Origin of the sequence: Streptosporangium album (assembly GCF_014203795.1) — a bacterium.
Taxonomy (GTDB): domain Bacteria; phylum Actinomycetota; class Actinomycetes; order Streptosporangiales; family Streptosporangiaceae; genus Streptosporangium; species Streptosporangium album.
In genome coordinates this window covers 1,069,058-1,124,907 of record NZ_JACHJU010000002.1, presented here as the reverse complement: position 1 = coordinate 1,124,907, position 55,850 = coordinate 1,069,058, and the positions used below count along the sequence as shown (strand labels likewise).

59 protein-coding genes and 1 pseudogene (2 of these 60 running past the window's edge) are annotated in these 55,850 nt (G+C 69.1%); 27 read left to right on the top strand and 33 right to left on the bottom strand.

Annotation, left to right across the window (positions count from 1 at the left end; all coding sequences use genetic code 11):
* On the top strand, positions 1–125 hold the end of the coding sequence (locus tag FHR32_RS29050) for an IS630 family transposase (RefSeq protein ID WP_221465620.1). Its footprint begins 517 nt before the window's first position; only the last 125 of its 642 coding nucleotides appear in the window; the start codon falls outside the window, past its left edge; its stop codon occupies positions 123–125.
* A gap of 88 nt (positions 126–213) precedes the next feature.
* On the opposite strand, the gene FHR32_RS43145 is transcribed toward FHR32_RS29050, so the two are convergent.
* Genes FHR32_RS43145 through FHR32_RS29015 form a run of 9 tightly spaced genes read right to left on the bottom strand, consistent with a single transcriptional unit; the run spans position 214 to position 9,088 of the window.
* Positions 214–912: a hypothetical protein gene (locus tag FHR32_RS43145; RefSeq protein WP_221465273.1), complete on the bottom strand. Its 699-nt coding sequence runs from the start codon at positions 910–912 to the stop codon at positions 214–216.
* Positions 866–1,414: a transposase gene (locus FHR32_RS43140; RefSeq protein ID WP_221466253.1), complete on the bottom strand. Its 549-nt coding sequence runs from the start codon at positions 1,412–1,414 to the stop codon at positions 866–868. The genes FHR32_RS43145 and FHR32_RS43140 overlap by 47 nt, the downstream gene beginning before the upstream one ends.
* Positions 1,356–1,622 carry a hypothetical protein gene (locus FHR32_RS43135; RefSeq protein ID WP_221465275.1) on the bottom strand — a complete coding sequence of 89 codons (267 nt, stop codon included), beginning with the start codon at positions 1,620–1,622 and terminating at the stop codon, positions 1,356–1,358. The genes FHR32_RS43140 and FHR32_RS43135 overlap by 59 nt, the downstream gene beginning before the upstream one ends.
* Before the next feature lie 41 nt (positions 1,623–1,663).
* A complete protein-coding gene (locus FHR32_RS29040) occupies positions 1,664–2,998 on the bottom strand; it encodes a GTP cyclohydrolase IIa (protein ID WP_184757672.1) in 1,335 nt (444 codons plus the stop codon).
* 52 nt (positions 2,999–3,050) lie between these two features.
* Positions 3,051–3,887, bottom strand: coding sequence for an amidohydrolase family protein (locus FHR32_RS29035; RefSeq protein WP_184757671.1), 837 nt, complete (start codon positions 3,885–3,887; stop codon positions 3,051–3,053).
* Entirely contained in the window at positions 3,884–4,645 is a 762-nt protein-coding gene (locus FHR32_RS29030) for an amidohydrolase family protein (RefSeq protein WP_184757670.1), read from the bottom strand. The genes FHR32_RS29035 and FHR32_RS29030 overlap by 4 nt, the downstream gene beginning before the upstream one ends.
* Positions 4,638–6,737 (bottom strand): heparinase II/III family protein, encoded by a 2,100-nt coding sequence (locus tag FHR32_RS29025; protein ID WP_246467881.1) that lies wholly within the window; start codon positions 6,735–6,737, stop codon positions 4,638–4,640. Before FHR32_RS29025 ends, FHR32_RS29030 begins: the two co-directional genes overlap by 8 nt.
* Positions 6,738–6,780: 43 nt before the next feature.
* Complete coding sequence (locus FHR32_RS29020) at positions 6,781–7,809, bottom strand: Gfo/Idh/MocA family protein (RefSeq protein WP_184757668.1); 1,029 nt, start codon at positions 7,807–7,809, stop codon at positions 6,781–6,783.
* The gene (locus FHR32_RS29015; RefSeq protein ID WP_184757667.1) at positions 7,793–9,088 is read right to left on the bottom strand and encodes an ABC transporter substrate-binding protein; all 1,296 of its coding nucleotides are present in this window, start codon (positions 9,086–9,088) and stop codon (positions 7,793–7,795) included. The genes FHR32_RS29020 and FHR32_RS29015 overlap by 17 nt, the downstream gene beginning before the upstream one ends.
* A 222-nt stretch (positions 9,089–9,310) precedes the next feature.
* Between FHR32_RS29015 and FHR32_RS29010 the strand changes: the two genes are divergently transcribed.
* The 3 genes from FHR32_RS29010 to FHR32_RS29000 are packed head-to-tail and all read left to right on the top strand — an operon-like array spanning position 9,311 to position 12,681.
* Positions 9,311–10,288, top strand: a complete 978-nt coding sequence (locus FHR32_RS29010; protein ID WP_246467465.1) for a carbohydrate ABC transporter permease — start codon at positions 9,311–9,313, stop codon at positions 10,286–10,288.
* Positions 10,285–11,118: a carbohydrate ABC transporter permease gene (locus FHR32_RS29005; RefSeq protein ID WP_184757666.1), complete on the top strand. Its 834-nt coding sequence runs from the start codon at positions 10,285–10,287 to the stop codon at positions 11,116–11,118. Before FHR32_RS29010 ends, FHR32_RS29005 begins: the two co-directional genes overlap by 4 nt.
* A 48-nt stretch (positions 11,119–11,166) precedes the next feature.
* The gene (locus FHR32_RS29000) at positions 11,167–12,681 is read left to right on the top strand and encodes a hypothetical protein (protein ID WP_246467464.1); all 1,515 of its coding nucleotides are present in this window, start codon (positions 11,167–11,169) and stop codon (positions 12,679–12,681) included.
* Between the two features lie 184 nt (positions 12,682–12,865).
* Here the strand turns inward: FHR32_RS29000 and FHR32_RS28995 are convergent, their stop codons facing one another.
* Positions 12,866–13,861: a serine hydrolase domain-containing protein gene (locus tag FHR32_RS28995; RefSeq protein ID WP_312882748.1), complete on the bottom strand. Its 996-nt coding sequence runs from the start codon at positions 13,859–13,861 to the stop codon at positions 12,866–12,868.
* 71 nt (positions 13,862–13,932) lie between these two features.
* Positions 13,933–14,559, bottom strand: a complete 627-nt coding sequence (locus FHR32_RS28990) for a TetR/AcrR family transcriptional regulator (RefSeq protein WP_184757664.1) — start codon at positions 14,557–14,559, stop codon at positions 13,933–13,935.
* 95 nt (positions 14,560–14,654) lie between these two features.
* Between FHR32_RS28990 and FHR32_RS28985 the strand changes: the two genes are divergently transcribed.
* The 4 genes from FHR32_RS28985 (at position 14,655) to FHR32_RS28970 (ending at position 16,606) form a co-directional block, all read left to right on the top strand.
* Positions 14,655–15,596, top strand: coding sequence for an oxidoreductase (locus tag FHR32_RS28985; protein ID WP_184757663.1), 942 nt, complete (start codon positions 14,655–14,657; stop codon positions 15,594–15,596).
* Between the two features lie 126 nt (positions 15,597–15,722).
* Positions 15,723–15,869 (top strand): hypothetical protein, encoded by a 147-nt coding sequence (locus FHR32_RS28980; protein ID WP_184757662.1) that lies wholly within the window; start codon positions 15,723–15,725, stop codon positions 15,867–15,869.
* Complete coding sequence (locus FHR32_RS28975) at positions 15,870–16,022, top strand: hypothetical protein (RefSeq protein ID WP_184757661.1); 153 nt, start codon at positions 15,870–15,872, stop codon at positions 16,020–16,022.
* Between the two features lie 290 nt (positions 16,023–16,312).
* On the top strand, positions 16,313–16,606 hold the full coding sequence (locus FHR32_RS28970) for an SDR family oxidoreductase (protein ID WP_184757660.1): 294 nt from the start codon (positions 16,313–16,315) through the stop codon (positions 16,604–16,606).
* A 28-nt stretch (positions 16,607–16,634) separates the two neighbouring features.
* On the opposite strand, the gene FHR32_RS28965 is transcribed toward FHR32_RS28970, so the two are convergent.
* From FHR32_RS28965 to FHR32_RS28955, 3 genes are all read right to left on the bottom strand, one after another.
* Positions 16,635–17,387: a lysophospholipid acyltransferase family protein gene (locus tag FHR32_RS28965; RefSeq protein WP_184757659.1), complete on the bottom strand. Its 753-nt coding sequence runs from the start codon at positions 17,385–17,387 to the stop codon at positions 16,635–16,637.
* Between the two features lie 185 nt (positions 17,388–17,572).
* Entirely contained in the window at positions 17,573–18,325 is a 753-nt protein-coding gene (locus FHR32_RS28960) for a sulfite exporter TauE/SafE family protein (protein ID WP_184757658.1), read from the bottom strand.
* Between the two features lie 217 nt (positions 18,326–18,542).
* Complete coding sequence (locus FHR32_RS28955) at positions 18,543–19,937, bottom strand: SUKH-4 family immunity protein (protein WP_376773402.1); 1,395 nt, start codon at positions 19,935–19,937, stop codon at positions 18,543–18,545.
* A gap of 208 nt (positions 19,938–20,145) precedes the next feature.
* Here FHR32_RS28955 and dhaK point away from each other — a divergent pair, with 208 nt between their 5' ends.
* The 3 genes from dhaK to dhaM are packed head-to-tail and all read left to right on the top strand — an operon-like array spanning position 20,146 to position 22,184.
* Positions 20,146–21,138, top strand: a complete 993-nt coding sequence (gene dhaK, locus FHR32_RS28950; protein WP_184757656.1) for a dihydroxyacetone kinase subunit DhaK — start codon at positions 20,146–20,148, stop codon at positions 21,136–21,138.
* 1 nt (position 21,139) lies between these two features.
* Positions 21,140–21,781 (top strand): dihydroxyacetone kinase subunit DhaL, encoded by a 642-nt coding sequence (dhaL, locus tag FHR32_RS28945; protein ID WP_184757655.1) that lies wholly within the window; start codon positions 21,140–21,142, stop codon positions 21,779–21,781.
* Between the two features lie 31 nt (positions 21,782–21,812).
* Entirely contained in the window at positions 21,813–22,184 is a 372-nt protein-coding gene (dhaM, locus tag FHR32_RS28940; RefSeq protein ID WP_184757654.1) for a dihydroxyacetone kinase phosphoryl donor subunit DhaM, read from the top strand.
* 69 nt (positions 22,185–22,253) lie between these two features.
* On the opposite strand, the gene FHR32_RS28935 is transcribed toward dhaM, so the two are convergent.
* The 4 genes from FHR32_RS28935 to FHR32_RS28920 all read right to left on the bottom strand — a co-directional run bounded on the left by FHR32_RS28935 (position 22,254) and on the right by FHR32_RS28920 (position 26,885).
* Positions 22,254–24,095: a glycoside hydrolase family 15 protein gene (locus FHR32_RS28935; RefSeq protein WP_184757653.1), complete on the bottom strand. Its 1,842-nt coding sequence runs from the start codon at positions 24,093–24,095 to the stop codon at positions 22,254–22,256.
* A 328-nt stretch (positions 24,096–24,423) separates the two neighbouring features.
* Positions 24,424–25,383, bottom strand: coding sequence for a prolyl aminopeptidase (pip, locus tag FHR32_RS28930; protein WP_184757652.1), 960 nt, complete (start codon positions 25,381–25,383; stop codon positions 24,424–24,426).
* A gap of 477 nt (positions 25,384–25,860) precedes the next feature.
* Positions 25,861–26,067 (bottom strand): DUF397 domain-containing protein, encoded by a 207-nt coding sequence (locus FHR32_RS28925; protein WP_184757651.1) that lies wholly within the window; start codon positions 26,065–26,067, stop codon positions 25,861–25,863.
* Complete coding sequence (locus FHR32_RS28920; protein WP_184757650.1) at positions 26,058–26,885, bottom strand: Scr1 family TA system antitoxin-like transcriptional regulator; 828 nt, start codon at positions 26,883–26,885, stop codon at positions 26,058–26,060. Before FHR32_RS28920 ends, FHR32_RS28925 begins: the two co-directional genes overlap by 10 nt.
* Positions 26,886–27,386: 501 nt before the next feature.
* Here FHR32_RS28920 and FHR32_RS28915 point away from each other — a divergent pair.
* Complete coding sequence (locus FHR32_RS28915; RefSeq protein WP_184757649.1) at positions 27,387–27,863, top strand: hypothetical protein; 477 nt, start codon at positions 27,387–27,389, stop codon at positions 27,861–27,863.
* Positions 27,864–27,873: 10 nt separating this feature from the next.
* On the opposite strand, the gene FHR32_RS28910 is transcribed toward FHR32_RS28915, so the two are convergent.
* Both FHR32_RS28910 and FHR32_RS28905 read right to left on the bottom strand, forming a co-directional pair.
* The gene (locus FHR32_RS28910) at positions 27,874–29,832 is read right to left on the bottom strand and encodes a hypothetical protein (protein ID WP_184757648.1); all 1,959 of its coding nucleotides are present in this window, start codon (positions 29,830–29,832) and stop codon (positions 27,874–27,876) included.
* 28 nt (positions 29,833–29,860) lie between these two features.
* The gene (locus FHR32_RS28905) at positions 29,861–30,169 is read right to left on the bottom strand and encodes a hypothetical protein (protein ID WP_184757647.1); all 309 of its coding nucleotides are present in this window, start codon (positions 30,167–30,169) and stop codon (positions 29,861–29,863) included.
* Between the two features lie 269 nt (positions 30,170–30,438).
* On the opposite strand from FHR32_RS28905, the gene FHR32_RS28900 reads away from it, so the two are divergent.
* The 4 genes from FHR32_RS28900 (at position 30,439) to FHR32_RS28885 (ending at position 33,069) form a co-directional block, all read left to right on the top strand.
* Positions 30,439–30,642, top strand: a complete 204-nt coding sequence (locus FHR32_RS28900; protein WP_184757646.1) for a hypothetical protein — start codon at positions 30,439–30,441, stop codon at positions 30,640–30,642.
* A 59-nt stretch (positions 30,643–30,701) separates the two neighbouring features.
* Positions 30,702–30,860 (top strand): hypothetical protein, encoded by a 159-nt coding sequence (locus FHR32_RS28895; protein ID WP_184757909.1) that lies wholly within the window; start codon positions 30,702–30,704, stop codon positions 30,858–30,860.
* A 115-nt stretch (positions 30,861–30,975) separates the two neighbouring features.
* Positions 30,976–32,373 carry an IS1380 family transposase gene (locus FHR32_RS28890; RefSeq protein WP_184751892.1) on the top strand — a complete coding sequence of 466 codons (1,398 nt, stop codon included), beginning with the start codon at positions 30,976–30,978 and terminating at the stop codon, positions 32,371–32,373.
* Between the two features lie 258 nt (positions 32,374–32,631).
* Positions 32,632–33,069 (top strand): GNAT family N-acetyltransferase, encoded by a 438-nt coding sequence (locus FHR32_RS28885; RefSeq protein WP_184757645.1) that lies wholly within the window; start codon positions 32,632–32,634, stop codon positions 33,067–33,069.
* Positions 33,070–33,146: 77 nt separating this feature from the next.
* On the opposite strand, the pseudogene FHR32_RS28880 reads toward FHR32_RS28885, so the two are convergent.
* Positions 33,147–33,911: pseudogene (locus FHR32_RS28880) on the bottom strand (transposase family protein).
* Positions 33,912–34,286: 375 nt separating this feature from the next.
* Here FHR32_RS28880 and FHR32_RS28875 point away from each other — a divergent pair.
* A complete protein-coding gene (locus FHR32_RS28875; protein ID WP_184757644.1) occupies positions 34,287–35,195 on the top strand; it encodes a hypothetical protein in 909 nt (302 codons plus the stop codon).
* A gap of 52 nt (positions 35,196–35,247) precedes the next feature.
* Here the strand turns inward: FHR32_RS28875 and FHR32_RS28870 are convergent, their stop codons facing one another.
* The 3 genes from FHR32_RS28870 to FHR32_RS28860 all read right to left on the bottom strand — a co-directional run bounded on the left by FHR32_RS28870 (position 35,248) and on the right by FHR32_RS28860 (position 37,393).
* The gene (locus FHR32_RS28870) at positions 35,248–35,610 is read right to left on the bottom strand and encodes a hypothetical protein (protein WP_184757643.1); all 363 of its coding nucleotides are present in this window, start codon (positions 35,608–35,610) and stop codon (positions 35,248–35,250) included.
* Between the two features lie 155 nt (positions 35,611–35,765).
* Positions 35,766–36,800 carry a helix-turn-helix domain-containing protein gene (locus tag FHR32_RS28865; protein WP_184757642.1) on the bottom strand — a complete coding sequence of 345 codons (1,035 nt, stop codon included), beginning with the start codon at positions 36,798–36,800 and terminating at the stop codon, positions 35,766–35,768.
* A gap of 338 nt (positions 36,801–37,138) precedes the next feature.
* Positions 37,139–37,393, bottom strand: coding sequence for a Smr/MutS family protein (locus tag FHR32_RS28860; RefSeq protein ID WP_184757641.1), 255 nt, complete (start codon positions 37,391–37,393; stop codon positions 37,139–37,141).
* Positions 37,394–37,878: 485 nt separating this feature from the next.
* Between FHR32_RS28860 and FHR32_RS28855 the strand changes: the two genes are divergently transcribed.
* Positions 37,879–41,184, top strand: coding sequence for a S8 family serine peptidase (locus FHR32_RS28855; protein WP_312882747.1), 3,306 nt, complete (start codon positions 37,879–37,881; stop codon positions 41,182–41,184).
* A gap of 49 nt (positions 41,185–41,233) precedes the next feature.
* Here FHR32_RS28855 and FHR32_RS28850 read toward each other — a convergent pair whose 3' ends face one another.
* A complete protein-coding gene (locus FHR32_RS28850; protein WP_184757640.1) occupies positions 41,234–41,662 on the bottom strand; it encodes a CBS domain-containing protein in 429 nt (142 codons plus the stop codon).
* 169 nt (positions 41,663–41,831) lie between these two features.
* Between FHR32_RS28850 and FHR32_RS28845 the strand changes: the two genes are divergently transcribed.
* From FHR32_RS28845 to FHR32_RS28805, 9 genes are all read left to right on the top strand, one after another.
* A complete protein-coding gene (locus FHR32_RS28845; RefSeq protein ID WP_184757639.1) occupies positions 41,832–42,560 on the top strand; it encodes a transposase in 729 nt (242 codons plus the stop codon).
* 247 nt (positions 42,561–42,807) lie between these two features.
* Entirely contained in the window at positions 42,808–42,951 is a 144-nt protein-coding gene (locus tag FHR32_RS28840; RefSeq protein ID WP_184757638.1) for a hypothetical protein, read from the top strand.
* 105 nt (positions 42,952–43,056) lie between these two features.
* A complete protein-coding gene (locus tag FHR32_RS28835; protein ID WP_184757637.1) occupies positions 43,057–44,475 on the top strand; it encodes an aminopeptidase P family protein in 1,419 nt (472 codons plus the stop codon).
* A gap of 180 nt (positions 44,476–44,655) precedes the next feature.
* Entirely contained in the window at positions 44,656–45,420 is a 765-nt protein-coding gene (locus FHR32_RS28830) for a hypothetical protein (RefSeq protein WP_184757636.1), read from the top strand.
* Between the two features lie 51 nt (positions 45,421–45,471).
* Positions 45,472–46,110, top strand: a complete 639-nt coding sequence (locus FHR32_RS28825) for a 4'-phosphopantetheinyl transferase family protein (RefSeq protein ID WP_184757635.1) — start codon at positions 45,472–45,474, stop codon at positions 46,108–46,110.
* Positions 46,111–46,177: 67 nt separating this feature from the next.
* Positions 46,178–46,336: a hypothetical protein gene (locus FHR32_RS44845; RefSeq protein ID WP_246467462.1), complete on the top strand. Its 159-nt coding sequence runs from the start codon at positions 46,178–46,180 to the stop codon at positions 46,334–46,336.
* 89 nt (positions 46,337–46,425) lie between these two features.
* Entirely contained in the window at positions 46,426–46,890 is a 465-nt protein-coding gene (locus FHR32_RS28815) for a MarR family winged helix-turn-helix transcriptional regulator (RefSeq protein ID WP_184757634.1), read from the top strand.
* Between the two features lie 60 nt (positions 46,891–46,950).
* Positions 46,951–47,631 carry an LppX_LprAFG lipoprotein gene (locus FHR32_RS28810; protein ID WP_184757633.1) on the top strand — a complete coding sequence of 227 codons (681 nt, stop codon included), beginning with the start codon at positions 46,951–46,953 and terminating at the stop codon, positions 47,629–47,631.
* 4 nt (positions 47,632–47,635) lie between these two features.
* Entirely contained in the window at positions 47,636–49,222 is a 1,587-nt protein-coding gene (locus FHR32_RS28805; RefSeq protein WP_312882746.1) for an MFS transporter, read from the top strand.
* Between the two features lie 118 nt (positions 49,223–49,340).
* On the opposite strand, the gene FHR32_RS46165 is transcribed toward FHR32_RS28805, so the two are convergent.
* The 8 genes from FHR32_RS46165 to FHR32_RS28765 all read right to left on the bottom strand — a co-directional run.
* Entirely contained in the window at positions 49,341–49,460 is a 120-nt protein-coding gene (locus FHR32_RS46165) for an RICIN domain-containing protein (RefSeq protein ID WP_221466250.1), read from the bottom strand.
* 178 nt (positions 49,461–49,638) lie between these two features.
* Positions 49,639–51,060 carry a ribosome biogenesis GTPase Der gene (der, locus tag FHR32_RS28795; protein WP_184757632.1) on the bottom strand — a complete coding sequence of 474 codons (1,422 nt, stop codon included), beginning with the start codon at positions 51,058–51,060 and terminating at the stop codon, positions 49,639–49,641.
* Positions 51,057–51,713 carry a (d)CMP kinase gene (gene cmk / locus FHR32_RS28790; RefSeq protein ID WP_312882745.1) on the bottom strand — a complete coding sequence of 219 codons (657 nt, stop codon included), beginning with the start codon at positions 51,711–51,713 and terminating at the stop codon, positions 51,057–51,059. The genes der and cmk overlap by 4 nt, the downstream gene beginning before the upstream one ends.
* Before the next feature lie 130 nt (positions 51,714–51,843).
* Complete coding sequence (locus FHR32_RS28785; protein ID WP_184757631.1) at positions 51,844–52,953, bottom strand: prephenate dehydrogenase; 1,110 nt, start codon at positions 52,951–52,953, stop codon at positions 51,844–51,846.
* Between the two features lie 7 nt (positions 52,954–52,960).
* Positions 52,961–53,320, bottom strand: coding sequence for a chorismate mutase (gene aroH / locus FHR32_RS28780; protein WP_184757630.1), 360 nt, complete (start codon positions 53,318–53,320; stop codon positions 52,961–52,963).
* A gap of 77 nt (positions 53,321–53,397) precedes the next feature.
* The gene (locus FHR32_RS46800) at positions 53,398–54,807 is read right to left on the bottom strand and encodes a pseudouridine synthase (RefSeq protein WP_312882744.1); all 1,410 of its coding nucleotides are present in this window, start codon (positions 54,805–54,807) and stop codon (positions 53,398–53,400) included.
* Positions 54,807–55,364 carry an SMC-Scp complex subunit ScpB gene (scpB, locus tag FHR32_RS28770; protein WP_184757629.1) on the bottom strand — a complete coding sequence of 186 codons (558 nt, stop codon included), beginning with the start codon at positions 55,362–55,364 and terminating at the stop codon, positions 54,807–54,809. The genes FHR32_RS46800 and scpB overlap by 1 nt, the downstream gene beginning before the upstream one ends.
* On the bottom strand, positions 55,357–55,850 hold the 3' portion of the coding sequence (locus FHR32_RS28765; RefSeq protein ID WP_184757628.1) for a segregation and condensation protein A. The gene runs 331 nt beyond the window's last position; the window shows 494 of its 825 coding nt (coding positions 332–825); its start codon lies beyond the right edge, outside the window — the gene reads right to left on this strand; its stop codon occupies positions 55,357–55,359. The genes scpB and FHR32_RS28765 overlap by 8 nt, the downstream gene beginning before the upstream one ends.

Below are 55,850 nucleotides of genomic sequence, written 5' to 3'. Positions count from 1 at the left end.
AGGACATCGACCACGCCACCCGCATCGCCACCGCCCAGCTCAACCAGCGGGCCAAACCCTGGGTCTGGGGACGGCCACCACCGGCCCCCAGACACCTACGCCGCCAGTTCGTCTACAGCCTTTGAGGAACGAAGCACTACGGTGGTTTGTTAAGGCGGGGCGTAGAGGTCGAGGGACCGCCCCGCGGTGACGGCTGTGACCAGGACCTGTAGTTCAGCGGGCGGGGGCCTGCTCGACCAGTTGCGCCACCAGCGTTGCAGCAGTGCGCAGGGGGTCAGCCAACCGCGGACGTAGCGGACGGCGCGGGGCCAGCACAGTGGCACGGGTGGCACTGTGGCGGTGGGCCCCCCTCTCTCCGCCGTCGGTGTCGGCCGGGGCGGGCGGGAGGTGTGGTGGCGGGACCGGATCGGCGGGCCGGGCATGCCGGCAGAAGGTGAACGCGCAGGCCACCAGGGCCCAGTGGCGGCGGATCGCGGCATCGGAGCGGACCTGGAAATCGGCCCAGCCGAGTTCGTCCTTGACCTGCTTGTAGCCCTGTTCGATCCACGTCCGCAGGCCGTAGAGGCGCACGATCTCGGCCAGGCCGGCGGCCGGATGCGGGCTCCAGGCCGCACGGACGCTGCCAGGGCGGGGCAGGTTGGTGGCCAGATACCAGGTCGCCTTGGCCGGCAGCGTCGCCGGGTCGGCGGTCGCGACGATCAGCCGGACCGCCTGGTGCGGGCCGTAGCCGCCCAAGACCGCGTCCGCGGCCCACCACACGGTGCTACGGCCATCGCGAAACCGCCGCACGACCTTGGTCCAGGCGCCCGGCGCTTGGGGACCTCCCCAGGCAAGCTCACGGGCGGCGTCGATCGGCGTGTGCGCCTCATCCACCGGAGCCCAGGAGCCCTGGTGCGGCTTGAGCGCGAGCACGAACGGCCAATCCAGCGGCCCACAGTTCAGCGGTGAAGGCCGCATTGTCGCCGTAGGCGCAGTCGGCCACCAGCGCCCGAAACGGCACGGCGGCGGCCTGAGCCCGACCTGCCAGAGCGGCCGCGAGCTGCGGCTTGGTGCGAAATGCCGGATCGCTGCGGCCGCGAGGCAGCCGAGCGGCGGGGGTGTAGGGCACCGCGTGCAGCGGGTAGTAGACCCGCTCGTCGGCCCAGAGTGTGGTCACTGCCACGATCCCGTTCTCGATCTTCCCGACCGAGCCCAGATACTGGTGGGCGGTGTGCGCGGTGGCGGTGCCGTCCTTGCGGTCCCCGGTGTCATCGACCACCGGCACCCCGCCCGCATGCGGCGCGGTCACCGGATCGGCCCGCAGCAGCTCAAGGCGCCGGGCGTTGACTTTCTCGTGATCCCACGGCGACTCCGACTCAGAAGAACTGCAGCCGCTGCACCGCCGCGTTCTGGGCCCCGACCACCGGCTCCGCACCGGCCAGGGCCGTCAGCGTCTTGTTCCGGTCCCGCGGCAACAACAGCCCGGCCAGATATTCGCGGAACCCCCGGCGCTGCGCGAGCGAGCACCACAGATCATCGAACCGGGCCGCGTACTCCTCCAACGGACCCGGCGCCGGTGGACACGGACGCCGCGCGGTCACCACCACGACCACCCCCGAACAGCACCAACTACCCCTATCCACCGGCTTACCGCGACATCAACCCCACGTCAACAAACCACCGACTAGCGGAGCGACCGCTCCATCACCAGCCGGTACGGCTGCCGCGGCCGCCCCGCCTGGGCGGGGCGCACGGTGGGCATGGGCCAGGCCAGGCCCTCCTCCACCAGGCTCTGCAGCACCCGTCGGGCGCTGCGCGGGGCGATGGACAGCACGTCCGCCACGATCTCGGCGTCCACCACCATCGCTTCGGGCCCGTCGCCGAGCCCTTCGACCAGCCGCTCCAGGACCTTCGCCGCCTTGGAGGCCGCCACGGGCTCGCTCACCGGCTCCACCCTGCGGCGCTGGCGCATCGGCAGGGACAGCACCGTACCGTCCAGGCCGACGAGGAAGGCCGCGGTGGCGTCGGCGTTGCGCGCCTTCTCCACGGCGAGCGTCGCGTTGGAGTCGGCGTCCCGGGCTGTGTTGCCCAGGCCGATGCCGACCTCGACCGCGACGCCCACGTCGGCGCGGATCCGGTCCATGAAAGGCGCGACCCGGAAGCCGTCGGTCGCCTGCGAGAGCGAGCCGACGGTGGCGGTGACCACGTAGCTGTTCTCGTCGCGCGGAACCACGGTGGCGCCCATCAGCCTGGCGTCGGCCAGCAGCGCCTGCTGCAGCGAGAGCTTCAACTCCTGCTGCCAGTAGTTGCCCGGCCCCGAATAGCTGGGCCGGGCCGAGGCCGCCAGCTCCACCAGGACGATGGCGATCTGCGACTCCTCCAATCGGCTGCCCGTCCCGAGGAGCGCCGCGGTGTTGAGCGCGAGCCGCAACGTGTGCGGAGTCGGCAGCATCCGCAGCACGGGCACCTGGGCGGCGGCCAGCTTCCTGGCCACGGTCCTGATCGTGGTCAGCGCCGCGGTCGTGGCCCCCTGCCGGTAGAGCTTCTCGTGGAAGCCGATGAAGCCGCGTGCCGACTCCGGCTGGTCGTACTCCGACAGGTGGACGTGGTCGGTGCTCACGCCGATCTCGCCGTAGGCCTCGTGCACATCCGCGGCGGAGATCGAGTCGATGCTCACCCTGGCCGGGTCGATGCCGTGGCTGAGCACGCCCCGCAGCAGGCTGGAGTAGAGGCCGGAGCCGTTGACCGGGACGAACGTCGCGGGCACCGGCAGCTCACCCGACTGCCGGGCCAGGTCGTGCTGGAGAGGTCCGGTGAAGAGGACGACGTCGATGCTGTCGGCGATCTTGCAGAACTTCTCGTACGTCTCGTGCTCCTCCGCGTGCGGCGCGCCGACCAGGCGCCAGTCGGCGGCCGCGGGCAGATCCGCCCCGATCGACATGATCTGCTCGACCAGGTCGTGCGGCCCCACGACGCCGATCGTCACCCTGGATCGCGTCTCGGATCGTAGCCGCTCCATGACTGTGATCCCTCCTTATCCAAATTGCCCCCATCGGGATCATAAATCGCGCTCAGGGTGCGACCACCTGACTGGAACGTGCTTGTTGAGCGCTGTCTCGCCACTGGAGCAGATCGGTCATCGTGCCACCGAGCACAGCGGCTCTGGCGTCGTCACTGAGATCGCTGAAGAGTACCCGTCCGAGCGACATCCGAAGGTCGATGAACGGGAAGTCCGAACCGAACACCACCTGCCCCGGCCGCACCTCACGCACCATCCGGGCGAGGTCGGCACCGGTGTTGTACGAACCGCACACCTCCAGCACCACCCCCGGACGGCGCTGTGCCACCTCGATGGCCGCGTCGAACCCCAGCGGGGTGGCGCCCGCGTGCCCGGCGAGGATCACCGCCTCCGGATGCCGGATGGCCGTCTCCTCCACCATGGGCAGGTCGTTGTACGCCGAGCCCTCATAGGTGTGCGTGAGCACCGGGCAGCCGGTGCGCTGCGCGAACTCCCACACCGGCGCGTATCTGCGGCCCGTGAGCGGATACAGGTGCAGGTCCGGGTGGAGCTTGACGCCCCCGAAACGGGGGTCGTCACCCCACTTCTCAAGCTCCCCCACCGGGTCCTGCCACGGGTTGACGGTCAGGTAGCCGGTGAACCGGTCGGGCGCGTGCTCGACGACCGCGGCGGTCGCCGCGTTGCCCGCCGCCGCGTCGAGCTGGATCGCCAGATGACTGGACAGGACCGCGTGCGACACCCCGCACCGGTCCATCACCCTGACCATCGCCGCCGGGCCCGCCTCGGGGATGAAGAACAGGCTGTACGGCCCGGCGTGGGCGTGCGCGTCGACGATCCGCAGGCTGTGCTGGGGACGGCGCTCCCACAGGGCGGACGTGAGGGGGTTCATGCTGCTCTCGCCTTCTTGCGGAGCAGGCTCCGCAGGTTGCCCCCGCCGATCGCCGACACCGCGCCGTCGTCGAGTTCCGACCACAGCAGCCGGGTGACCGCCTCGGCCGGGTCACGAGTGGGCGCACCGGTGCCGAAGACCAGCCGCTGCTCGCCGAACCGCTCGACGAGCCACTCCAGGCCGCAGTGCGAGGACAGGTTGGCCAGCCCGAGGTGGACATTGTCCGTACGGGCCAGCACACCGGCCACCTGGCGCAGGACGCGGTAGCCGAGGCCGCCGACCACGACCGTGAGGTGCGGGTGGGCCACGGCGACCGCCTCCACCTGCGGCCACGTGGTCTGGGCGGCGTCCAGGAGCAGCGGCAGCCCGGCCCGCGCGATGGCCTCCAGCACCGGGGTCGCGTCCACGCCCGCGAGGTCGTAGCCGTGGTCCACGGGGTAGGCGCGCACCGCGCGGACCCCGCCCGCCAGGGCGGCGGACACGAACTCGGCCGAGGTGCCCGTCTCCGCGCAGGTGTCGGGGAGCATCACCCAGCAGGGGAGCAGCCGGGGCTGGCCGGCGACCAGCTCCAGCAGCGCCCGGTTGCCGGTGTGGGGGTCGTGCAGCCACGACAGCGTGTGCCCGACCAGCGCCTCGGAGATGCCGAAACGGTCCATCGAGGCGAGCGCCTCGGCGACGCCGCCCGCGCCGACGTCGCGGGCGGGATGGCGGCCCAGCATCGCGTCGGCGTCGATCAGCACCGGTCCGCGCCTAGTCATCGGCCGCCGCTTCCAGGTGCCATCGGCCCGACGACGGGAGGGTGACCGTGAGGCCCGGGCGCAGCCGTACCCCGTTGAGCGCCAGCCTGGTCACGCCGGGGGCATGGACCCTCAGCTCGGTGCACCGATCGGTGTCCACCACCGCGGCGAATCCCCCGCGGTAGGTGATGTCGGCCGCGGCCAGTCCCCGGGCCTCGACCAGGGCGATCCCGTCGTGGACGAGGGAGGGGCCCCAGCTGGCGGCGGCGAGCAGGACGCCGTCGGTGTCGCAGCGCGTCCATTGGTGGCCGGAGAACACGTCGACGACCCCGTCGAGACAGACCTCCCCGCCGCGCAGCCGTACGGCAGGCGGGTTCTCGGCGAAGGGGAAGAGCCCGACGGTGAACGTCTCGGCTCGCTGACGCAGGCCGAGGGTGTGCACTTCGCCGTACTCCGCGGTCCGGGCTGCGGGGTCGGGGATCCGGCTGGGCCCGGTGCCGTGCAGGACGCCCGTGACCGCCTCGGGGTCGGCGGGGAGCACGTAGAGCCCGGGGCCCCGCACGTTGGCGTGCCCTCCGGCACGTTCCATCCAGGGCGAGCGGCCGTGCAGCTGCCACACGGCTTCGGGGGCTTCCTCTATCTCGTCGGTCACCAGCCAGTACGACGGGGCTTCGCGGACGAAGACGATCCGCCGGTCGTGTCTGTTCGGATAGCCGTGGTGATGGCCCGCGAACACGTCCACGTGCGGCAGGGCCGCAAACGTGTCGCAGGCGGCGTCGCGGTCGGCCGCGAACGCCGCGCCGGGCAGGAGCACCGTGTTGTGGCCGCGCGTCGCCTGGAACCAGTCGTAGTAGCCGGGGTCGTCGTAGGACGGTGGACCGCCCGCCTCCCAGGCCAGCGGCACGCCCCAGCCTGACAACACGAAGTCCAGCGCCGCGTGGTGGCTGTGCGGCTCCAGCTCGTGGCCGACGAACGGCCCGTAGTTCACCACGGTGTGCAACGCGTCGGGCTCCCAGCCGGTGCGGAAGACCGCGTACTGGCTGGTGTCCAGGGTGCGGGAAGAGGCGTCGGGCTCGCTCGCCGGAGCGGGCGCGGGCGCGTCGTCCAGGCGGGGCGGCAGCCACGCCAGCTCGCTGCGCAGCTGCTCGGGCGACAGCCAGCGCCGGGCGAGCGCCTCGTAGCCGGGATCGCCGAGCAGGTAGTGGCCGCGCAGCAGGTGCGCGGCGGGCCAGAACAGGCCGCTGTCCTGCAGGTGGGGAATCCACCCGGCAGGGGTGACGAGCGCGACGTACCAGTCGTGCATGGCCCGGACACGCGGATGGGCGGCGAGGTCCCAGCCGAGGTACTGCTCGCCGATGACGGCGGCCCGCTGGACGGCTTCGACACACATGCTGTGATAGCCCGGAGAGCGCTCGTGGTGCCCGCCGTCGGCCCGCACGTCGAGCTCGAGGTGGTCGAGGATCCGCGCCTTCGCGACCTCCGCCCAGCTGCTCGCCTCGCCGAACTCGTGGAAGACGGCGGCGACGTGCAGGAGCTCGGACGCGCACGCGAACTGCCAGTTGCCCTGCCGGAACTCGTCGTGCTCCTCGGCCGCCCAGCGGGCGCCGCCGAGGACGGTCTTCACCATCTGCAGCCAGCCCTCGCGGCTGAGCGCGGGCTCCTCGCCGAAGACCGCCAGGGCCTGGGTGACCAAGGAGGAGCGCGCCCAGACGCCGAGGGAATACCAGATGACGTCGAGACCGGGCCAGTCGCCGGTCACGCGGTCCCGGCTGTCGTACCACTGGCCGAACAGCCGGTCCCACTCCTTGGCGTAGGCCGGGTCGCGGGTCAGCGCGTAGGCCGAGACCAGGGGCGACATCCACCTCAGGTAGTGGAACCCGTAAAGCCTCGACCGCCCGTGGCCCTTGTCCAGGAAGTCGACCTCGGTGCCGAGGAGCTCGCCGGCGGCGGCGACGGCCTGCGCGGCGGCCTCCGTCCCGGACATGCCCGCCGCCCAGCGGGCGACGTCGAACACCGGCCGGGGCCCGGTCCTGGTGGACAGGTGGCGGCGCAGCTCCTCCACTGTCGCGGTCCCGGTCGCCGCGAGCAGGTCCTCATCGGTGATGTGACGCATCCGCACGGGGTCAACGTGTGGCGGTTTCTCCACGTATTGCACGTCAGTCCTTCCCCACGATCTTCACCGGCAGGCCCGTCCGCGCGGACTCGTGCGCGGCGGCGAGCACCGCGGTGACGTGGCGGGAGCTCTCAACCGTGATCAGCGGCTCGCTTCCCGTCCGGGCGCAGTGCACGAAGTGCTCGATGGCGTCGCGGTAGGCGCCGGCCGGGATGCCGTGGACGACGCGCTGGAGCATGTTCCGCGGATAGGTGTAGCCCTTGTCGGTGGCGAGCTGGATGTTCTCCCGCTGCCGGTCGAGTTGGACCACGCCGTCCTCTCCGACCACCGTGACGTAGCTGTCGACCATGGTCGGGAAGGTGTTGGGATAGATCCAGGCCGACTCGAACGTGGCGGTGGCGCCCCGGCTGAACCGGGCCTGGATCTGCATGGCGTCCGGGGTGTCGATGCCCATCGCCTGGAGCTTGCCGTAACGGGCGGTCGCGAAGACCTCGACCACCTCGTCGTCGAACAACCAGGTCACCAGGTCGATGTCGTGGCTGGACAGGAACCAGGCGCAGGTCGTCCGATCCGCCCAGCTGATCATCTCGGTGGGCACGTGGATCGTGTCGTTCTTCCTCGCGTAGCCCACGACCGCTTCGCCCAGCAGGGGCATCTGGTCCTTGGCCTGGGCATAGGCGGGCACCCAGCGGTGGTTGAACAGGCACATCGCGACCACGCCCGCCCGCCGGATCGCCGCGAGCGCGCGGTCGGCGTCGGCCACCGTCGTGGTGAACGGCTTCTCCACCAGGATGTGGACGCCCGCCTCGGCCGCCGCCACCATCACATCGGCGTGCAGGTGGTCGGGCGTGGTGATCGACACCGCGTCGACCGTTCCCGAGGCCAGCAACTCCTGGTAGTCGGGGTAGACGGCGGCTCCCACCCGCCCGGCCAGTTCCTCCGCGTGCTCCCGGGTACGGCTGGCCACAGCGGTGATCTCGGCATGCGGATGGGCCGCCAGCACCTCGGCGTGCCCGCGGCCCATGATTCCGGCACCCACGATGCCGACTCGCAGGTTAGACAAGAGCGTCATTCCAATTCTTCTCTGCTGTGTCGAGCGCGTCCTTCACGCTCTTCTGTCCTTGGAACACGGCGCGGATCTCCTCCGCCAGGGACTCGGCGAGCTCGGTGTCCTTCGCAGTGCCCAGCGGTGTGTACTCCAGCTTGGGCAGTCCCTTGACGATCACCTGGCGGGCGACGTCCATCGGCTCGGTGCCGCCGGTGCCGGTGAAGAAGGAGTCCTTCGTCGAGGAGATCGTCGACGGGTAGATCGGAACGATCTTGCAGAAGGCGAGCTGGTTGGCGCCGTTGGTGAAGAACTTGATGAACTCGGCCGCCGCCTTCTTGTGCCTGGAGGCCTTGGGGATCGTGAACGTCTGCTGGGCGTTGAGCAGATAGCCGCCACCGGCCGTCTGGACGGGCTCGGTGACGACGAGGTCCTTGTAGATGTCGGGGGCGTTCTTCTGGATGTTGACCAGGGTCGCGCCGTTGGCACTGGCCGTGAAGGCGACCTGGCCGTTGTCGAGGCTCTGCGGGAGGGCGCGGATGTCCTTGGAGACGGAGCCCGGCGCGATGCCGTGCTCGTCGTAGCTCTTCTTGAACTTCTCGATGATCTCGGCGACCTCGGGGGTGTTGAACGCCGCCTTCTTCTTGTCCTCCGACAGCAGCGTGACCCCGTAGTAGCTCAGCACGGAGACGACGGACGGCCCGGGGATCTCGTTGGTGCCGTAGACCTTGGTGTCGTCGTAGACCTTGGCCGCCAGGGCCAGCGCCTCGTCGTAGGTCTTCGGCGGCGCCTTCTCGTCGAAGCCGGCCTTGGACACGACCGACTTGCGGTACATCGCCACCGGGGCGCCGCCGTTGTACCAGGGCACTCCGTAGAGCTTGCCGTCCTGGCGCAACGGCTCCACCAGGTTCGGCTGGAAGTCGGCGAGTTCCTCCGGCTTGAAGTAGTCGTCCATCGGCGCCAGCGACGGGATGAACCTGCCGAGGTCGGGAGAGCCCAGGTTGACCGCGTCGGGCACGTCGCCGCTGGCCATGGCCGCGAGCAGCTTGGTCGCGCTGTCCTGACCCGGGACGTCCACCCACTTGACGGTGACCTTGGGGTGTTCCTTCCGGTACTGGGTGATCAGCCCGGTGACGTAGTCGTTGAAGTTCTTCTTCAGGTTGATCGTCCAGAATTCGACCTCACCCTCGAACGGCTGGTCGGCCGCGGCGGAGGGGGTGTCTTCGGTGGTGCCCGCCACGCAACCGGTGGTGAGCATCGCCAGCGCCAGCAGTCCCGCCGCTAACGCCGTCCTGGGTGGAGTCATTGCGAACCTCCTGAATTGCGGCCGTCCTTAAAGCATTCTTTCGGCACAATGACAGCCCAATCCGAGCCCGTCAAGGCCCTCATCCCCGCCATCTCACGGCTCAATCGATCAGCCCATTCAGCCTTGACTCCGGCGAATAGGCAAAGATACGCTCCCGGCATTCTGGCCTGCCGTTATCTAGCCTACGGCCCTCACAAATAGCGTTGAAGGGTGTTAGCGCCGATGGCCATACACGTACCAGAGCGCCACGCGCCTTCGGCGGCCCCGAGGACGCGTAGCCGCAGGAGCACGTCACGAGATGATCGGAAGAGGCCGCAGCCCGGCAGGATCCCCGGCCAGCGCTGGTACACCCCCTACCTGTTCCCCATCCCGGCCCTGATCCTGTTCGGGATCTTCTTCGCGTGGCCCGCCGTCACCGCGATCCAGCTGTCGTTCTTCAAATGGGACGCGGTGTCCCAGCCGATCTTCGTGGGCCTGGACAACTTCGCCCGGCTCGCGAGCGACGGCAGGTTCTGGACCGGCCTGGGCAACTCGATGCTGTTCCTGGTGGGGATGTTCCCGCTGCTCGTCGTCATCCCGTTGCTGCTGGCCGTACTCGTCAACCAGAGGCTGCCGGGCATCAAGACGTTCCGGATGCTCTACTACCTGCCCGTCGTGACCTCGATGGTCGCGGTCGGCGTCGCCTGGGAGTACGTCTTCAACCAGCAGGGCGTGCTCAACTGGATCCTCACCGGCTTCGGCATCCTCGACCAGCCGATCCAGTATCTGCTCGACCCCGTGTGGGCGCTGCCGGCCCTCGTCCTCGTCGAGGGCTGGAAGAGCATGGGCGTCTTCATGATGATCTATCTCGCCGGGCTGCAGACCATCCCCACGAACCTCTACGAGGCCGCCAAGGTCGACGGCGCCTCGGCCTGGCACCGGCTGCGCCACATCACCGTCCCGCTGATCGTCCCCTATCTCGCGGTCACGCTGACCATGGAGATGCTCGAGGCGATGCAGGTCTTCACGTCCGTCTACGTGATGACCCAGGGCGGCCCCCAGGACTCCACCCTCACGCTCGGCTACTACATCTGGTCGGCGGCCTTCCAGAAGTACGACATGGGTTACGCCAGCGCCATGGGCCTCGTCCTGTGGCTCCTTTTGATCCTCATGGCGCTCGCCAACTACCGGATCACCAAGGGAAGGACGGTCATGACATGACGCCGAAGCTCGCCTTCCGGCTGCGGCGCGCGGGCATGTACGTCCTGCTGACCGCGATCGCCCTCGTCTTCGTCGGCCCGTTCCTGATCCTGCTCTCGGCGGCCTTCAAACCCGCCGGCCAGGCCGTCTTCTCCTTCCCCCCCGACATCATCCCCCGGCCCCCGGTCCTGACCTGGGTGAAGGAGGCCTGGACGACCATCCCCTACCTGAGCTACCTGTTCAACTCGGTCATCTACGTCGGCGTGATGGTGCCCGTGTACATCGTCGTCTCCGCGCTGTGCGCCTACCCGCTCGCCCAGATGAACTTCCGCGGCAAGAACCTCATCTTCTTCGCCATCCTGTCGACGATGTTCCTGCCGGGCGAGGTCATGCTCCTCCCCCGCTTCCTGGTGGTCTCGCAGCTCGGCATGGCCGACAGCTACGCGGGCGTGATCCTGCCGGGACTGCTGTCCGCTTTCGGGATCTTCCTGATCCGCCAGACCTTCGCGGGCGTGCCACGCGAGGTCATCGACGCCGCCCGCACCGATGGCTGTCACGAGCTGAGGATCTTCTGGCACGTCATGCTGCCCGCCGCGCGTCCCACCCTGGCGATCCTCGGCATCTTCGGCTTCATCTCGGTCTGGAACAGCTTCATCTGGCCGATGGTCGTGCTGAAGGACTCCGCGATGTACCCGATCGCGCTGGGGATCTCCTACCTCGCGGGCGTCACCGGCACCGACGTCCGCAGCCTCGCCGCCGGAACCGTCATCTCGATCCTGCCTGTCGTCATCTTCTTCATGATCATGCAACGTCACGTACTCGAAGGCATGCGCGGCGCGGTCAAGGGCTGACGTCGCGCGAGAGGTGGTCGAACAATGTTGTCACGCAGGCAATTCACGATGGGAACCCTCGCCCTGGGAGTTCTCGGCACCACAGGTACGGCTCGCGCCGCCGCGGGCTACGACTACACGGCCAGGGAGACCTTCGACCTGTTCGACAGGGTCTTCCACTCGAGCGGCAACCTCGGCCAGCCGACCGACCACAACGAGCAGGGCGGCCTGGGCTGGGGGCAGTCCTACGTGCTCGCCGCCTTCATCCGGATGTACGAAGCCTACGGGGACACCTCTTACCTGGACCGGCTCATCCACAACGCCGACCTCATGCTGGCCATGCGCGACTCGGAGCGGGGCGTGACCGACTACCGCGGCCTCTCGCTGCCCGCCTGGCGCAACCGGAGCTACACCGCCGGAGGCGTCACCCTGCTCGATCCGGCCGGGCAGCCGCTACTGGAGGTGCGCAGCGCGCTGACCAATGTCGACGACGCCGTCGCGACCGTCCGGGCGGGCACGAGCGAGGACCGGTTCACCCTCGAGGTGGCCAACCCCCCGAAGGCCAAGGTGTCCACCTTCGCCAACCTCACCATGGACCCGGCCGGCTCCGACTACGCCGTGCGCCGCATCCTCGACGCCTACCCGTCGGCGACCATGGTGACCGCCCGCGACCTCAGGGACTCGCCGGCCGCGGGACCGATCCCCGCCCTGGGGACGACCAAGCCGGCCGCCGCGCCGGTGCACTTCTCCGTGCACACCGGAATGATCACCTATCCGCTGGCGTCGTTCGTGCGGATCGTCTACCGCACCCCGAGCCTGCACCGTGATCGACGCTACAAGGCCAAGGCCGATGAGTATCTCGCAGCCGTCCGGGACGCCGCGGCCGTCCACGATCGCGAGTGGGTGCAGAACGACGCCGGGCTCGGCCACTTCATCTGGCCCAAGGGGATGCCCGTCCCCTACGACGGCGCGGAACAGCCCATCAACCAGAGCCTCGGGCTGGGCCAGACCTACGCCGAGCTGGCCGCGGCGACCGGCGACCCCACCTACCTGGACCGCACCCGCCGGCTGGCCCGCGCATTCGCCGGGGACCTGAAGGTCGACGCGGACGACGCCTACGTCTGGCCGTACTGGCCGACGTTCGGCAAGCTGTACAACGGCTACACCAAGGCCGACGACGTCTCCGAGTACACCCCGTCGTACGGCTCGCCGGGCAAGGGCGCCCAGCAGGTCGAGGATCTCAGCCACGGCGCGATCGACGTCGAGTTCGCCGCGCTGGCCTTCCGCCGGAAGATCCACTACCAGGGCCACGACATGGAGCGCTTCGCCCGCACCTACACGAAGAACCTCGCGACCTCCGACAACGGTGTGGCGACCACCTTCGTCCGGATCGACGGCACCGGCGCGCTGGCCGCCGCCGGGCAGTATCTCCAGGCTCCCCGCTGGATGCCGGTGGCCCAGTGGGACGAGACCCTCTTCACCCATGCCCGCGCGGTCTACGACGACCACGCCGCCGAATCGCAGTACGGCTCCACGCTGCTCTGCGTCGCCTACCTCAACTGGCATGCCCGCCGGAAGAGCTGAGAGGCGGCCGGTCACGCCACCTCTCGAGCACCGCTGTCCGCACATGGGCTGACATCCCGCAGCCGGGTTGGGCCCGGTCCAATCCGGCTGCGATCAGTTCATCGTTCCGATCAGCGAGGCGAAGGACCGGCTGACCGACCGGGCCGCCCGCCACGGAACGCCCCCGGCGGCGCGGGCTCCGGGCTCAGAGTTTCAGCGCCGGCAGGACCACGTCCTCCAGGACGGCCCTGGGGGTGGTGTCCTGGTCGGCCCCGTTGTAGCCGCCCGCGGTGACGGCCACGACGAGGTCGTGGCCGGGGACGAGGAAGAGCCGCTGCCCGCCGTTGCCCATGGCCGCCACCCGCCCGTCGGGGCCCGCGTACCACAGGTAGCCGTAGGAGCAGCCGTCCCAGGCGGGCACACGCGGCCGCAGCATAGCCTCGGCCCAGCTCACCGGGATGACCCGGCGGTCCAGTACGGCCTGGCCGAGCCCGGCGAGGTCACGGGGGGTCAGCCGCAGGCCGGAGGCCGCCGAGGCCACCCCGTCGTCACCGGCCATCCATTCGAAGGATTCGACGCCCAGCGGCTCGAAGAGGGCGGTGCGCGCGAAGTCCTCCAGCGGGCGCCCGGTGCCCCGGGCGATGAGCCCGCCGATCAGGGCCGCGGCGCCCCCGCTGTAGTGCCACCGTCTGCCCGGCTCCTCGACGATCGGGCGCTCCAGCACGTATCGGTAGCGGTCGGCGGCCAGTTCCATGCCGATCTCGTCGTTCTCCGGGCTGGTGTACGGCTTGGTCTCGTCCCATTCCAGGCCGAGCGTCATGGTCAGCGTGTGCTCGACGGTCAGCCGGGCCCGCCGGGGGTCGGCGGCCAGGTCGGAATACTCGGGGAAGTGCCGGAGGATCGGCTCGTCGGGCTCGGGCACCATGCCGTCGGCCAGCGCGATGCCGTACAGCAGCGCGACGACGCTCTTGGTGACCGAGCGGACGTCGTGCAGCGTCTCCGGCCCGAAGTCCACCGTGCCGAGGGGGGTGTTCCAGCTGAAGTCCGGGCCGCTGCCGTAGTGCTCCAGGACCAGGCCCCCGTGACGGGCCACCACGACACCGTGCAGGCCCGGCGCCCGCCCCTCCCGGACGAGGGCGTCAAGCCGACCGGCCAGGTCGGGTGCGAGCCCTGCCTTCTCGGGTTGGATCCGCTGCCACACGTGGTCGCTCCTGAGCTGTCAGACGTTTCGGACATGGAGACTTTCACAGGGAAAGAGGCCGATCCGCAACCTCATTGATCCGGCGGTGTTCCGGGGCGTGGACGGAGTGCGTCGGCACGTGCGGCGGCGAGCGCGATCCGCACCGCCTGTCCGGCCGTGACCTCGTCGACCGGCTCGGCGGTGATCAGCAGGCGGAAGTAGATCGGTGCGGCGAGGGCCTTGAGGAGCTCTGCCGGGTCGGTGCCGCCGGGCAGTTCACCCCGCTCGACGGCGCGGGTGACCACCTGTTCCGCACGCCGGAGCCGGTCGTCGAAGACATGGCGCCTGGCGTCGGCGATCTCCGGCACGTGGGCGGCTCCGGAGAACATCGCGGCCATCATTGCCTGGCCGGTCGAGCCGGTCATCATCCGCACGAGTGAGGACGCGAGCGCCTGCAGGTCGGACTCGACCGCGCCGGTGTCGGGGATCGGGACGTCCAGCGCGGCGTGGTCGGCCAGCGCGTCGACGACGAGGCTCTCGCGATCCTTCCACCGCCGGTAGACCGTCGTCTTGTGGACCCCGGCCCGCTGGGCCACGTTGTCGACGGTCAGTGCGGCGTAGCCCTTCTCGACCAGTTCGGCGAGTGTCGCGGCATGGACCGCGGCGCGTACCTTCTCGCCGCGTCCGACCGGCTGGGTGCGCGGAGGGCCGGAGTTCATCGCAACTCCAAGTTGCTTTATCGGGTGTCGAGTGCCACGATCACCATAACGCAACTTGGAGTTGCGATAGAAATCTCCCCGTCGAAGGAAACATCATGCGCGTCCCTCCCGCGTGGACCCCCGACTCCATCCCCGACCAGTCAGGGCGGCTGGCCGTGGTGACCGGCGCCAACAGCGGCATCGGCTACGTCACGGCCCGTGAGCTCGCCCGTCACGGCGCCCACGTCGTGCTGGCCTGCCGCAGCCCCGGACGCGGACAGGACGCGCTCGACCGCCTTCTCACCGAGGTGCCGGGCGCGCGGGCCGAGCTGCGCCGCCTCGACCTCGCCAGCCTGGACTCCGTCAGCGAGTTCGCCGCCACATGGGACCACGACCGGCTCGACCTGCTGGTCAACAACGCGGGCGTGGCGATGGTCCCCTTCTCCAGGACCGCCGACGGATTCGAGTCGCACTTCGGCGTGAACCACCTGGGCACGTTCGCGCTCACCGGACGGCTCCTGCCCCACCTGCTCGCCGCGCCGGCCCCTCGCGTGGTCACCGTCAGCAGCGAAGGCCAGCGCTTCGCCCGGTTCGATCTGGCCAACCTCAACGCCCAACGCGGCTACAGCGCTCCTTTCGCCTACGTGCGGTCGAAGAGGGCCAACCTCTACTTCGCCGTCGAGCTGCAACGCCGGGTCGCGGGCTCACGACTGCGGAGCATGGCCGTGGCCCCGGGCCTCACCCGCACCAACGTCCTCACCGGAGGCGCCAACGCGGGCCGCGGCACGCTGTACCGCAGCCTCGTTCCGCTGCTCGTCCGGTCTGCGTTCAGGCCGGCCGCCGAAGGCGCCAAGACCTCCCTGTACGCCGCGACGGTCCCCGACCTGCGGGGAGGCACCTACATCGCCCCCGGCGGATTCCTGGAACTGCGCGGCGAGCCCACGGTCCGCCACGGACACCGGGCCCTCCACGACACCGCCACCGCACGCCGTCTCTGGGAGATCTCGGAGGAACTCACCGGCGTACGCCACCCGATGCCGGCGGGCGCGGCGCGTTGATGCGCGGAGACCCGGACTGCCGGACGGCCACAGCCGCCGGAGCCCGAGGCGATGTGACCACGGAACGGGAGCGGGTTTGAATTTCAACCTGACCGAGAGGAGACCGGCAGCACCGAGGTTCAACCGGTGGCCGCCGACGTCGCCACCCCGGAGGGCGCGGAAAAGATCATCGCAGCGGAGCCGGACGTGGACATCCTGATCAACAACACCGGCATCTTCTCCGCGACGCCGGTGTTCGAGATCTCCGACGCCGAGCGGCGGCGTTTCTTCTAGGTGAACGTCCTCAGCGGCGTGCGCCTCGCCCGCCACTACGTCCCGCGCATGGTCGGCCGCGGCTGGGGTCGCATGATCTTCATCAGCAGCGACCCCGCCGTGCTGCCCCCGACCGAGATGGTGCACTACGGGTTGACCTCCTCCCCTCCCTGAGGAGGGGATTCCCACGGTCGCCCGTGAGGCTTCCTGCTTCACCGCCGGTCGCCCGCCCGGAAGGATCTCCGTTGAGGTCTTACACCAACTCCACAGGCGTTTCACCTCGCCGCCGGCCCGGCGGCGAGGGTGGTGCCGATCACGCAAGCAGCGGCTTGGTTATCGCCGCCGCCGAACACGTTACCGAATCACGCGCCGCCGCGCCGCGTTTTCTCCCTCGCCCGAGGGCAGGGTATCCACGGTCAAAGAGATGTGATGACCAAGACCGCCAGCTGGCGGACTCCCGGGGCATGGCCCAGTCCGTGGCGGGCAGCGGTGTCACCGTCAACTCCGTGCTCCCCGGCCCGACCCACACTCCGGGCGTCGAGCAGTTCATCACCGATCTGATCGGTGGGGACATGCCCTTCGAGGAGGCCGAACAGCGGTTCATCGCGCAGGCGCGCCCCACATCTCTCCTCGGCCGGCTCATCCTTCCCGAGGAGATCGCCAACCTCGTGCTCTACGTCAGCTCCGAGCAGGCGTCCGCGACCAGCGGAGCCGCCCTGCGCGTCGACGGCGGCGTCATTCCCACCCTGATTCCCTGATCGGGCGGGACCTCCGGTGGCCTGCCGTTCACGACCCGTGGCGGGCGGCCCGGGCCTCGGCCTCGTCGGCGTCCAGCTTGGCGGCCTCCTCCGGGGTGGGGGCGCTGCCGCCGAGATGGCGGGGCTGCCACCAGGCGCCCGGGGGGATCTCCGGGTAGGTCCGCTGGGCCCTGTCGAGCAGCGCGGCCATGCTCTCGCGCAGCTCGGCGGTGACGGCGTCGTAGTCGTCGCCGCGCTTGGCGTACAGCGGCTCGCCGACCAGGATGGTGATCGGCACGTGCCGCTGGAGGAGCTTCCTGGGGCGTCCCTTGGTCCACAGCCGCTGGGTGCCCCACAGGGCGACCGGGATGAGCGGCACCTTCGCGCCCACGGCCATCCGGACCGCGCCGTTCTTGATCTCCTTGACCGTGAAGGACTGGCTGATCGTGGCCTCGGCGAACACGCCCACGATCTCACCGGCCCTGAGTGACTTCAGCGCCGCGCCGAAGGCCGCGGCACCCGCCGCGCGGTCCACCGGGATGTGGTGCATGCCGCGCATCAGCGGGCCGGAGATCTTGTGGTCGAAGACCTCCTTCTTGGCCATGAAACGGACCAGGCGCTTGGCCGGCAGCACGGTCAGACCGGCGAAGATGAAGTCCAGATAGCTGATGTGGTTACTGACCAGCACCGCTCCGCCGGTTCGCGGGATCCGCTCGGCTCCCTCGACGCGGATCTTCAGGTCCAGGGCGCGGAACAGGGTCCGCGCAGCCCCGATGACCGGGGGGTACACGATCTCAGCCATGGCTGAACCGTACCTCAGCCACTCGGCGGGATTCGACCGGCCATGGCGGTGGCGGCGGCTCCGCCGGAGGGACCTCCCGGTCCCGTACGGTCACCGCCTCGCAGCCGATGGACTGGAACGCCTGGGTGAAGACGGAGCCGCGCTCGTCCGGGACGTCGATCCGGCCGCCGCCGCGGAACGCGGCCTCACCGGTAGGCGTCGATGCCCAGTTTGAGCGCGACAAGCAGGCCGCAGACGGCGGCGACGACGCGGAGCGACCGCCCGGGAAGCCGCCGCGCGATCGCCGGGCCGAGCCAGCCCCCCGCCAGGAACCCCGCCGCGAGCGGCACCGCGGCCGACCACTGCACCGGCCCGAAGATCGCGAATCCGATCGCGGCCACCCCGTTGGCCAGCGCGGACACGACATTCTTGACGGCGTTGACTCTGACCGGCGACTGGTCCAGCACGGCCGTGAGCACGGCGAACATGAGGATCCCGCCGGCCGCTCCGAAGTATCCGATGTAGATCGCGACCGTGAACAGCGCGGCACGCAGCGGCCAGCCACGTTCGGCCTCGAGGTTGCCGGCCAGGACCCCCAGCCTCAGCGGGCGGATCAGTAGCAGCGAGGCGGCCGCGATCAGCCACGGCGCGATGACCTCGAACACCTGGGACGGAGTCAGCAGAAGCAGGAGCGCACCCGTGGCGCCTCCCAGCGCCGTCACCCATCCCAGTCGCAGGACTCGCCTGCCCTGGCCCGCGAGCTCCGGCCGCGACCCGGCCGCCGCTCCCAGGCCGGTGAACAGCAGCGCGACCGTGTTCGTGACATTCGCGCTCAGCGGGGACAGACCGAACGCGAGCAGCGCAGGGTAGGAGACGACGGACGCCAAACTCACCACCGTGCTGACCACGCCTGCCAGCACTCCCGCCGCGGCCAGGCCCAGCGCTTCAGCGAAGATCACATCCGTAACCCAACCACACGGCCGGAACCGCCGGTCAGGCGGTGGCTCTCCTCCCCACCGGCCTGCGGCGGCAGAACAGCCGGGCGCAGGTCGCGGACACGGGTGGAAAGGCGATGGGTGTAGCTCGAACTCAGTGACTGACTGAGCTGGGTGTTTGTGGTTGCGGCTGTTTGATCGTGGGGCTGGCTTCTACCTGCACGCCGGTGCCCGACGATGGTCAGGTCTGGCGGCCGGCGGCGGGACCGAGGATGAAGGTCGTCCCCTCGTCTTCGGGCACCTTCACCGCGAGCTCCGTCTCAGCCAGGGTCCTGGCGAGCTCCTCGCGGTCGCCTGCCCACCCGAGGTAAAGCTCGTCGACCAGGTCGCCCCTGGCGTCGAAGGCCGTGTCATGGCTCTGTGTGTTCCAGAAGACGGCCCTGGGCGACTCCACGTCCTCGGTTCGCTCGGCCACGCGCTGCCAGCATCCTGACGTGGTGGGCCAGAGGGCGGGCTCGGCAACGTATCCCTTCGCGGCCAGGCGTCCGAAAGCCCGCAGGATCCGGCACAGATCGGAGGTCTCCGCAGTGGCCAGGCAGGTCACGGTACCTTCGCCCGGCTCCTGGGGGCCGTGGGCCGCCGCCAGAAGCCGCTCCATCGCGGCATCGAAGTCGTCCTCGTCCTCCAGTTCGTCCTCCAACTCGTCCTCGAGGACGCGGACCACGAGCCCCTCCCAGGCGAAGACCGACTGAATCTCCGACGGAAGGCCACCCCTCCAGCGGACGTCGACGTCCCGGAGCAGGGCGCCGTCGGCCGAGAACGCGTCCGTGAAGTCGTCCGGCAGGGTCAGCAGTCCGTATTCACCGGTCGCGGACGCGAACTTCTTGCCCGTGACGTGCTGCCACCCCTTCTCGTCCAGCCGGTCGAGGACCCGGTCGAAGGCTTCGCTGTGCGACTCGGCAGGCGAATGTGCCCTCTCACGCCTGGCCGCTTCCCGCCGATGATGAGCGACCCCCATCGCCCACCAGCAGTGCGGATGCTTGAACGCCTCAGGATCGAGCTCCTCCAGCCCTGCGGCGATCTCCGCGAGGCGGGCCTTGTCGTCCGCGGGCCGCTCAGCCCGGGGCGAGTGCATGTACGCGCCCAACCGACGAACGAACTCGGCGAAGGCCCCCAGCGTGGTGTTCACAATCTCGAGCTGGGGCTTCTCGTCACCGTCTCCTCGGGAAAGGAGCACGACGACCCCCTCGTTCACATCGAGGATGTACAGCATGTCGCCGTCGGTCCCGGTTCCGCCCAGGATCAGGGCCCGGTTGTCCTCGTTCAGCGGGCGGACGGCGAACAGCCCGAACGGCCCGTCGGGGATGTCCGCGCAGAAGTGCTCGCCTGCGACCCTGGGCAGCCCGCGAACGGCACTCGCTCCAGCGCGCCCGCCGCACGGGCACCGCGCTGGCCGGCGCCGACCAGGTGGTGCGGCGCCGCCTGGAGGCGGGCCATCACCGGCAGCTGTCCACGCTCGTGGGGACGGTGACCGAGGCCGTGCGCGGATCGTTCGATGCCGCCAAGACGGCGATCGAGGCCCGGTGCGGGCCGGTGATCGGCAAACGGCGACTTCGATGCCTACCGGCGTTTCCATCTCGTTCAAGAGCACCGCCGAGTTCACCAGACCCGCTACCAGCACGAACTCGACCTCACTGCTTGATCAGCCCAGTCACTGAGAAAGAGCTACACCCAAAGGCGATCGCCCGTACGAGGCCACCAGGCCGAGCGGCGTCTCATGACGGTCGGGGAAGAGGTTTTCCCGGGCGCGCTTGCCGCCACGCGCGAAGGGAAAGCCTTGAAACGTGAAGAAACTCATCAACAGCGTTGATTCCGTCGTTGTCGACGCGCTGCGAGGGCTCGCCGCGGCGCATCCCGGGCTGCGGGTGGACACGGAGAACCAGATCGTGGTGCGCACCTCGGGCCCTCAGCCGGGCAAGGTCGGCCTGGTCTCGGGCGGAGGTTCCGGGCACGAGCCGCTGCACGCCGGTTTCGTCGGGTACGGCATGCTCGACGCGGCCTGTCCCGGCGAGATCTTCACCTCCCCCGTGCCCGACCAGGTGATCGCGGCGAGCGAGGCGGTGAACGGCGGCGCGGGAGTGCTGCATATCGTGAAGAACTACACCGGTGACGTCCTGAACTTCGAGATGGCCGCCGAGCTCTGCGCCGAGGAGGGCATGGAGGTGGCCGGCGTGCTGGTCGACGACGACGTGGCCGTGCAGGACTCCCTCTACACGGCGGGCCGCCGAGGGACCGGCGCGACGCTCTTCGTGGAGAAGATCGCCGGAGCGCTGGCCGAGACCGGCGCGCCGCTGGCCGAGGTCGCGCGGGTGGCCAAGGAGGTCGACGCCGCCAGCCGGTCCTTCGGTGTCGCGCTGAGCGCCTGTGTCACCCCTGCCGCGGGCAGGCCCACCTTCGACCTCGGTGAGGACGAGATCGAGCTGGGCATCGGCATCCACGGCGAGCCCGGCCGGGCACGCTCGGCCATGCGCGAGGCCCGCGAACTGGTCGGCGTCGTGATGGACGCCATCGACGAGGACATGCCGATCTCCGGCGACAACCTGGTCATGGTGAACGGCATGGGCGGCACACCGCTGATCGAGCTTTACATCGTCTTCGCCGAGGTGACGGACTACCTGGCGGGCAAGGGCGCGAGGGCGGCGCGCAGCCTGGTCGGCAACTACGTCACCAGCCTCGACATGCAGGGCTTCTCGGTCACGGTCTGCCGGCTGACCGACGAGCTCACCCGCCTCTGGGACGCTCCGGTGGAGACCCCCGCCCTGCGCTGGGGCCGCTGACATGGCCGGCACCGAGCTGGACACGGCGCTCTTCGCCGCGTGGATCGAGGAGATCTCCCGGACCGTGCGGACCGAGAAGGACCGGCTGACCCGGCTCGACGCCGCGATCGGCGACGCCGACCACGGGACCAACCTCGACCGGGGCTTCACCGCGGTCACCCAGGAACTGGCCGGTAAGGAGCACGACTCCCCCGGGTCGCTGCTGGCCCTGGTGGGGAGCACGCTGATCCGCAAGGTCGGCGGGGCCTCCGGACCGCTGTACGGCATGGCGTTCCGGGAGGCGGGCAAGGCGCTGGGCGACGTCTCCGAGGTGTCCGTCGCGGAGCTGTCCACCGCCCTGGAGGCCGCCCTGTCCGGGGTACAGAAACTGGGGTCCGCGGTCGAGGGTGACAAGACCATGGTGGACGCGCTCGCCCCGGCGGTCCGGGCGCTGGCGCAGGCCGCGCAGGAGGGGAAGACGCCTCAGGAGGCGGTCGGCGCGGCCGCGTCGGCGGCGCTCGCCGGGGCGGAGGCCACGGTCCCGATGCAGGCCCGCAAGGGCCGGGCCAGCTACCTCGGCCCGCGCAGCGTGGGCCACGAGGATCCGGGCGCCGCGTCCACCGCGCTCGTCCTCGACGCCTTACGTACGGCGGTGACCAGGTGAGGCGGCCTGCCGAACGGAAGGGATCCTCCCGATGGTAGGCATCGTCCTCATCTCCCACAGCGGCCCGCTGGCCGCCGAGGTGGCGATCCTGGCCGCGCAGATCGGCGGGGAGGGCGTCCCCCTGGCCGCGGCCGGGGGCACCGACGACGGCGGCCTGGGCACCAGCCCCGACCTGGTGGCGGACGCGATCGAGGAGGTCGACCGGGGGGACGGGGTGATTCTCATCCCCGACCTGGGCAGTTCGGTGCTGACCGCCCGGCTGATGGAGGGGCCGGGGGTGGTCATCGCCGACGTGCCGTTCGTGGAGGGCGCGATCGCGGCCGTCGTCACGGCGGGTTCGGGCGCCTCACTGGAGGCCGTGCTCGCGGCGGCCGAAGAGTCGAGGACCTTCCGCAAACTCTGACCACAGGTGGGGAGCGGGACCGGTCGTTCCGATGCGCCTCGACGGTTGGAGGAGCCCCTCGGATGGCGCCTAGCCGAGGGCACGGTCGAGGTTGAAGGCGGCGCTGATCAGTCCGAGATGGGTGAAGGCCTGCGGGAAGTTGCCGAGCTGCTCGCCGGTCTGCCCGATCTCCTCGGCGTACAGGCCGAGGTGGTTGGCGTAGGTGAGCATCTTCTCGAAGGCGAGCCGCGCCTCGTCGAGGCGCCCGGCGCGGGTGAGCGCCTCGACGTACCAGAACGAGCAGATCGAGAACGTGCCGTCCTGCCCCTGCACCCCGTCCGGGCTGGCCGCGGGGTCGTAGCGGTAGACCAGCGAGTCGGACACCAGGTTCCTGCCGAGCGCGTCGAGGGTGGACAGCCACTTGGGGTCGGTGGGGGCGATGAACTTGGTCAGCGGCATCATCAGCACGGAGGCGTCGAGGACGTCGTCGTCGAAGTGCTGGACGAACGCCTGCAGCGGGACCGACCAGCCGCGCCGCATGATCTGCCGGTAGATCGCGTCGCGGGCCCGCTGCCAGCGCAGCGTGTTGGCGGGCAGTCCGCGGTGGGCGGCCATCCGCATGGCCCGTTCGATCGCCACCCAGCACATCAGCCGCGAGTAGACGAAGTCCTTGCGCCCGCCGCGGGTCTCCCAGACGCCCTCGTCGGGCCGGTCCCAGTTGTCACAGACCCAGTCCACCAGGGTGTGGACCTCCTCCCAGTGATCACTGGAGATGGGCCGGCCCATCTTGTCGTAGAGGTAGATGGAGTCGATGAGAGCCCCGTAGATGTCCAGCTGGAGCTGGTGGGCGGCAGCGTTCCCGACGCGCACCGGGAAGGAACCCCGGTGGCCCTCGAGGTGGGGAAGTTCGATCTCGGGTAGTTCGGTGCGCCCGTCGATGCCGTACATGATCTGCAACGGGCCCGACGGGCCGTCGCCCCTGAGGCTGACATGCTTGGAAAGAAAACCCATGAACGCCGCCGCTTCCTCGCTGAAGCCCAGCCTGAGCAGCGCGTACACGCAGAACGCCGAGTCGCGGATCCAGACGTAGCGGTAGTCCCAGTTGCGCTCCCCGCCGACCTGCTCGGGCAGGCTGGTCGTCGCGGCGGCCACGATCCCGCCGGTCGGCGCGTAGGTGAGCAGCTTCAGTGTCAGCGCGGAACGGTGCACCATCTCCCGCCACCGGCCGCGATAGCGTGACGCGGACAGCCAGCGCCGCCAGAACGCGACCGTTGCGGCGAACTCACTCTCGGCCTCGGCGATCGGGCACGACCTCGGCATCACGCCGTCGCCGAGCACGTCGAGCGCGAACACCGCGCACTCGCCCTCGCTGAGCTTGAACTCCGACCACACGTCCGGGCCGTCGGCTTCGAGGGGCACGCTGGCGGTCAGGGCCAGGGACAGCGACGGCGATTCGAAGACCGCCCGGCCGTCCCGCATGGTCAGGCGGTGCGACTGCCTTCCGTAGTCGAAGCGCGGCGCGATCCGCGCCTGGAACGGCAGTGCTCCGCGGACGCACAGCACCCGCCGGATCAGCCGGTGCCGGTCGATCTCGTCCGAGTCCCCGGCGATCGGCATGAAGTCCTGGATCTCCCCCACCCCGTCCGGAGCGAAGAACCGGGTGATCAGCACGTTGGTGTCGGGGAAGTAGAACTGCTTGGTCCTCGCCGGCACGTCGGCGGTCAGCTCGAACGATCCGCCCCTGTCGGCGTCCAGAATCGAGGCGAACACGCTGGGCGCGTCGAAACGCGGGCAGCAGTACCAGCCGATCGTGCCGCGGGTGTCCACGAGCGCCACGGTCCGCATGTCACCGATCAACCCGTGGTCGGCGATCGGCAGGTATCGGGGACCGCCTGCCGATCCCGGACGATAAGCGGACTCCGCTGCCGTCATGTCAGCCTTCTCACCTCACAGAACCGCCTTTATGCCATCAAGCTACGCGTCCCTGTTTCTCCCCAAGGTCTTTCCTGCGTCAAGGAGCCGGAAGGTTTCGGAAAGGGACGCCGCGGAGCGCCCCCTTCCACATGCGGTTCCGCGCGAGACTCTCAGCGGTCCCCGCACCGGGGGTCATCCGGGGGCGAGACCGGAGACGTCCTTCCCTGCAGGAGCGGCGGCGGTGGATCAGGCAGCCAGGTAGCGGCACGGCCTCACCGGTGCCCGGGCCTCCGATCAGCGGTCCCGTCCCCACGGGCCGGGAGAGATGCGGGCAGACAGCGTCGGCTCACCGCTGGGCGAACCGGTCGATCGCGCCGAGGATCCGGTCGCGCATCGTGTCGCTGCCGGTGTGACCGGAGTCGGTGATGACGTGCAGCTCCGCGTCGGGCCAGGCGCGGGAGAGCTGCCAGGCGGTGTGGGGCGGGCTGCCCATGTCGAGGCGGCCGTGGATCAGAACGCCGGGGATTCCGGCCAGGCGGTCCGCGTCGCGTAGCAGGGCGCCCTCCTCCAGCCACGCGCCGTGGGAGAAGTAGTGCGTGCAGATGCGGACGAACGCCAGCGTCGCGGCGGGCGGACGGTCACTGTAAGCGTTGGGCTTGCCGTTCGACTCCAGGGAGATCACCGCGTCCTCCCAGGTCATCCAGTCGGTCGCGGCCCTCGCCCGCACGTCCGGATCGGGGTCCTCCATGAGACGGGCGTAGGCCGCGACCAGGTCGCCGTCGCGCTCGGCCTCGGGGACGCCGGCTCGGAACCGGTCCCACTCCTCGGGGAAGAACCGGCCCACCCCCCGATAGAGCCAGTCGATCTCCGACCGCCGGGTCGTGGTGACGGCGGGAATGACGATCTCCGACACCCGCTCGGGGTGGCGCTCGGCATAGGCGAGGATCAGCGTGGAACCCCACGAACCGCCGTACAGCAGCCAGCGGTCGATGCCGAGGTGCTCGCGGAGCCGCTCCATGTCGGCCAGCAGGTGCTCGGTGGTGTTGAGGCTCATGTCGGTCGCGGGGTCGCTCGCGTGCGGCGTACTCCGCCCGCAACCACGCTGGTCGAACAGGACGACCCGGTAACGCTCGGGGTCGAAGGTCCGGCGGACACCGGTGGAGCACCCCGACCCGGGTCCGCCGTGGACGACGAGGGCGGGCTTGCCGTCCGGGTTGCCGCAGACCTCCCAGTAGACGAGGTTGCCGTCGCCGGTGTCGAGCATGCCGTGGTCGTACGGCTCGATCGGAGGGTAGGGCGTGGCCATGTCGTGATCCCCTTCGGCGTCTCGTGTAAGAGCGACGAGGATATGACAGCACTGTTACATCAGGCGAATGGATTTCTGGCGCAGCTCCTCGATACGGACCTGCCGGTGCTGCTCTCGCTCTGGGCCCAGAAGCACCTGCCGCCGGAGTCACGAACGGGCTCGCCTTGCCGTTGTGCGACACGTACAACTGTCGCGGGCGTGCCCCAGCCGGCGCGGATCGGGCGGATGGACCGGCGGGAGTCGGGCTACGCGAGTTTCGGAGCAGGGCCAGGAAGATCACCCGGGCCAAGAGGACACACGCCACCCGTGCGGCGCTCCGAGGACACCGGGCGCAGGGGACCGACTGCGCTCCGAGGGCGGCCCTCGAGCGGGGCTCTCTTCCGACGTCGGCCACCACGCCCCCGGCGAGGACAGGTGGTCGGAGCCCGGCCGTTTCCCCGCAGTTCAGAGGCGTGGTAGTCGAATCTGGGAGCGGGGTCAGATCAGAGAGTCGAACTCGCCGGTCTTGACGCCGCCGACGAACGCTCCCCACTCGGCGGGGGTGAAGAGCAGCTTGGGACCGTCCGGGTCCTTACTGTCGCGGACCGCGACCACCCCGGGCAGATTAGCGGCGACCTCAACGCACTGGCCACCGTTCGATCCGGAACGTGATGACTTTCGCCACACAGCGGCACTCAGATCCATTCCTGCCTCGCATCCTGAATCATCTTGAGCGACATGTGATCAGGATAAGCCCATCGACGTATCGCCTCATATCGATTCCATACTGAGGCCACAAGACTGGAATCGGCCGAGAACTGTCCTTCTGCTGAAGAGTCGGCGTGGATGGCGTCCGGCTGGCCGTTCGGCAATTCAGCGATCATGAATGCCCCCAACAGTCCTGGCAGGCATCGCGGGTCCACAAGTTGGATCGAAACGGTGGGATGCTGAGCGGCCTCCAGCAGGTAGTCAAGCTGGTCGCGCATGACTTCGGAATCCCCAACCGGGCGCTGCAGAACACCGGCGTCTATGAGTGTGAGGAAAAGCGGAGGGTCGTCCTGGTTCAGGATTTGCCGCCGCTGCACTCGGGCCTCGATACGTTCCTCCACCTGCTGAGCAGTCATCCGGGGCTCTTGGCTGAGAACATGTCGGGCGTAAGCCTCTGTCTGGAGAAGACCTGGTACCAGGAGCGGATCCCAGGAGCGGAGGACGAGAGCGATGGGTTCGATCTCCTCTGCCCAACTCCGGAACCAGAACGGGCTCCGAGACTGGGAGACGATGCTCTGGTAGAGCCGTATGAAAGAGGCGCTATCGGTCGTTCCGAAGAGGCGGTCCAGCCTCTCTGCGTCGGACTTCGACGGGGTGCGGGTGGCTTTCTCCAAGCGGCACACCTGGGTCTGGGTGCAGCCGAGGCGGGAGGCCACGGCGGTCTGCGAGAGCTCTGCAGCCTCTCGCAGGCGGCGCATCTCGGCGCCGAATCGCACGCGAGGGGAGCCAGGGTCGAGAGATGGCACCACTTCCATCGCATTTCCTCCCGAATTAGAAAAACGGACCTATTGCCCAGCCGGCGATACCAAGCCCCGTACAGGTAGACCAACGACTGTCATTATCCGCTCTAGTCTGGATTTCCGACCTGGTAGCCGATCCACCACCGGAAAGGCAGTATAAGCATAGACATTCTCTCCACGAGAGCACGAGAAAGAAAGCATTTCATCACCTTCTTGACCGGAGACGGATCAGACTGCGCCTGAATGCGATAGCGCTCTTTCGCTCTCCGGCAACAAACATCGGGAAGCGCCCGGAAGGAGAAAACATGACGGCGAGCAAACCGTCGACCGAGCGGATCGCGGCTCCGGTCCGCGAGGACACGCCCCCACCAAGGCCGACGACGGCGGGTGGAGCCTGTCGATCGACGCGAAGGCGGCTCTCGCTGAAGGACGGGTATGGGAAGGGTGTGGCGAAGGTGGGCCGAGTGGGTAAGGATTGGGTACGTCCCGGCATCAGCCGTCCCCCGGAGGTCCTGAATGCGTTTCGCCCGGCTGGTGGCCGTCGGTTTGGCGCTGGTGGTGACGGCATCGGGATGCACTTCCGAGCCTTCGTTGAAAGAGGCGGCAGCGGAGCTGCAGAAGGACGCACAGCGCCTGGAGACCAATGATGTCTTCAAGAATCCACTCATGAAACTTCGCATTTTGCAGCATCCGGACAAGGACCTCCGTTGCGACAAAGACAAGTTCAGGCGGGTGCTTCGGGCTACGGCAGACGATGAACGTGCCAACGAACCATTGAATTCTCACCTAGGCCGAGCCCAAGCGCTGGTAGAGAACGTCCTTGTCCAGGACTTCGGATACAAGTTGGAGCATGACTACAGCCAGATGGATACCGATGAAGGACGGTTCATACACGGCACGAAGAAGGACCTAGGCATCACGATGACCGTGTATGTGGCTCCTGAGGCTCCCACCTGGCGACTGGATGCGATGACTCCCTGCCTGCCGCGGTGAGGAAACCGTCTCACTTCCAGACTCTTAGCTGCTCCTTGGCTTGTTCGCTGGCCAGGAACCGTGAAGAGTACTCGATCTTCTTGTCTAAGCTTTCGTTTCGGTCCATCCACTGTTCATAAGGTGTCAATTTCTGCCGGAGCACCTGCTCCCATGTCTTGTCATCGTTGGCCTCCCGTTTCGCCTCGACCAGGAGCTCGTCATAGGTCTTGAGGTCGCCGGTGCTCTTGCTGATGAGCTCGGCAGGCGGATCGCTCGCCGGATATCCGGCTTCATGAAGAATGTGAGCCATGTCGTACTTCTGGCGCAGGACGAAGTCCGACCGAGCTCCGGTGGCCTCTTCGACCCTTGTCTCGAAGCTGTCGGCCCAGCCGTCGAGAACGCTGCTGATTACATATGCCTTGGTCAGTTCCCATCCCGTCCCCACGATGGGCAGCTGGTCGACTCCGAGGGCAAGGGTGTTCTTGGTGATGTCGAGGATCAAGTCGTTGGTGGCGTCCTGCTCACCGCGCACATCCAATGTCGCCTTGAACTCCACGCTGGCGAGGTCACCGAATACCCTCGCCGTGTCCTCGAAATATCTGGTCCCGCCTTGCGCGTCCAGACGGGCCGCCGCCGTCAGCGTGTCATAGCGGAATTGCGCCGCGGTCGTGTCGAAGTCGTCGGTGAGCTGCTTGTCCCCGACAAAGGTCTTGAAGAAGCGATGAGTGTCGCCCGGGCTGAGATAGAACGCCGGGGTCACCCCGGGAAGAGCGATCCAGTTCGCCGGAACCCCCATTCCGGAGGCACGGTCCAAGGCCTTGTCGAAGCGCGCTCCCGAGGCCAACTCGTGGATGTAGGACTTCGCGATGGTGGCCATGGAACCTCGGGCGGGTTCCGGCAGATCGTCACCGAAGGAGCCAGCGGCTTTGATCGCATCCAGGGCGAAGGCCGCGGCGGCCGGGCTGTGCTGCCCGGCTTTCTCGGTAGTGGCCTCGGTGCCCCCCTCCAGCACCCGGCCGAAGGCGTCGGCCACCTCGTCCCCGGTGCCCGCCCCCTTGGCGTAGGCGAGGAACTGTTTCATCTTCTCGGTCTGGCTCAGCGTGACGTCAGCCCCGCCCATCCTGGCGAACGCGTCCCGCGCGGCCGTGCCGTCCCCGGCCAGCACCTCCAATCCCAGCGCGACCAGGTCGGAGGGCAGGCCATACGCCTTCATCTCGGTGGCTCCGGCGGCGCGCCAGTCCTGGCGGGGCTTCTTCGCGAAATCGTTCAGGACCAGTGCGCGGGCCGCCGCGCTGCGGACCTCCGGAGGGGCGTTCGCGCCCTTGAGCAGCGCGAGGCGGTTCCACGCTGAGACCTTGCTGCCGGCCGGTTTCACCAGGTCGCTCCTGACCTTGGCGAACGCCGGGACGAGGACAGGGGCGTCGAGGGCCGCGCCGAGGGCTTTGCTGAAGGCGGCCAGGTCTTTCTTGGCAGTCTTACTGCCGTTGCTCGCGATGAGGTTGGGCAGGCTGTCGCGGATCTTCGTGGGCAGCAGGGCGAAGAAGGCCGCGGCCGCCTGGGGGTTCTCCGCCAGCTTGGCGACCTCGTCGGCGTGCTCGTGGATGAGTCCGGCCTGGAACTCGCCGCCGAAGTTGTCGAAGACGTCCTCGCCGTACATGGTCGCCAGCCCTTGGGCGGTCTCGAAGCCCTCCAGCTCGTCGGGGAGACGGACGAGCGACGACCGGTCGCCTCCGCCGCCCAGCTCCGGTGCGCCCTTGCCCAGGGCATTGATCAGGTCGATCCGGCCGTGGAGCATGGAGACCTGCGTATCGCCCCAGTCGGCGATGTCGGCGATCTCCCGCAGCGCGAAAGTGCTGACCCCATACCGGCTGAGCTTTCCCTCGAACTCCTTGCTGAACGCGGTCAGCCGGTCGGCCGCGCCGCTCAGGGAGGTGGCGAGCCGGCCCATCTCCTCGGGATCGATGCCGCAGAACTCGGCGGTGGGTGCCATGGAGCGTCCCCTTTCGCGGTCACGGCGGTCAGGTGCGCCCGGCCATCTCCCGGCGCGCGGCGTCCGCCTGGGACTCGGTCACCATGGCGGGATGCCGGCGCAGCTCCTCCTCGATCGCGTCCACCACGCGCTGCGCGAGCCGTCCCAGCCGCTGATGACGGTCTTCCAGCTCGGTCGTCCAGGTGGCGGCCGTCGGCCCCGTCCAGACCTTCCCCGACCGCATCGCCGAGGAGGCACGCTGGTAGGCCTGCCGTACCTCCTGAGCCCGCTCCTCGGCCTCCGCGAGGAGGCGTTTCAGCTCCGCGTGCCGGGGATTGGGCACCATCGGCTCGGCCACGCCGCCCCCGTCCTCTCCAGGACCCCGCGATGAAAGAAAAAAATTAATACCACACTAGGTATAGATCGTCCATGTCGACAAGGCCCGGACAGCGCCGGCATCGCGCTTATGTCGCCGGATCCATAATCGCGAGAGTGGACAGGGCTGATATTTCGGCTATTCCCTCTCATGCCAAACCGACAACTCCCCCAACAGCACCGGGGTAACGGATACCGCTGTTCGAAGAGCACATCGACACGATAGAAATCGTCGCAAAGACCGCGTCATGGGTGTGTTTCATCGCCATTTTCGCGCTGGTCTTCACCGGCCATGTGGACACGCCCCTGGCGATCGCGGTCGTCGTCATCTGGGTGTCCCGCATCACCCTTTATCAGATCAAGGAGACCCGGGCGCGCTGGGACGAGAAGGACGCCGAGGAACGGGAGCTCCGTCGCGAGCGGCAGCACGAGAACCGTGAGGCTTTTCCATCCTGATCGTGCTGGTCACGATGGGTGCGCGTAGCCGGGAGATCGATGGAGACGAGGCTCCCGGTATGACAGCAATCGACCAAGATCCGATGCTCCAGCCGGGAGCCTCGCAGTGCTGGAAGATCCTGACCAAGCTGCGCTGCTGCCCGCGCCGCGTGACCGCGATCATGCAGGCCATCCTCGTCCTGCACCAGGCCCGTCAGCTCTCATCAGGCTCAGCCTGAATCCACCGAGCGTTATCAGGTGAGGGCTGGACCGTAGACATGACGATGCCCTCTGACCTGGCAGGATGGGAGTTCTCTACGCTTCCAGCCGCCGAATCAAGAGGGCACGTCGTAAGTGCGATTGTCTCACGCTCCCGCCCACACCCATGCGATCTTCGATGACCAGCACACGGTCGCCTACGCAGGCCTGCTGCCGGTGATGCGCCTGGCCGAGCGCTGTGACCTGGCCGGTCTGGCTCAGGAGCACGTGACCATCGCCGACCGACTCGGGGTGAATGCCCCGCTGAAAATCGGCTCGATCGTGGCCGGGATGATCGCCGGGGCCGACAGCATCGATGATCTGGACGTGCTGCGCCACGGCGGGATGGATAAGTTGTTTGCCGGGATCCGCGCCCCCTCCACGCTCGGGTCGTTTCTGCGCTGTCTGACGTGGGGCAACGTGCGGCAGATCGGGAAGGTCGGCCGCCGCCTGCTGGCCCGTCTGGCCGCGCACACACCGCTGCTGCCCGGCGTGGACGTGCTGGCGTTCCTCGATCTGGACTCGATGCAAAAACGGATTTACGGGCCGACCAAACAGGGCGCCGGGTTCGGGCACACCAAGATTCAAGGCAAGAGCCTGCGGGTCCGCGGTCTCAACGTGCTCGCCTCGGCCCTGTCCACCCCACTGGCCGCCCCGGTCATCACCGCCAGTCGGTTGCGCGGCGGCACCGCCAACTCCGCCCGCGGCGCAGACACCTTCGTGACCGAGTCGATCAATACGGCCCGGGAGGCCGGAGCCACCGGCATCCTGCTCTGCCGAGGCGATGCGGCCTACTACAGCGCCAAGGTCATCGGCGCCTGCCGGCGAGCCGATGTCCGGTTCTCCTTCACCGCGAAGATGGACCCCAAAATCAAGGCGGCGATCGCCGCGATCCCCCAGGGCGCCTGGACCCCGATCAGCTACCCCAACGCCATCTTGGACGAGGAATCCGGGCAGTGGATCTCCGATGCCGAGGTCGCCGAGACCCGCTACACCGCGTTCACCTCCAAGAAGGGGCAGGCCGTAACCGCCCGCCTGATCGTGCGCCGGGTCAAACGACTGGGTGAGCAGACCGACCCCGGCCACCACCCGTGCTATCGCTACCACGCCGTGTTCACCGACACTCCGTATGAGCTGATCCAGGCCGAAGGACAGCATCGTGATCACGCGATCATCGAGCAGATCTTCGCCGATCTGATCTCCGGGCCGCTGGCTCACCTGCCCTCCGGTAATTTCGCGGCCAACGCCGCCTGGCTGGCACTGGCCACGATCAGCCACAACCTGCTCCGCGCCGCCGGTTGCCTGTCCGGAGCCCGCTGCGCACGAGCACGTGGAGCCACTCTGCGCCGCCACCTCATCGCCGTACCCGCCCGCCTCGCCCGGCACGGGCGCGGCCATATCACCCTCCACCTGCCCGGCCACTGGCCCTGGCAGCCCGCCTGGATGAACCTCTTCGACGCGCTTCGCTCGCCACCGCTCGCCCGAGCCGCTTGATATCCCATCTCACAGGCACCACCCCGCCAGCACCTTGACGGCCTACCCAGCCACCGGCGACACCGCCACCGACCGCCCCGAACCGCATGACCCGGACAAGCCGCAGAACCCGCCAGCGGCGGCCCCATCACGCCCGAAAACAGGACTCCACCTGCCGAACACCGAGAGAAACGGCCCTCATGGAGGAATCGAACTTAGAAACGATCATTCAAAGACGCTCGGTGGATTCAGGCTCAGTGCGTTGGTTACGCTCCAGGCATGTTCCGTGAGACTCGGCCTGGCGACTTCGAGCAGATCATCCGCCTCTACCGGCAACTGCAGCCCGACGATCCGGTTCTGAAGGACGGATCTGATGCAGCAGCTTTCCAGCAGATCCTGGACTCTCCAGCGCTGCATCTCTTCGTGCTCGAACTGGATGGGGTTGTCGTCGCCACGACGTACCTCAACGTGATCCCCAACATCACCCGATCGGCATCGCCCTACGCCGTCATCGAGAACGTCGTCGTCGAGGAATCGCGGCGAGACACAGGTCTGGGTAAGCAGATCATGGCCGGTACACTCCAAGCCGCATGGGATGCGGGCTGCTACAAGGCGATGCTGATGATGGGCTCGCGCAAGCCTGCGACCCACGCCTTCTACAGAGCCTGCGGGTTCTCGGCCGACGCAAAGACAGCGTACGTGGCTCGACCATCGTGACGTGGCGCACCGGAGAGCACACCCGGGCCATTAGAGTCGCGACGAACCAGTGCCCTGACCAGACAGCACTGAGCGTTTCATCCTGCTTCGCGCATTTGAAGGGTGAGGATGGCTTTGACCAGCTGACCTGCGCGAAGAGGGCAGCAGCGGAGTTTCCGCAGGATGCGCCAGGTTTTCAGCACGGCATTCGCTCGCTCGCCGGGACCGCGGAGCTTGGCTTGGGCGGAGTTGGCCGTCTTCTGTGATTGGGGCTTGCCTCGGCCCTTGTACGGCACCAGCACGCGTGGACCTGCACCGACGTAAGCCTTATCGGCCAGGGCGATGAGTCCGCTGGCGTGTAGCCGGCGGATGAGGCCCTAGATCCGGGCCGCCTTAAGATCGTGGACCGGACCGGGCAGGGAGCCGGAAGTCCAGAGCGGAGTGCCGTCCGGGGCGGCGAGGACCTGGATGTTCATGCCGTGCATCTTGTGTTTACCGGAGGAGTGGGGCCGGTCGGCGGCCACCCGGGCGATGGGGATGAGCGTGCCGTCCAGCACGATGAAGGCGTATCCGGCGCGTTTGGCCGTCCGCAGAGCCTGATCGAGTGTGGGTGAGCGTTTGGCGAGCAGGGCGACGGTCTCGCGGACGTAGCGCCAGGCGGTAGCCGTACCGATGCCGAACCCTGCGGCGATCTCGGCGAACGTCTCACCTTTGCGCAGGTAGACCAGTACAAGCAGGGCTTGCCGGCCGGGGTTGAGTATGCGCCGGCTCGAGTTGATCGCGACTCGGTGACGGCGGATCACGCCGGCGAGGTAGGTCAGGGTCCGGGGTGGCAACGGCGGCGCAGCACGATGGAACAGCACACGAGCCTCTGGTGTGATGGTTGATCTTGGTCGACAACTCCTCCACCAGAGGCTTCTCTATTCCGGTACCAAGTTCGGCGGTCCGCGACGAGCCCGCGACCTGCGCTATCAGGTTGGAATGGGCTCCGTGAACGAGAGCTGCGCCGCCGGACCCAGCGGCTACAGCGGCCGGACCGTTGACCACCCGTCGCCACTCCGATCATCCAAGGCGCATCGGATGCGCCGAGCCGAGCATGGGACTCGCGGCGCGGTGAAGGTGATGTGTGCAGAAGAAGGGGCGCCGTGCCGGGTCGGGCGCTTGGGCGTAGAGTCTCTGACCGAAAAGAGGCGAAACCTGAGAGGTGTGCGGTGCGGTTTTTCCGAGGAGGACTGGCGATGGCCCTGCTGGCGGCCGTGTGCGGTTGCGCGGTGACCGGTTGGGGCGAGCGCCCGCAGGCGGCCGAGAGCACCGCCGTGGCCACGCCCTCCCCGAAGGACGCCAAAGACGGTGAGGACGCCAAGAAGCCCGCCGACGCGCGCGAGCTCTACCTGGAGTCGCTGCGGCAGCAGGCGCTGCAACCATCGGTCAACCTGGTGCAGGAGTACTACCGGCAGGAGAAGTTCTATCCCGGCGGCAGTCGTAACGTCGTGGTCTCGGGGTTCGACTACCGGACCAAGGACGTGCGCCTGGAGAAGTCACAGGTGACCGTGGCGGGTGGAAAGACCTGGACGGCGTGGGCGACCTGGTGCCGCGGCAGGTCGGAGGAATGGTTCTGGACCGGCGAGGGCAGCTGGGAAATGAGGTCCTCCACCCGGTGCCCGAGCCTCCCCTCCCAGGCGTGGCTCAACGACGGTCTCGGCGTCGGCGGGCTGACCGAGAAGCAGGCCGACATCTTCGTCGGGCAACTCGGCGACTATAAGGGGTTGATCAGAGGCCGTGGGATGAGCGTCGTCAAGCGGAATGGCAAGCCGTACGTGCGTCTCGAGATCAGTGTGACGCCGCTGCGGTTCGGCACCGGGTCAGCGGTTGGCGCGGGCCTGTACCAGGACGCGTTCAAGTACACCGAACTCGACTCGTTCACCCACCCGTACAGCTTGCTGGCCAACGGCGGGTCCGCTGTGGACATCGTCCGCTACATCGACCCCGAGACCCGGCTGCCCGTTTACTCGGAGATGCTGGAGACCGGCAAGGGCACCTGGATGATGCACCGGGTCGTTTACGAATTCGGCAGCCCCGTGGGCAAGAGCACCCTTCCCGCCAAGCCCGGCATCGCCCGGCTGACGTGGCAGCCGGAGGGGACCTGACGAGGACGTCCCCGTCAGTCTCGGCGCGCGTGTTCGGTGCGAGCCCCGCCCGCTAGCACCACGACGCTCTCGTGGCGCTGAGATAGATACCGGTGACCCGCTTCTTGTTCAGAGGGATGTCCTGCCAGTCGCAGAACCTCTTCGTCGTGCTGTCGTTGAAGCTGATGTAACCGGACCAGCCTCCCGAATACAGGCGGAACCCCGCGGAATTCAGGGAATAGGACCCGCTGCAGTTCTTGGTCCAGTCACCGATGCTGCCGCTCGACGTGTAGTAATAGTAGTGAAGGGTGGCACTTGCCCCCTGGCAGCCCAGAGCGCTGCTCTGGGACGCCGAGGCCGCCGTGGGAGCGAGAACGAGTCCGGCGGCCACGCTCGTGGCGGCGACCGCGACGGCCAGTTTCCTCATGTGTTTCACGCGGCTGATCCTCCGTGTTTTCCTGGTGCGTCACCATTGGCGACTGCGAGTGCTCACACGATGCTGACATTTGCGAAATTCCATGTCATTGAGGATTCACGCCCGATGTCTTGCCCGGCCGCGACAGGGGAACACGCCTGCGGAGCCGAACCCGGTCAGCAGGCGGTGTCCGCGTCCGCCGACTCCCTCAGGCTGCGCCGGTAGGTCGCCGGAGGCATGCCGTAGGCGGTGCGGAAGACCCGGTTGAAGTGCGATTCACTGCTGAAACCCCACCGGGCGGCGACGGTGTGGACCGGCAGGTCGTACTGGGCGGGATCGGCCAGGTCGCGCCGGCAACGTTCGAGCCGGCGCTGCCGGATCCAGCACGCCACGCTGAGGCCCTGCTCCTCGAAAAGCCTCTGCAGGTGCCGGGTGGAGACGTGGTGGCAGGAGGCGATCAGCGAAGGGGACAGGTCCACGTCTCCCAGGTTCCGCTCGATGAACTCCTGCACGCGCATGAGCAGGAGGCGGCGCGGATCGTTCGGCGACGCCGTCGGGCGCGTGCCGAGGTCTCGGGTGAGCAGGGTTGCGAGCAGGTCGAGGATGACCGTGGAGACGCGGACGGCCTCCTGTGGGGTCAACGGATCACGTTGCCGGACCAGTTGAAGAAGGAGTCCGGACAGCAGCGCGCCGACGCCCTCCTGTCCCGGTAGCCGTACCGCCAGGAGCCGTTCGACCTCGGCGCTGGGAACCGGGAGGACCTCACGGGGGAACTGCAGGATCAGCCCGTCGGCCAGGCCCCCGGAGTGCCCGTGTCCCCCCGGGTGCCCGTGCGGGGCGCGTGCCCCGGGAGCGCCGCCGGCCATCGTCCAGGCGCGGAAGGGCCGGGAGGTGTCGTACAGCAGCAGATCCGCCGGCCCGAGGTCGGCCTCACGGCCTTGCTGCTGCATTCCCGACCTGCCCTGAAGAGTCAGCGACAGCTGGTACAGGCCGGGGTCGGACTGGCGGATCCGGCGCCGGGTGCGCTGTGCCTCGAACGACGTGCACCGCACCCGTGACAACTGTGCGATGCCGAGGTCGACCACGTGCATCTCAGCCCAGAAACTGCCGGCTTCGGGACTGGAGGCGTCCACCGAGACCACCGCTTGCGCGACCGCCTCCCACCAGAAGTCGAAGCGCTCGCCGACGGGTAATTCGTCAAGCCGTATCACGTGAGAAGTCCCCTTGTCTTCCTGCGTGACGTTCAGCGGAAAAGGTGAGCGGTTGAAGGGCTCACCGTCGCGGCTCTCACGACCCGCTGTACGTTTTCCGCCCTCGTCGCCGGCACCACGCCGGGAGCAGGGGAAATGCTTGCATCGGCCTCCGACTCCCAGCAAGGAAAACCACCCCGATGGGATGCTGGGACGTCTTGATCCATCATGAGCTGCCTGCTCTGCTGACCCGCTGGGATGAGGGTGGGATGCGCCCTCCCACCGCGAGCGGCGGCCCGGTGTCCTTTCCCGATCGCCGCACCAGGCGTGTCATCTGCGCTGCTCGGCGCCCTGCGGTCCTACTTGTGGCGGAAGTAGACGAACAGGCGGCCGTGGTTCTTGGAGTCCTTGTCGATGCGGTGGTAGAGGGCCTTGATCTCCTTCTGCTCCAGGAAGCGCAGGACCTTCTTCTTGAGCTGGCCGGACCCCTTCCCCGGGATGATCTCGACCTCGGTGGCCTTCTTCCTGATGGCCTCGTCGATGATGCCGCGCAGCGCCTTGTCGATCTCGCCGCCGCGGTTGAAGATCGGGTGCAGATCCAGCTTCAGCTTCACGCGACCAAGCCTCTCATCCTCCGGAGCCGCCGGGTGGACCCACCCTCGTTGGAACGAACCAGACAAGAAGCATCAAATCATGTATATGGCGAAATATGGCCACTCGCGGGTGTGGTCCGGAGAGAAATCCGGGACGGTCCCGTCATCAATGAGGGTGGGGTCCGCAGGCCGCCGACCAGCCACGACATGACCCACCGGACCGCCGGGCAGATCGTATAAGCAAACTTGACCAACTCTGGCGACGATTGTGGCAAATTCCGGATCTAGGCAAATAAATGGCCTCTAGTTAGGCTCCCTGTCATGATCGGCCGCCTTTACGGCCGGCCGCTCTCGTCACCCACCGGGGAGGGTCGAGTCCTCCTCAGTCATGCCCTTGTCCGGGCATGCCCGGGTGACCCGACACCTCCTGGCGGCGTGACGTGGTCATGCGTCCCCACAGGGAGGTCTCGTTGCCCAGGAAGTCCCAGTTATCACGGACCAGGCGTGTGGCGGTGCTCGCCGCCGGCGTCGGACTCGTCGCGGCGATGACGCCGCCGGCGAGCGCGGATCCGACCCCCACCCCGAGCGCCAGGAAGTGGACGGCGACCCCGCTGACCGGAGGCGAACCGGTCCAGGGGGCCAAATCCACGACGGGCAAACTCGCCCAGAGCGACCAAGCCCTCCTGAAGTCCACCTCGGGTGCCACGGTCAACGTGATGGTCAAACTCGACTACGACTCGTACGCCGCCTATCAGGGCGGACTCGAAGGACTTCCCGCGACAAGTCCCACCAAGACCGGCAAAGCTCTTGATATCAAAAGCGCCGAGGCCAAGAAGTACGGCAAGCACATCGAGGAAGTCGAGAACGCCTTCCTCTCCGGCCTGACCAAGGCCGTGCCGGCCGCCAAGGCCGGGCAGAAGCTGCGCACCGTCTACGGCGGGATCGCACTGCGGGTCCCCGCCAACAAGGCGGCCGAACTGCTGAAGCTGCCCGGGGTGGCCGCCGTCCAGGAGGACAGGCCCGAGCACCTGCTGACCGACTCGAGCGCCTCCTTCATCGGGGCTCCCGCGATCTACAGCAAGCTGGGCGGCAGTTCCTCGTCCGGCAAGGGCGTCGTCGTCGGCATCCTCGACTCCGGTGCCTGGCCGGAGCACCCCCAGTTCGCCGACCCGGGCACGCTGCCCGCCGTACCGGCGACCAAGGACGGCGCCCCGCGCGTCTGCAACTTCGGAGACAACCCGCTGACGCCGGCGGCCGATCCGTTCACCTGCAACCGGAAGCTGATCGGCGGAGCGCCGTTCCTCGACACCTACAACGAGGTGTTCGGCGGCGAGGTCTACCCCGACAGCGCCCGTGACTCCAACGGTCACGGCACCCACACCGCGACCACCTCGGCAGGCGGCCCGGTGGCGGACGCCAACCCGCTCGGCATCAGCCGCGGGCCCATCCACGGCATCGCCCCGGCGGCGCACGTGTCGGTCTACAAGGTCTGCGGCGTGGAGGGCTGCTTCCCCTCCGACTCGGCGCAGGCGGTGGGCCGGGCCATCCTCGACGGCGTCCGCGTGATCAACTTCTCCATCTCCGGCGGCAGCTCCCCCTACAGCGACCCGGTGGAGCTGGCCTTCCTCGACGCCTACGCGGCGGGCGTGCTCGTCTCGGCCTCGGCGGGCAACTCCGGCCCCGGGGCGGCGACCACCGACCACCTCGGCCCGTGGGTGACCACGGTGGCGGCCTCCACGCAGAGCAGGACCTTCCAGTCCACGCTCACGCTGGCCGGCTCGGGCGGCGCGACGGCCACGCTCAAGGGCGCCTCCATCACGGCGGGCCTGGCCTCACCGCTGCCGGTGGTGCTCGCCTCCGCACCGCCGTACTCCAACGCGCTGTGTACGGCTCCCGCTCCGCCGGGCCTGTTCACCGGAAAGATCGTCGTCTGCCAGCGTGGCGCCGGCCGGATCATGAAGAGCTACAACGTCCGCCAGGGCGGCGCGGCCGGCATGATCCTCTACAACGCCACGCCGCTCGACGTGATGACCGACAACCACTGGATCCCGACGGTCCACCTCGACAAGCCCGAGGGCGACGCCCTGCTCGCCTTCCTGTCGGCCAACGCCGGGGCGACCGGCTCGTTCACCCAGGGCGCCAAGGCGACCTGGCAGGGCGACACGATGACCACGTTCTCCTCCCGCGGACCGGGCGGCGACTTCCTCAAGCCGGACGTCACCGCACCCGGCCTGCACATCCTGGCCGGGCAGACGCCGACGCTGGAGGGTCCCGAGGGCGGCCCGCAGGGCAACCTGTACCAGGTCATCGCGGGCACCTCGATGTCGTCGCCGCACGTCGCAGGCGCCTCGGCGCTGGTGTTCGCGCTGCACCCCGACTGGACACCGGGACAGGTCAAGTCCGCGCTGGAGACGACGGCCACGACCTCGGTCACCAAGCAGGACCGCGTCACCCCCGCCGACCCGTTTGACTTCGGCGGCGGACGCATCGACCTGACCAAGGCCGGCGACCCCGGTCTGACCCTGAACGAGACGGCGGAGAACTTCGCCGCCTCCGCCGGCGACGAGCTGAACCGCATCGACCTCAACCTGCCGTCGGTGAACGCCCCGACCATGCCGGGTCTCATCACCGCCAAGCGGACGTTCACCAACGTCAGCGACAAGACGCTCACCTACACCGCCACGGGCACGACCGTGAACGGGGCGAACATCACGGTGCTGCCGCCCCTGTTCACCGTCAAGCCGGGCAAGAGCGCCAAGATCACCGTGGTGGTCACCGCTCCGGACCTGCCCGAGGGGCAGTACTTCGGCCAGGTGAACCTCAAGCAGGTGGGCGGCAGCCGCAACCTGCACCTGCCGGTCGCGTTCGTCCGCAAGGAAGGCGCCGTCCCGGTCGACCAGACCTGCGTGCCGGACACCATCGCCCGCGACACCGGCGAGTCCACCTGCACGGTGAGCGTGCAGAACAGCACCCTCAAGGACGCCGAGGTGACGGCGGTCAGCACGCTGAACGGCAAGCTGCGGCTGAACTCGGTGACCGGCGCCACCAAGGTCGGATCCCAGATCGCGACGGCGAAGACCACCCTCACGGCCAGGCAGCCGGACAGGCCGGGCATCGCGCCGGGCACCGGTCCGGCACCGTACCTGCCGCTCGACGCCTTCGGTATCGCGCCGACGCCGATCGGCGACGAGCAGGCGCTGAACTTCACCGTCCCGGCGTTCACCTACGCCGGGAAGACCTACACCCGGCTCGGCATCGTCTCCAACGGCTACACGATCGCGGGAGGCACCTCGGGCTCGGCGGACATCGCCGCCACGCCTCAGTCGCTGCCGGATCCGGTCACCCCGAACAACGTGCTCGCCCCCTACTGGACCGACCTGGACGGCACCGGCACGCCGGGCGTCTACGTCGGAACGCTGACCGACGGCGTGAGTGACTGGCTCGTCGTCGAATGGCGCCTCAACGTCTACGGCACGACGGACGCCAAGGTGTTCCAGCAGTGGATCGGGCTGAACGGGACCGAGGACATCACCTACACCTACGACCCGGGCAACCTGCCCGGCGGACCGCCGGCGGGCTACGGGCTGACCGTCGGCGCCGAGAACGACGAGGGTACGGCCGGCGGTCAGATCACCGGTCCGCCGGCCGAGGACCTGCGGGTGACCAGCACCCCCGGAGCCCCCGGCGGCACCCTGACCTACACGATGAAGATCAAGGGAGTCAGCTCGGGAGACGGGACGGTGACGACGGGCACGTCGACACCGCAGGTGAAGGGCATCACGATCGAGGTCGACAAGATAACCGTCCGTTAGCGGACCCGCGAGGGGCCCGGCACCGGAGTGCCGGGCCCCTTCCCGGGGCTCAGCGCTGCAGGTAGTCGACCAGGTAGGCCTTCTCGTTCTCCAGCGACTCGATGGAGCTCTTGACCACGTCGCCGATGCTCACGATCCCGGCCAGCCGCTCGCCGTCCACGACGGGAACGTGCCGGATGCGATGGGTGGTCATGGTCTGGCGCAGGTCGTCGACGTTGGCGGTGGGCGGGCAGGTGCGGACCTCGGTCGTCATGATGGACGACACCGGGGCGGTCAGCACGCCGCCGCCCCGGTCGTGCAGCCGCCGCACCACGTCGCGCTCGGAGACGATGCCCGCGATCGACGAGCCGTCCTCGGAGACCACCACGGCGCCGATGTTGCGCTCGGCCAGGATCACCAGGAGGTCGGTCACCGTCGCGTCGGGGTGAACGGTCGCCACATCCGTTCCCTTGCCTTGCAGAATTCTACCGATCAGCATGGACACCACCTCGGTTCGGCCTGGCTGGGGTTGTTAGCTGGCAGCGAAATCATCAGTTGTCATCAGTCTTTCTCCGGATGATCCGTGTGTGAAGCTTTCCGAGTGGGCGCGGTCGCCGCTTCGCCGCACGCCGGGCCAAGACCGCGCTCCGGGCAGCCGGTGAAGTCCCATGAGCGACCGTCAAGGCTTCCGGGTGGAATTGGCCCCCACGCCCGAGCAGCGAAAACGCCTCAGCCGGCACGCCGGACTTTCGCGGGTGGTGGAGAACTTCTGCCTGGAGAAGGTCAGGGCTGCTCTCGATCAGCGGGAGGCAGAAAAGACCTACGGTGTCACCGGCACCGGCCTCACACCGGTCCCGTGGTCGGCGCCCGCGCTGGAACGCGCCTGGCGCACCGAGCACCCCAAGCGCTTTGCGTGGTTCGCCGCTGAGGGCCTGTCCTCGCGGGTGCCGAAGGAGGCGTGCCGCCTGCGCGCGGCTGGGTTCAAGAACTTCTTCGACTCCCGCAACGGTGCGCGCAAGGGTAAGAAGCTGGGATTCCCCGACTGGCGCAAGCGTAAGCACAGGTCGCGGTTTCGCTACGACGTCAACGAACGCCGGGCCGTTGCGGCCGATGCTGCCGCGTGCGGGATCGACGTCGGGGTGAAGACGTTCGCGACGGTCGCAGACGACGACGGCACCGTCACCGAGATTCACGCGCCGAAACCGCTCAAGGCCGCCTTGCGCAGGCTGCGGAAGGCGAACAAGGCGGTAGCGCGCAAACAGCGCGGCTCCAACAACCGGGGCCTGACCTTGAATGACCGTGTGTGGACGTGTTCTTGTGGCGTCGTCCACGACCGGGACGTCAACGCCGCGATCAATCTGCTCGCGGCTGTGAAACTCGACCGGCCATCCGCTTAGTTCCACGTCGCCGGGCAGTTCCCCGAAGACGCCAAACGCCTGTGGAGGCGACGTAAGACCTCGGCTTGCCGGGGCGGATGCCGATGAATCAGGAAAGAGGATCACTGAGATTCTCCGAACGGTATCCCTAACCATTGCCCCATCGATGCTCCCCCTAAGCGCCGGCGGCCGCAAAGAAGGCACCTCAGGTGACGGGCAGTAGCCGTACCGCACCCAGTCCTCCTGGGGCGGCGAGTACGGCACGGTCATGGACTTCACCATGTTCGACAAGCCCGCCTCACGCGCCTCCTTCATCGTCAAGCCGGACATGGACGCGCTCGGCGGGGCCGTGATCTTCAAGGAGGCGGCGGTCTCCGACCTGGCCAAGGACTACCCGGTGCCGATCGGCTGATCATTGGTCCGAGGTACGGCCCGCACCCGCCTAGAGTGGGGGTGCGAGCCGTGTCGGCCACCGGTAATGTGTGAAATACCACACATCTTCGCTCTCGGGGAAACGATGACCGACAAGCTCAACACCGGCAGCCACGACCTGCCGGTCTCCGAGGCCCTCGCCGCGTTCATGGAGACCGGCTGGGCCGACACCCACCGCGACGGCCTGACCGCGCCGCCGCTGGCCTCCTACACCGCCAAGCGCCGCGCCGCGCTCGCCGCGCGCTTCCCCGGCGAACGACTGATCATCCCCTCAGGCACGCTCAAGGCACGCAGCAACGACAGCGACTACCGCTTCCGGCCGCACAGCGCGTTCACCTACCTCACCGGCGACCAGGAGCCGGACAACGTCCTGGTCATCGAACCGTCCGGGTCCGCCACCCTGTTCCTGCGGCCGCGCTCACCGCGCTCGGCGCCCGGAACGGCCGGGCAGGAGTTCTACCGGGACCGCCGCCACGGCGAGTTCTGGGTGGGTCGCCGCCCCGACCTGGCCGAGGCGGAGTCGCTCTATCTGATCGACTGCGCGGCCGTCGACAGGATCGACGACGTGCTCGGCGGGCCCGCACGGGTGCTGCGCGGGGTGGACGCCTCGGTGGACTCCCGGGTCGCGCCGCACGACGGGGACGGCGAGCTGGAGACGTTTCTCTCCGAGATGCGGATGATCAAGGATGAATGGGAGGTCGCCGAGCTGCAGTTCTCGGTGGACGCGACCGCGCGCGGGTTCGAGGACGTGGTGCGGGCACTGCCCGCGGCGCTGGCCCACCGGCGCGGCGAGCGCTACCTGGAAGGGGTCTTCGGCCTCCGGGCCCGCCTGGAGGGCAACGCGGTCGGCTACGACAGCATCGTGGCCTCCGGCGCCCACGCGTGCGTGCTGCACTGGATCCGCAACGACGGCCGTCTGAACGAGAACGACCTGCTGCTGCTCGACGCGGGCGTGGAGACCGACGACCTCTACACCGCCGACATCACCAGGACCCTGCCGCTGTCGGGCCGGTTCAACCCGATTCAGCGCCAGGTGTACGAGCTGGTCTACGAGGCCCAGAGCGCGGCCATCGCCGTTCTGAAGCCCGGCGCGAGGTTCCGCGACTTCCACCAGACGGCCATGCGGGTCATCGCCGAGGGCCTGCGTGACTGGGGCGTGCTGAAGATCAGCCCCGACGAGGCGATGGAGGCCGACAACGGGCTGTACCGCCGCTACACCCTGTGCAGCAGCGGCCACATGCTCGGCATGGACGTCCACGACTGTGCCAGGGCTCGCTCGGAGGTCTACCTGGACGGTGTGCTGGAGGAGGGCCAGGTGCTCACCGTCGAGCCCGGCCTCTACCTCCAGCCGGACGACCTGACGCTCCCGCCGGAGCTGCGCGGCATCGGTGTGCGCATCGAGGACGACCTCGTGATCACCGCCGACGGCGCTCGCCTGATGTCGGCCGGGCTGCCCCGTCACCCCGACGAGATCGAGGGCTGGATGAGCGCGCTCTCCATCTGACCGGCACTCCGCGGCCCACCCCGCGAAGTTCGTACACCGTGATGACGTGCTGATACAGACGCGGCGGGGAACACTCCCAAGGGGGCGGCCCACCCGGTCCGGCCGGTGCCGGCCCCGGAGGTGAACAGCGGGTCCCCGGTCACGGGCCGGGGACCGCGCCGCCGCGAACAGGAGTAGCAGGTGAGCCCAGTCCCTCAGGAGCCCGAGGAACTCCCCCGGGGAGCGGGCTCGGCCCACGGCGGTATCGGCGAGGACGGGGGGGAGCCCACCGAGCCGAATTCCGCTGCCGCGTCGGCGGTCAGGGCGGCCCTGGACAGGGCGGCCGCGGAGAGGGCGGCCGCGGAGAGCGATCGGAGCAGTGCCCACGCGACGCGCCTGGCGTCGCGGGGCAAGTGGACGGGCGCGGCCATGGCCGTGGCGCTCGCGTCGGCCGCGACGATCGCCGCGCTCCAGTGGATGGCGGCCGGCCGCCTGACGGAGGAGAAGTCCGAGCGTGACGCGGTCTTCGCGCGGGCTCGCGAGTTCGCAGTGGCCCTGCAGACCTACGACTACTCCAACCTCAGCGCCTATCGGGACCAGGTCCTGGCCATCTCGGACGACACCTTCGAAAAGACCTACGACGAGGCGTTCGGCCCGCTGAAGGACGTGATCACTTCGATGAAGGCGAGCTCGTCCGCCTCGGTCCGGGGCGTCTACGTCGCCGAGCTCGCCCGGGACAGGGCGAAGGCGATCACGGTCGTGGACTCCCAGGTCACGAGCACCGCGGGCATCCGGCGCATGCTCGGCACCTCCATGCAGATCGCCCTGGTCAAGACCGGCGGCCAGTGGAAGATCAGCGACGCGACCGTGATGGGCGCGGCCGACGAGCTGGTCACCGACCCCCAGGGCAGGACGGTGGAACCGGCTCCCGCCCCCTCCCCGGGCGCCGCCAGGCAGGACGAGTAGTCCACGGTTCGCGGGGCTGCCAGGTGCCGCCGGACCGCCTAATCTGGATCAATGCGCGATTGTCTGGCGATGGCCGGCGCCACCGACGAGATCTACTCCCCCACCGGCATGGATCTCCTGACCGAGGTCGAGCGTGACCGCGCGGCGAAGTTCCTCCGGGAGGGCGACCGGCGTGACTTCGTGGCGGCCCACCTTCTGGTACGGCGGTGCGCGGCCAAGGTCGTCGGCGTTCCCGAGGACCGGCTGACACTGCTCCAGCACTGCGACCGTTGCGGGCCTGGGCACGGCAGGCCGTACCTCGCGGAGGTCCCCGAGCTCGGCGTCAGCCTGAGCCACAGCCACGGCTACGTCTGCGCGGCGGTGGGCCCGGGACGGGTCGGCGTGGACGCCGAGCACGTCCCCGAGGGCCCGCTGGACGAGGCCCTGGCGGCGCACGCCCTGGCCCCCGTGGAAAGACCCCTGGCCCGTGACAACGAGGCACTGATCCGCTTCTGGGTCCGCAAGGAGGCGCTCATCAAACGGGGCGAGCTCACCCTGGACGACCTGCGCACGACGGACCTGTCCGGTCTCCCGATCGACGGGGACGGCCCCCGCCGCCTGGAGTGGGCGGGCAGGCACCTGCTGGAGTGGCGGACCGGCTCAGGCGTCGCGGTCTGCGTCGTCACCGACCATCCGGCGACCCTGGGCTGATCTTCTGGGGGTCGGGTCGAGAAACACCTGCGAGATCGAGGGGAGGCGCTCACCGAGCCTGCTGAGGTTGAGCGCGACCCCGAGATCGGCCGGCCCCGCCACGATCACCGTGCCGACGCTCTCCGCTTCCGCGCTGACCGCCGTCACCATCGGCAAGCCCGGCGAGAACGCCTGGTTCGACCGCCTTCCCCGCCTGACCTACGTCGAGGTCGTCACCGGTATCTGAGGTAAGTTCTGGTCCATGAACCGGGAGCGTACCCATCACGGGGAGAGCAGCGGCCGGCCGCCCGGCGTACAAGGAATGGTGAGCGACCAGTGAACGATGAGGAGCCGCGCTGGCTCACCTCGCTCGAGCAGCGGACCTGGCGAGCCCACCTGGCCGCGCACAAGCTTCTGGAACATCGCCTCGACCGCGAGCTCCACCCCTTCGGACTCTCCGTCAACGACTACGAGATCCTGGTCAACCTCTCGGAGATCCCCGACCACCGCATGCGGATGAGCGACCTGGCGGACGCCACGATCCAGTCGCGCAGCCGCCTGTCCCACCAGATCTCCCGGATGGAGGCGGCGGGGCTGGTGGCCAGGGAGGACTGCCCGGATGACCGGCGCGGCACCTTCGCCGTGCTCACCGAGCACGGCTGGGCCACCATCCAGAAGGTCGCGCCGCACCACGTGACCAGCGTCCGCCGGCACTTCATCGACCTGCTCACCGACGATCAGCTCCGCGAGTTGGAGAAGGCGTACACCCCCGTGGTGAGCCACCTGAAAAACCTGCGCTGAAGTGAAACCGATACCGGCGATTTCTCCCTCAGCCGACCGGCTGGTCGCTACGATCCGCCCATGCCTGCTCGCCGGATTCTCCTCGCCGCGGTGGTCACCGCGCTCTCCCTGATCACCGCGTGCAGCGGGGGCGGCGCCTCCGATGGCCGGGCCGCACTGCCGGTGGGGACCGAGCTGGTCAAGAAATCGGCGGAGGCGATGCGGACCGCCAAGTCTGCCGCCTTCACCATGGAGACCGAAGGCACGCCGCCGGTGCCCGTCAAGAAGGCGACCGGCCGCCTCAGCGGGACAGGCGACGCCGACGGCACCATCCAGATCGACCTGGGGGGCAGTCTCCAGGAGATCAGCTTCGTCATCGTCGGAGAGGTCGTCCACTTCAAAGGCGTGACCGGCGGATTCCAGAGGATGTCACGGAGCGAGCTGGCCGCGATCTACGACCCCTCGGCCATCCTCGACCCGGACAGAGGCGTCGTCCAGCTCATGACCAACGCCCTGGATCCCAGGACGGAGGCAGAGGAGAAGGTGGACGGCGCCGACGCCTACCGGGTCTCGGCCACCCTCTCCCAGCAGGTCCTCGCCACCATGGTGCCGGGACTCGCGCAGAGCGTGAACAGCAGGCTCTGGATCGACAAGGCCACCAGCCGCCTGCTCAAGGCAGACCTGCCGCTGAGCGGCGGCAAGGTGATCGTCTCCTTCCACGACTACGACGTGCCGGTCCAGGTCACCGCACCGGCGGAGTGACCCCATGACCGAGCCTGCGGCGCGGCCCACCGTCGACCCGCTCCACCCCATGTCCGGCGGTGGCCAAAAGGCCCGGCGGCGGATCGCCCTCGGTGCCGGCGGCACAGCGGTGCTCCTGGCGGCCCTGGACGCCTACGTCGTGGTCACCGTCCTCGTCGACATCGCCAAGGACGCCGACGTCCCGCTGAACCACCTGGAGCGGGCCACCCCGATCATCACCGGCTTCCTGCTGGGCTACATCGCCGCCATGCCGCTGCTCGGCCGGCTCTCCGACCGGTACGGCAGGCGCCCGCTGATCCACCTCTGCCTGGCGGGCTTCGCGGCCGGCTCGGTCGTCACCGCGCTGGGCGACACGGTCCCCTGGCTGGCCGCCGGGCGCGGCCTGCAGGGCGTCGCGGGCGGTGCGCTGCTGCCCATCACCATGGCCATGGCCGGGGACCTGTGGGACGAGCACGACCGCCCGGTGGCCCTCGGCGCGGTCGGCGCCGCCCAGGAGCTCGGCAGCGTGCTCGGTCCTCTGTACGGCGCGGCCCTCACCGCCGGGGTGCCCGCGACGTTGCATCTGGGCGGCATAACGTTCGGCGGCTGGCGGTCGATCTTCTGGCTGAACCTTCCCCTGGTCGCCGTGGCCGCGATCGCCGTACAGCGGTCCGTGCCGCCACCGGTGCGCGCTCCGGCCCCCAGTGCCCGCGTCGACCTGGCCGGCGGCCTGCTGCTGGCCCTCGCGCTGGGCCTGCTCGTGGCCGGACTCTACAACCCCGACCCGAGCAGGTCGGTCCTTCCTCCGTGGGGCCTGCCCGCGATCGCGGCCGGAGTGGTGGCCGCCTCCGCGTTCGTCTGGTGGGAGGGACGGTCCCCGACCCGGCTGATCGACATGGCGGGGGTGCTGCGCGGCCCGTTCTTCGCCACCCTCGGGGTGAGCTTCCTGACGGGCGCGGCACTGCTGGTCACGCTCGTGGACGTGCAGCTGTCCGCGCAGACGCTGCTGGGGCTGGGGACGCTGGACGGGGCGCTGGTGCTGTCGCGTTTCCTCGTCGCCCTCTCGGTGGCCGCGCTGCTGGGCGGGGTCATGGCCCGCCGGTACGGCGAGCGGGCGGTGGCGGTGGCCGGGCTGGCGCTCGCCGCGGTCGGCTATGCCCGGATCGGCCAGTGGCCCCTGGATCTGGCCGCCGCCGGGCATCGCATGGACGTCGACCTCGTCATCGCGGGGCTCGGCCTGGGCGTGGTGATCGCTCCTGTCTCCTCAGCGGTGCTGCGGGCCGTTCCGGCCGCCCAGCACGGCGTGGCGTCCGCGGCCGTGGTCGTGGCCCGGATGATGGGCATGCTGCTCGGCGTCGCCGGACTGTCGGCCTGGGGCTTCCACCGGTTCCAGTCGCTCACCGCCGATCTGGACACGCCGCTGCCGTTCGGCGTGGATCCCGCCGTCTACACCCGGCGGCTGGCCGAGTACGGTGACCGGGTCCAGGCCGCCCTGCACACCGAGTACAGCGAGATCTTCCTGATCACCGCCGCCCTGTGTACGGCGGGAGCGCTGATCGCGCTGCTGCTGCCGAACCGGCCAGGGACGGCAGGCGGATCCGGGACTCCGTAAGGGGTGGGGGGCCGCCCACGTCGGACGCACCCGACGTGGGCGGCCGGAGTACGGCGTACGGCGGCTCACTCGCCCCGACGGCGCGGACCACGGGCCTGCGGTGGTGTGAGCGACCGGGTCAGGCGAGTCGCCACTCCTGGTTGCGCTGGTGGTACAGGCAGGTCCACTGCTGGACGTTGGCACCGTTGTTCATGCCGGCGGCCGCCACATCCAGGCACTTGCCGCTGTGCCGGGCCACCAGGGTCGCGGTGAACTCGGCCCCGAGCTCCCCCGGCCCGGCGGGGACCGCGGCGTCCGCCGCCGGCGCGCCGGACGGCCGGTGCGGATGACGCGTCTCCGCACGTCAACACCGTACGGCAGAGGCCGGAACCGACGGACGGCCCGGCATGTGCCGGGCCGTCCGCGTCGCGTTCACGTCACTTCTTCTGCTTCTGTCCCTGCCGCTTCTCGCGGATCTTCATCGTGACCTCGAGAGGAGAGCCGGCGAAGCCGAACTCCTCGCGGATCCGGCGCTCGATGAAGCGGCGGTAGGTCTCCTCGAGGAAGCCCGAGGTGAACAGCACGAACTTGGGCGGCTCCGTCGACGCCTGGGTGGCGAAGAGGATCTTGGGCTGCTTGCCGCCCCGGACCGGGGGCGGGGTGGCCGCCACCAGGTCGGTGAGGAAGGCGTTGAGGCGCGCCGTGGGAACCCGGGTGGACCAGGAGTCGAGCGCCTTCTCGATCGCCGGGACGAGCCTCTCCACATGCCAGCCGGTCCTGGCGGAGATGTTGACCCGCAGCGCCCACGGCACGCGGACGAGCTGGCGGTCGATCTCCTTTTCCAGGTAGTAGCGGCGGTCCTCGTCGAGGAGGTCCCACTTGTTGAACGCCACGACCATGGCACGGCCCGACTCGATCACCAGGGAGATGATCCGCAGGTCCTGCTCGGTCAGCACGTCGCTGGCGTCGATGAGCACGACCGCGATCTCCGAGCGCTCCAGGGCTCCCCGGGTGCGCATGCTCGCGTAGAAGTCGGCGCCCTTCAGCTCACGGTCACGCCGGCGGATACCCGCGGTGTCCACGAAACGCCAGGTCTTGCCGCCGAGCTGGACCAGCTCGTCGACCGGGTCGCGAGTGGTGCCCGCCATCGGGTCGACGAGCACACGCTCCTCCCCCGCAAGCTGGTTCAGCAGGGAGGACTTGCCCACGTTGGGCTTGCCCACCAGGGCCACGCGACGTGGACCGCGTTCGACGCCGAAACGCTGCTGCGGCGTCTCCGGCAGCTTGTCCAGGATCACGTCCAGCAGGTCGCCGCTGGAGCGGCCGTGCAGGGCCGAGACCGGCTGCGGCTCGCCCAGGCCGAGAGACCACAGAGCGGCGGCCTCCAGCTCCATCTGCTGGTTGTCGACCTTGTTCGCGGCCAGGATGACCGGCTTGCCGGAGCCACGCAGCACGTGGCCGACGATCTCGTCGGCGTCGGTCACGCCGACCACGGCGTCCACCACGAACAGGATCACGTCGGCCAGCTCGGCCGCGACCTGCGCCTGCTCGGCGATCTTCAGTGCCATCCCGGTCGCGTCGGGATCCCAGCCGCCGGTGTCGACCACCGTGAACCGGCGTCCGCGCCAGGTGGCGTCGTAGGTGACCCGGTCGCGGGTCACGCCCGGCACGTCCTCCACGACCGCCTCCCGGCGGCCGATGATCCGGTTGACCAGGGTGGACTTGCCCACGTTGGGGCGGCCCACCACGGCCACGACCGGCTGCGGGCCCTCGTCCGGGCCCTCGTTCTCAGAGCTGTTGTCGGTACCCAGATCGGCCAGCTCAGCCTCGATCCAGCCGCTTTCTTCTTCCCCGGTCACGCCTTTTCCTTAATCACACGTAGCACCTCGGCGATGACCTCTTCCAGGTTCAGCGCCGTGGTGTCCAGTTCGACGGCGTCGGCCGCCATGGCAAGTGGGTCGGTCTTTCTCGTGGAGTCCAGGGTGTCGCGCCGGGCCATCGCGGCCCTCTGCGCCTCCACCGTGGTCCCGGTCAGCTCCGCCGTACGGCGGAGCGCCCGGGCGTCCGCGCTCGCGGTCAGATAGATCTTGACCGGGGCTCCGGGGGTGACCACCGTGCCGATGTCACGGCCCTCGACGACGATGCCGCCCCCACCGATGATCTCACGCTGCTCGGCCACCAGCCGACGCCGCACCTTGGGCACCGCGCTGACCGCGGAGACGGCGGCGGTGACCTCGGAGGTGCGGATGGCCACGGCGGCGTCGGCGCCGTCCACGGCCACCGTGGGCGCGTCAGGATCGGTGCCCATCGAGAGAACCGGGTCCAGCGCCCTGGCGGTGATCGCTGCCGGGTCCGTGAGGTCGACACCCTGCTCGAGCATCCACCACGTGACGGCCCGGTACATCGCTCCGGTGTCGAGATAACGCAGTCCCAGCGCTCGCGCGACCCCACGCGACGCACTCGACTTGCCCGACCCCGAAGGACCGTCCATGGCGACGACCAGTCCGGTCACGGCGCCTCTCCCTTGCAACCCGCTTCAATTGTCTGTACGAGGCTACCGGGAGCGGGAGCGGGAACACGCATCGATCGGCTCGGGAAGGGCCCGCCCCGGCCCGCCGGAGCGGGCCGGGGCAGGCAGGGCGTTACGGCAGGTGCCAGCCGTGCGCGCGCAGTGCCGCCGACAGCGCGGCCACCGCCTCCGGCTGCACGGACAGGTCGGCGGCGCCCAGCGGCAGGCCGGGGGCGTGCTCCAGCCGGACGTCCTCGATGTTGACGCCTGCCTCCTCGGCCACCTGGAACAGCCGGGCCAGCTCGCCCGGACGGTCGCCGATGATGACCTGGACGGTCGCGTAGGCGCGCGCGGGACCTCCGTGCTTGCCGGGGATCCGGTCCGTGCCGGCGACACCGCGGTGCAGCAGCTCGGTCACCTGCCCCATGGCCTCCGGATCGGCGGAGGCACGCAGCGAGGCGGCCACGGCCGCCAGGTCGGCGGCCACCTTCTCCAGCACGTCGGCCACCGGCAGCGCGTTGCCCGACAGGATCCCGGTCCACAGGCCGGGGTCGCCGGCCGCGATGCGCGTGACGTCGCGGACGCCCTGCCCTGCCAGGCCGAGCGCGGTCGCCGGCGCGGCGGCGAGCCGGGCGGCCACCGCCGCGGCGGCCACGTGCGGAGCATGGGAGACGACCGCGACGGCCCGGTCGTGCTCGGACGCCTCGACCCTGACGGCCTCGCCGCCACAGAGCTTGATCAGCCCCAACAGGGCCTCGACCGCGTCGGGCGAGGTCTCCTCCGTCGGGCACAGCGCCCAGGGACGGCCCAGGAACAGGTCGGCCCGGGCCGCGGCGGGCCCCGAACGCTCCCGGCCCGCCAGCGGGTGTCCGGCGATGTAGGTGGTCAGGTCGCAGCGGAGGTCGGCGGCCTGCTGGAGCGGGAGCACCTTGACACTCGCCACATCGGTGTAGAACCGGGCGACCCGGGCCTCCTGAAGGTCGGCGAGCCGGTCGGCGACCATCTGCGGGGGGACCGCGATGACCGCGAGATCCACGGTCCGCCCGGCGGTCCACTCGGTGCCGGCGCCCAACTCGCGTGCCAGCCGTACGGCGCCTTCGTCACGGTCGGCCAGGTAGACGGTGATCCCCTGCTCGCGCAGGGCCAGGGCGACGGAGGTGCCGATCAGGCCGGTTCCGACGACAAGGACGCTCTCGAGACCGCTCACGCGTGCTCCCCGGGCTTCTTGGGCTTGGTGGCGCATGACAAGGTCACTGAGCGATGTCCACACGTAGGGCCGCCGCCCCCCGCAGGTAGACGTGCTGGATCTCCTGGCGTGGCCGATCGGTCTCCACGTGGGCCATCAGCCGTACGACATGGGGGAGCGCGCCCGGAACGTCGATCTCGGACGCGCAGATCAGCGGGACGTCGTGGAAGCCCAGCTTGCGGGCGGCGAGGGCGGGAAACTCCGCGGTCAGGTCAGGGGTGGCCGTGAAGATCACACTGATCACGTCGTCGGTGGTGAGCCTGTTACGCTCCATCACCTCGGTGACCAGCTCGGTCACCCCTGACAGGATGGCCTCCCGGTCGTTGCCCTCGACCTGGATCGCGCCCCGAATCGCCCGCACCATCGTCGCTCCTCCATACCGTTCACGCCGGACCGCCCGCAGGCGATCCGGCGTGTCGAAACCGTGCGTGTCCAGGAAGATTACAGGCCGACGGCGGCGTAGAGCTCGCCGACTTCCTTGAGGCTCAGCGCACGGACGGTGCCCGGCTTGAGACGGCCGAGCTTGACCGGCCCGAACTCGATGCGGGCCAGGTCGATGACCGGGTGCCCGACCTCCTCCAGCATGCGCCGGACGATGTGCTTGCGGCCCTCGTGCAGGACGATCTCCACCAGCGCCTGCTGTCCGTGCTCCTGGACCAGGGTGAAGGAGTCGGCCTTGGCGATGCCGTCCTCCAGCTCGATGCCCTTCTTCAGGCGGCGGCCCAGGTCACGCTCGATCCTGCCGGGGACCTTCGCCCAGTACTTCTTCTGCACGCCGTAACTCGGGTGGGTGAGCCGGTTGGCCAGCTCGCCGTCGTTGGTGAGCAGGATGAGGCCTTCGGTCTCGGTGTCCAGGCGGCCCACGTGGAACAGCCGCTCGGTGCGGTCGGCCACGAAATCGGCCAGCGAGGGACGGCCGTCGGGGTCGGACATGGTGCTGACGACGCCGATCGGCTTGTTGATGGCGAGGTAGACCAGGTCAGGCATTGTCGGCAGGCGCTTGCCGTCGACGTGGATGACCTGCTTGGCCGGATCGACCCGGGCGCCGAAGCGCCGGACCACCTGGCCGTCGACCGTCACCCGGCCATCGCCGATCATGTCCTCGCAGGCCCGCCGGCTGGCCACGCCCGCCTGGGCCAGGACCTTCTGCAGCCGGACGCCGTCGGGGACCTCGGTGGTGTCGCGCTCGTCGACGTAGTCCCTGTCGTAGAAGTCCGAGTCGCGTTTGGGCTGGCGGGCGGTCTTGAACCGGTCGTTCTCGATCGCGCCGGGCCGGCGTTCGGCCTTCGCGGGACCGCGGTCGGCACCGGGACGGCGCTCGCCGTACGAGCCGGCTCGCTTGCCTCCGATCGTCTGGACCTCGTCCCGCCGGTCGGTCCTGCCGAACCGGCCACGGGAACCGCTGCCGGACGCGTTGGAACGGCCACGGTCCGAGCCGGAAGACCCGCGCGAACCGCCACGGTCGTCACGGCGCGGAGCGCCCGAACGGAACCCGCCCTGCGAACCACCACGAGGTGCGTCACGGTCGTCGCGGCGCGGAGCGTCCGAACGGAACCCGCCCTGCGAACCACCGCGATCATCACGACGCGGCCCCCCCTCGGCGGGCCTGCCGTACCGGCTACGCGAGCCGTCACGCTCGGCGCGGAACCCACCGCGGTCGTCGCGACGCGGAGCGTCCGAACGGAACCCACCACGATCATCACGACGCGGAGCGTCCGAACGGAACCCGCCCTGCGAACCGCCCCTGGGCCCGCCGGAGCGGGAGCCGCCTCGGGGGTTGCCGCCGCGCGGGGCTCCGCCACGGCCTTGACCGCGTCCATCACCGGACGGGGTACTACGCCTGCTGTTCACTACTTGTGCTCCTCTAAGGTTTCCACGTCGTCGGGCAGGAACGGCGCCAGTTCGGGGAGCTCGTCGAGATCCCTCAGGCCCATCCGCTCGAGAAAATACGGACTTGTCCGGTAGAGCAGTGCCTGGCTCTCCGGTTCGGTGCCGGCCTCTTCGACCAGCCCTCGCGTCACCAGCGTGCGCATGACACCGTCGCTGTTGACACCTCGTACGGCCGCCACCCGGGCCCGGCTGATCGGCTGCCGGTAGGCGACCACGGCCAGGGTCTCCAGCGCGGCCTGGGTGAGCCGTGCCTGCTGGCCGTCGCGGACGAACCGCTCCACGAGGGTCGCACACTCGGCCCGCGTGTAGAACCGCCAGCCGCCCGCGACCTCTCTCAGGTCGAAACCCCGACCGCCTTCAGTGTATTCCGCCGACAGCTGACGGAGCACGGCGGCGACCTCACTGATGGGCCGTTCCAGAACCTGGGCGAGGGTCATCTCGGTGACCGGTTCGTCGACCACGAGAAGAATGGCCTCCAGCCCGGTGCGCAGGTTCGGCTCGGGCACCGCGTCAGTCATGAGCAGGCTCTCTCTTGGTGCTCTCGTCGTAGTCGTCGGCCACGGCGACGTCTCCGTCGTCACTGCCGGTCCAGGTCACATGCAGTTCTCCGAGAGGCTCCACCTGGTCGAAGGAGACGGCCGCCTCCCGGTAGAGCTCCAGGACGGCCAGGAAACGCGCGACGACCTCGAAGGTGCCGGCGCAGTCGGAGGTGAGGGCTCGGAAGGTCGCCCGGCGCACCCGTCGCAGCCGCTCCACAAGGATAACCGCCTGGTCCCTGACATTGGCGAGCGGTTGGTAGATGTGGGCGACGGAGACGGACGGAGGGGTCTTGGGCGCGAATGCCCGCTGGGCGAGCTGGGCGAGGCGGTCGGGGCCGATGCCCAGGATCAGCTCGGGAAGGAGATCGGCGAACGGTGCCTCCATCGACACGGTCCGGGGGAAGCGCAGCGCCTCCTCCGCCATCCTGCCGGAGAAGACCTTCGCGACCTCCTTGTAGGCCCGGT

Bases quoted from the DNA above. Each gene is read 5' to 3' on its own strand.
- FHR32_RS29040 (WP_184757672.1), bottom strand. From the start codon at position 2,998: ATGGAGCGGCTACGATCCGAGACGCGATCCAGGGTGACGATCGGCGTC.
- FHR32_RS29035 (WP_184757671.1), bottom strand. From the start codon at position 3,887: ATGAACCCCCTCACGTCCGCCCTGTGGGAGCGCCGTCCCCAGCACAGC.
- FHR32_RS29030 (WP_184757670.1), bottom strand. From the start codon at position 4,645: ATGACTAGGCGCGGACCGGTGCTGATCGACGCCGACGCGATGCTGGGC.
- FHR32_RS29025 (WP_246467881.1), bottom strand. From the start codon at position 6,737: ATGCGTCACATCACCGATGAGGACCTGCTCGCGGCGACCGGGACCGCG.
- FHR32_RS29020 (WP_184757668.1), bottom strand. From the start codon at position 7,809: ATGACGCTCTTGTCTAACCTGCGAGTCGGCATCGTGGGTGCCGGAATC.
- FHR32_RS29015 (WP_184757667.1), bottom strand. From the start codon at position 9,088: ATGACTCCACCCAGGACGGCGTTAGCGGCGGGACTGCTGGCGCTGGCG.
- FHR32_RS29010 (WP_246467465.1), top strand. From the start codon at position 9,311: ATGGCCATACACGTACCAGAGCGCCACGCGCCTTCGGCGGCCCCGAGG.
- FHR32_RS29005 (WP_184757666.1), top strand. From the start codon at position 10,285: ATGACGCCGAAGCTCGCCTTCCGGCTGCGGCGCGCGGGCATGTACGTC.
- FHR32_RS29000 (WP_246467464.1), top strand. From the start codon at position 11,167: ATGGGAACCCTCGCCCTGGGAGTTCTCGGCACCACAGGTACGGCTCGC.
- FHR32_RS28990 (WP_184757664.1), bottom strand. From the start codon at position 14,559: ATGAACTCCGGCCCTCCGCGCACCCAGCCGGTCGGACGCGGCGAGAAG.
- FHR32_RS28985 (WP_184757663.1), top strand. From the start codon at position 14,655: ATGCGCGTCCCTCCCGCGTGGACCCCCGACTCCATCCCCGACCAGTCA.
- FHR32_RS28970 (WP_184757660.1), top strand. From the start codon at position 16,313: ATGGCCCAGTCCGTGGCGGGCAGCGGTGTCACCGTCAACTCCGTGCTC.
- FHR32_RS28965 (WP_184757659.1), bottom strand. From the start codon at position 17,387: ATGGCTGAGATCGTGTACCCCCCGGTCATCGGGGCTGCGCGGACCCTG.
- FHR32_RS28955 (WP_376773402.1), bottom strand. From the start codon at position 19,937: ATGGAAACGCCGGTAGGCATCGAAGTCGCCGTTTGCCGATCACCGGCC.
- dhaL (WP_184757655.1), top strand. From the start codon at position 21,140: ATGGCCGGCACCGAGCTGGACACGGCGCTCTTCGCCGCGTGGATCGAG.
- dhaM (WP_184757654.1), top strand. From the start codon at position 21,813: ATGGTAGGCATCGTCCTCATCTCCCACAGCGGCCCGCTGGCCGCCGAG.
- FHR32_RS28935 (WP_184757653.1), bottom strand. From the start codon at position 24,095: ATGACGGCAGCGGAGTCCGCTTATCGTCCGGGATCGGCAGGCGGTCCC.
- pip (WP_184757652.1), bottom strand. From the start codon at position 25,383: ATGGCCACGCCCTACCCTCCGATCGAGCCGTACGACCACGGCATGCTC.
- FHR32_RS28925 (WP_184757651.1), bottom strand. From the start codon at position 26,067: ATGGATCTGAGTGCCGCTGTGTGGCGAAAGTCATCACGTTCCGGATCG.
- FHR32_RS28920 (WP_184757650.1), bottom strand. From the start codon at position 26,885: ATGGAAGTGGTGCCATCTCTCGACCCTGGCTCCCCTCGCGTGCGATTC.
- FHR32_RS28915 (WP_184757649.1), top strand. From the start codon at position 27,387: ATGCGTTTCGCCCGGCTGGTGGCCGTCGGTTTGGCGCTGGTGGTGACG.
- FHR32_RS28910 (WP_184757648.1), bottom strand. From the start codon at position 29,832: ATGGCACCCACCGCCGAGTTCTGCGGCATCGATCCCGAGGAGATGGGC.
- FHR32_RS28895 (WP_184757909.1), top strand. From the start codon at position 30,702: ATGACAGCAATCGACCAAGATCCGATGCTCCAGCCGGGAGCCTCGCAG.
- FHR32_RS28885 (WP_184757645.1), top strand. From the start codon at position 32,632: ATGTTCCGTGAGACTCGGCCTGGCGACTTCGAGCAGATCATCCGCCTC.
- FHR32_RS28875 (WP_184757644.1), top strand. From the start codon at position 34,287: ATGGCCCTGCTGGCGGCCGTGTGCGGTTGCGCGGTGACCGGTTGGGGC.
- FHR32_RS28850 (WP_184757640.1), bottom strand. From the start codon at position 41,662: ATGCTGATCGGTAGAATTCTGCAAGGCAAGGGAACGGATGTGGCGACC.
- FHR32_RS28845 (WP_184757639.1), top strand. From the start codon at position 41,832: ATGAGCGACCGTCAAGGCTTCCGGGTGGAATTGGCCCCCACGCCCGAG.
- FHR32_RS28840 (WP_184757638.1), top strand. From the start codon at position 42,808: ATGGACTTCACCATGTTCGACAAGCCCGCCTCACGCGCCTCCTTCATC.
- FHR32_RS28835 (WP_184757637.1), top strand. From the start codon at position 43,057: ATGACCGACAAGCTCAACACCGGCAGCCACGACCTGCCGGTCTCCGAG.
- FHR32_RS28825 (WP_184757635.1), top strand. From the start codon at position 45,472: ATGCGCGATTGTCTGGCGATGGCCGGCGCCACCGACGAGATCTACTCC.
- FHR32_RS28810 (WP_184757633.1), top strand. From the start codon at position 46,951: ATGCCTGCTCGCCGGATTCTCCTCGCCGCGGTGGTCACCGCGCTCTCC.
- FHR32_RS28805 (WP_312882746.1), top strand. From the start codon at position 47,636: ATGACCGAGCCTGCGGCGCGGCCCACCGTCGACCCGCTCCACCCCATG.
- FHR32_RS28785 (WP_184757631.1), bottom strand. From the start codon at position 52,953: ATGCGCCACCAAGCCCAAGAAGCCCGGGGAGCACGCGTGAGCGGTCTC.
- aroH (WP_184757630.1), bottom strand. From the start codon at position 53,320: ATGGTGCGGGCGATTCGGGGCGCGATCCAGGTCGAGGGCAACGACCGG.
- scpB (WP_184757629.1), bottom strand. From the start codon at position 55,364: ATGACTGACGCGGTGCCCGAGCCGAACCTGCGCACCGGGCTGGAGGCC.